We start from the raw sequence: 55,723 nt of genomic DNA on the forward strand, positions 1-55,723 counted from the left end.
CCCACCCCGACCGCCCCGGCGCCACCGACCTCGACCCGTGCACCGACCCCGGCCCGCCCCCACTGCAGAATCCGACGCCACCCCATCCGCCCCCCTCAACCGACCTCCGTTTGCGCGCACGACGCCAGCGGGGCACGGCCGACCTGGGCAGGCGGACTAGGAAACCGGCCCGAGCATCACGTCCACGGAGAGCGTCACGGCTGCCCCGACCGACTCGGGAAGAGTGAAGGACTGGCCCCGGTGGCGGACCGCGTGGACCCGGTAGTCCCCGTCCGACGGGTCTGTGAGGATCATGACCTTCTCGTTCGTCCGATCCACGATCACGTAGACGGGCACTCCCGCGCCGGCATAAGCGGCTGGCTTCTTCTTGAGGTCGTCGCTCAGGTTGCTCGACGTGACTTCGAGAACCAGCCGGAAGACGGCCGGGTTGTAGCAGCCGTACTCGAGCTTGTGCTCCTCGAAGTCGGCGTCCACCACGGCGAGGTCGGGGATAACGAAGTCGTACGGTCCGTCAGGCAGCCAGAGACCGACCGCCTGGAGCACCTGCGACTGCTCACCGTGCAGTCCAGCCGCCAGGAACGGGATCATGATGTTGGTGAGCGAGCGGGCATGCGCACCGCTGGCGGGAGGTGTCACGGTGATCTGGCCCCCGACGATCTCGACCCGGTGGCCGGACAGCCGGTCAGAGATCATGTCGGCGGCTTCGAGCAGCGTCGGATGCGGCTGCTCAACCGCTACTGCGGACACGGAGTTCCTCCCGGCTGGCCGGTGTCGAGAACACCATCGTAGGCCTGCCGTTCCGGCGGCAAGGGCTTCAGCCACCGACCACCGGAACGGGTGACGGCGTACGACCTCAGCGGGCGCCGAGCCGCAGAGCCGGGCGCTCGTCGATGGCTTCTTCGTTCGCGGCCCAGAGGGAGCGGACGTGGCCGAGGTGCTCCATCATGCAGCGCTCGGCGGCGGGGGCGTCGCCGGAGATCATCAGGTCGAGGAGGGTCAGGTGCTCCTCGGCCGAGGAGACCAGCTCGCCGCGCTGGTCGAGGCGGGTGAGGCCGTAGAGGCGGGAGCGCTTGCGGAGGTCGCCGACAACCTCGACCAGGCGGGCGTTGCCGGCCAGACCGAGCACGGAGAGGTGGAACTGGCGGTCCGCCTCGAGGTAGCCGATGAGGTCGTGCTTGCGGGCGGCGACCACGATGGCCTCGGCCTCGGGGCGGAGGGCCTCGAGCTGCTCGCGGGTGGCGGTGCGGGTGACCTGGCCGACGGTGGGGACCTCGATCAGGGCGCGGATCGCGGTGTAGTCGTCGAGGTCGCGCTCCGTCAGCTCGGTGACCCGGAAACCCTTGTTCCGGACCGCCTCGACCAGGCCCTCGCGGGCCAGGTCCAGCATCGCCTCCCGGACGGGGGTCGCGGAGACGCCGAAGTCGGCGGCGAGGGCGGGGGCCGAGTAGACGACTCCGGGGCGGAGTTCGCCCGAGATCAGGGCCGCTCGCAGGGCGTGGGCGACCTGGTCGCGCAGGCGCTCCTGGACGGAGATGAGGGCGCGGGGCTTGAGGTCCGCCATGGTGTTCCTCCGGTGGGGGCTGAGCAGGACACCATTGTACAATGTCACGTTACGTTGATTTGTGAATTACTTCGGATCAGTTGCGGCGAATTGTGCGGAGGCGACCGCCAGGTCCTCCCAGGCCATGCCGACGCTCTTGAAGAAGCGCGGCCGGTCGGTCGGAACAACTGCCTTGCCGTTCACCAGTTCTGACAGGTTAGCAAGGCGATCCCCGGGCACAGAAGGGATCAGCAGGTCCCCGGCCTCCCGCAGCGCCACCGCCCGCGACTCCACGTACAGCGCGGAACGCTCCACCAGCGCCGAGTCCACCTCCCGCGCCACCGGCTCGTGCGAGCCCACCGCCGCCACCGCGGCGTGGTCCGGGACGCGCGCGCCGTCGAAGAGCGGCTCGCGCGCCGTGGTGCAGCAGACCACCAGGTCCGCGCCGGCGACGGCGTCGGCGGTGCCGAGCGCCGCGGTCAGCCCGAGCGAGGCGGCGTACGCGACCAGCGCGGCGGCCGGCTCCGGCGAGCGGCCGACCACCGTCACCCTGGCCAGCGGACGGATCGCCAGCAGCGCGTCCAGGTGGGCGAAGGCCTGCGGGCCGGTGCCGAAGAGCACCAGGTGCGAGGCGTCCGGCTCGGCCAGCTGACGCAGCGCCAGGGCGGTGACGGCGGGGGTGCGCAGCGAGGTGAGCCCGACGCCGTCCAGCAGGGCGAGCGGCTGGAGGGTCGGGCCGTCCAGCAGCAGGTAGCTGCCGGTGATCCGGGGCAGACCCCGGGCGGCGTTGCCCGGGACCACACCCGCGATCTTGACGCCGGTGAACCGCGCCGAGGCGGCCGGCATCAGCAGCAACTCCCCCGCCGGGACGGGGATGTTGCTGCGGGCCGGCGCGGTCTCGACGTCGAGCCCGTCGAGCAGGACGGCCGCCAGCGCGTCCACCGCCTCGGCGGGGCCCAGGGTGAGCGGGAGGAAGGGGAGCTGAGCGGTCATCAGAGGAGGAATCCCGTCCCGAGGGTGTCGGCCGGGTCGAGCAGGAAGCGGTGCTCGCCGGTGCGGTGGGCGGTACCGGTGACCTCGGTGATCACCCCGTCGGGGTGTTCGCCGGCCAGCCGTCCGGTGAAGACGGTACCGATGACCGATTCGTGCCGCAGCTCCTGACCGGGGGTCAGGCGGCCCTCGGCGGCCAGCAGGGCGAGCCGGGCGGAGGTGCCGGAGCCGCACGGGGAGCGGTCGATCTGGCCGTCGGCGAAGACGGTGACGTTGCGCTGGTTGGGGCCCGAGGAGATCGCGGGCAGGTCCTCGTGCAGGATCACGCCGTAGACGCCGGAGAGCCGCGGGTCCGAGGCGTGCCGGGTGGCCGGGTGGTCCGCCAGGGCGGCCCGGATCTCCCGCCCGACGGCGGTGAGTTCGGGCAGCCGGTCGGTGGTGACCGTCAGGCCGAGGTCGGCGGCGCGGACCGAGGCGTAGCAGGCGCCGGAGTGCGCGAGGTCGACGGAGACCGGGCCGCGGGAGGTCTCCACCTTGACGCCCCGGGCGGAGACGGCGGTGGGGACGTTGCGGAAGGTGATGCCGGTGGTGGCGCCGCCGGAGCGGTGCACGGTGGCGGTCACCCGGCCTGACGGGACGTCGATCCGGACCCGGGCGTCGCCGTCCGAGGGGGCGTCGACCAGGCCGGAGTCCACGGCCCAGGCGCCGAGCGCGATGGTGCCGTGGCCGCAGGCGGTGGAGTAGCCGTCCTTGTGCCAGAACAGGACGCCGAAGTGGGCCTCGCTTTCGTCGGCCGGCACCACGAAGCCGCCGTACATCCCGGCGTGGCCGCGCGGCTCCCGGGTGAGCAGCTGCCGGACGGTGTCCAGGGCGCTCGGCCGGGGGTTGGTGGCGGTGCCGCCGGCGCCGAGCGCGATGGCCCGGCGCTCGGCGACCGAGTCGCCCGGGACCGTCGGCAGCCCGGCCGTGACGATCCGGAAGGGCTCGCCGGCGGTGTGGTAGTCGACGGTCTCCACGACGGAGCTCATCGGGGCGTCCCGGCCGGGAGCAGGGTGACGGTGCGCTGGGCGGTGAAGAAGTCGAGCACGGCCTGGCCCTGCTCGCGCGCGCCGTAGCCCGCGCCCTTGGCGCCGCTGAACGGGAGGTGGAAGTCCACCCCGCTGGAGGGGGCGTTGACCCGGACCATGCCGGCGTCCAGGCGGTCGGCGGCGGCCAGCGCGGTGTCCAGGTCCCGGCTGTGCACCGAGGTGGAGAGGCTCTGGGCGGTGTCGTTGGCGACCGCGATGGCCTCGTCCAGGTCGGCGGCGGGCAGCAGCACGGCCACCGGGCCGAAGAACTCCTCGGTGCGCAACGGGTGTCCGGCCGGGACCTGCTCCAGCAGGGTGGGCTCGATGAACCAGCCGTCCCGGTCGATCCGGTGGCCGCCGGCCAGCGCGGTGGCGCCGGAGCCGACGGCGGAGTCGATGGCGGTGGTGAGGCGCTCCAGCGCGGGCCGGTTGATGACCGGGCCGCAGACCTCGGTGAGCGCGCCCGGCGCGGCGATCGCGGTGAGCGCCTTGGCCAGCGCCTCGGCCAGCGGCTCGTAGGCGTCGCCGACCGCGATCACCCGGCTGGTGGCGGTGCACTTCTGGCCCGCGTAGCCGGCGATGGCGGCGGCCAGGTGGGCGGCGGCCTGGGCGATGTCGGCGTCGGGCAGCACGATGGCGGCGTTCAGGCCGCCCATCTCGGCCTGCACCGGGACGCCGCGCTCGGTGGCGGCGGCCACCACGGCGCGGCCGACGCCGGTGGAGCCGGTGAAGGAGATCACGTCGGCGCCGGCCACCAGGGCGGCGCCCTCCTCGGCTCCGCCGGGGACGATGGTCAGCACGCCCTCGGGCAGCCCGGCCAGCTCGGCCAGGCGCAGCGCGCAGGCGGTGGCCTCGGGGGCGGGCTTGAGCACCACGGCGTTGCCGACCGCGAGGGCCGGGGCGGCCTTCCAGGTCGGGATGGCGAGCGGGAAGTTCCAGGGGGTGACCAGGCCGGCCACGCCGTACGGGCGGCGGCGGGTGAGCAGCAGGCCCTCGCCGGCGGCGGGCTCGTGCACCTCGCCGGAGGAGGCGAACGGGGCCTGCGCGTAGTAGCGCCAGATCGCCACGGTGCGGCCGACCTCGCCGCGCGCCTCGACGGCGGGCTTGCCGACCTCACGGACGATCAGTTCGGTGAGCTCGTCGGTGTGCGCCTCGATCGCGGCGGCGGCCTTGGAGAGGGCGGCGGAGCGGCCCGCCGCGCCGAGTGCCCGCCAGCCGGACTGGGCGGCCCGGGCCCGCTCGATGGCCGCAGCCACCCCGGCCGCGCCGGGGCTCTCGACCTCGACCACCAGGTCGGCCGGGTCTGCGGGGTTGTACGAGGTGATCACGGGGTGCCTTTCGGACGGCGGGCGGTCGGGCGGTCGGGCGGCTTGACGGTGGGTCAGGAGACCGGGGCGGGGCGGCCCGCGCGGACGGGCGCGGTGCGTCGCCGCCCCGGCACGGTCAGAGCAGGAAGCCCGCGGGGAACGGGTCGCTCGGGTCGAGGAAGTACTGCGCGGTGCCGGTGACCCAGGCCCGGCCGGTGACGGTCGGGACCACGGCCGGACGGCCGGCCACCGTGGTCTCCTCCACCAGGCGGCCGGTGAAGGTGGTGCCGATGAAGGAGTCGTTGCGGAAGTCCTGGTGCAGCGGGAGCTCGCCTCGGGCGTGCAGCTGGGCCATCCGGGCCGAGGTGCCGGTGCCGCAGGGCGAGCGGTCGAACCAGCCGGGGTGGATCGCCATCGCGTGCTGCGAGTGCTCGGCGGTGGAGCCGGGCGCCAGCAGCTGCACGTGGTGGCAGCTGTGGATGGACGGGTCCTCCGGGTGCACCGGGCGGTCGGCCGCGTTGATGGCGTCCATCATGGCCAGGCCGGCGTCCAGGATCTCCTGCTTGCGCTCGCGCTCGAACGGGATGCCGAACTCGGCCAGCGGCAGGATCGCGTAGAAGTTGCCGCCGTAGGCCAGGTCGTAGTTCACCGTGCCGTAGCCGGGGACCTCGATCTTCTGGTCCAGGGCGACGGAGTAGGAGGGCACGTTGCGGATCGTCACGGCCTTGGCCGCGCCGTCCTGGACGTGCACGTCGGCGATCACCAGGCCGGCCGGGGTGTCGAGGCGGACGGTGGTGACCGGCTCGACCACCGGGACCATGCCGGTCTCGACCAGCACGGTGGCCACGCCGATGGTGCCGTGCCCGCACATCGGCAGCAGGCCGGAGACCTCGATGTAGAGCACGCCGAAGTCGGCGTCGGGCCGGGTCGGCGGCTGGAGGATCGCGCCGCTCATCGCCGCGTGGCCGCGGGGCTCGTACATCAGCAGGGTGCGGAACTCGTCCAGGTTCTGCTGGAAGTGCACCCGGCGTTCGGCCATGGTGGCCCCGGGGATGGTGCCGAAGCCGCCGGTGATGACCCGGGTCGGCATGCCCTCGGTGTGCGAGTCCACGGCGTGGAACACGTGACGGCTGCGCATGGGGGAATCTCCTCGGGGAGAGGGCCGGCTGCCGCCGCAGCCGGCCTCTGGTCACTTCTGGGGGTTGACGCTACGTCGGCTACGTCAGACCAGGCCGGCCGCGATGGCCTTCTCGGTGGCGGTGCGGACGGCCGCCTCGATCTCCGGGGAGAGCGGGAAGCGCGGCGGGCGGACCGGGCCGCCCGGACGGCCGGCGATGTCCATCGAGAGCTTGATGGCCTGGACGAACTCGGTCTTCGAGTCCCAGCGCAGCAGCGAGTGCAGCGAGCGGTACAGCGGGACGGCGGTCTCCAGGTCACCCGAGACGGCGGCGTGGAACAGCTTGGCGCTGGCCTCCGGCAGGGCGTTCGGGTAGCCGGCGATCCAGCCGACGGCGCCGGCCAGGGCCAGCTCCAGCAGCACGTCGTCGGCGCCGATCAGCAGGTCCAGGCCCGGGGCGAGCTCGGCGATCTCGTAGGCCCGGCGGACGTCGCCGCTGAACTCCTTGACGGCGACGATGTTGCCGTCCTGGTGGATGTCGGCGAGCAGCGAGGGGACCAGGTCCACCTTGGTGTCGATCGGGTTGTTGTACGCCACGATCGGCAGGCCGGCCTTGGCCACCTCGGCGTAGTGCGCGCGGACCGTCGCGGCGTCGGCGCGGTAGGCGTTCGGCGGCAGCAGCAGGACGGAGCCGGCCCCGGCCTCGGCGGCCTGCTCGGCCCAGCGGCGGGACTCGGCGGAGCCGTAGGCGGCGACGCCCGGCATGACGCGCGAGCCGTCACCGGCCGCCTCGACGGCGGTGGTGACCACGCGGGCCCGCTCCTCGGCGGTGAGGACCTGGTACTCGCCGAGCGAGCCGTTCGGGACCACGCCGTCGCAGCCGTTGGCGATCAGCCACTGGACGTGCTCGCCGTAGGCGTCGTAGTCGACGGAGAGGTCGTCACGCAGGGGGAGCGTGGTGGCGACCATGATGCCGCGCCAGGGACGGGTGGGCTCGTGCGTTGCGGACACTTGGGGGTCTCCTTGAGTGGTGAGGTGTGACATTTTATTAGAGCGGGCGGTGGACCACAAGGGCGTGGACCACCTGAGGAGGCGTCAGGGGTGCGGTTCGCCGTCGGCGAGCTGGGCCAGCGGGACGGGGCAGGCCAGCGGACGGGCGTCGGGCCGGAGCGTGGCGGCGCCGGAGAGGCAGGCCACCGCGGGGCCGCACATCCGGCCCTGGCACCAGCCCATCCCGGCCCGGGTGAGCAGTTTGACGGTCCGTGGGTCGGCCGCGCCGAGCTCCTCCACCGCGGTGCGGATCGCCCCGGCCGGGACCTCCTCGCAGCGGCAGACGTCGGTGTCATCGCGCAGCCAGTCCGTCCAGCCCGGGCCGGGCCGGTGCGCGGCGGCCATCAGGCCGGCGAAGGCCCGGCGGCGCTCCCGGCGGGCGCGCAGCGAGGCCGGCACCGGCGCCCCGGCGATCACCCGGGCGGCCAGCGCGCCCTCCGCGATCGCCAGGTCGGCGCCGCCCACGCCGCAGGTCTCCCCCGCCGCCCAGAGGCCCGGCAGCGAGGTGCGCAGCTGGTCGTCCACCTTGAGCGCCACGGTGTCGTCGGCGGTGGTGACGGTCTCGGCGCCCAGCTCGGTGGCCAGTTCGATCTGCGGCAGCAGGCCGTGCCCGACCGCCACCGCGTCGCACTCGATCCGCCGCTCGGTGCCGGGCACCGGGCGCCACTCGGCGTCCAGCCTCGCCACCGTCACCGCGGTCACCCGGTCGGTGCCGTGCGCCTCGACCACCGCGCTGGAGCGGCGCAGCCGGACCTTGCCGCGGAGCAGGTTGGCGCCGTGCTCGGCGCCCTCGACCAGCTTGGCCGGGTTGGCGGCCAGCGTGGTCAGGCCGCGGGCGTAGCCGAGGTAGTTCGAGGCCTCCACCACCGTGGGCACGGTGGCGCCGGCGGAGACCAGCGAGGAGGCCGCGGCCAGCAGCAGCGGGCCGCTGCCGGCCACCACGATCCGCCGACCGGGCAGCACCAGGCCGGCCTTGAGCATGGCCTGGGCGCCACCGGCCGTCACCACGCCGGGCAGCGTCCAGCCGGGGAAGGGCAGTTGGCGCTCGTAGGCGCCGGTGGCGAGCAGCACCGCGGCGGCCTCGACCAGTACGGCTTCGCCGGCGGCCAGCGCGTGCAGGCGCCAGGGGCGCGCGCCGGTGCCCTGCTCGACGGTCCAGACCTGGTGCTCCGTCAGGTGGGTGACGGTGCTCGCCGCCAGCTTGTCGCGCAGCCTGGTGAAGGCGGACCAGCCGTGGTGCAGCTTCTCCGGGTGGGCCGCGCCCAGCTCCGGGGCGGGGTGCCGGTAGTACTGGCCGCCGGGGCGCGGGCCGGCGTCCAGCAGGACGCAGCGCAGCCCGAGCGCGGAGGCGGTGACGGCGGCGGCCAGCCCGGCCGGGCCGGCGCCGATCACGGCCAGGTCGTACAGCTCGTCGCGGGAGCGGTCAGACGGCGAGGTCGGCACGGCCGTGGCCCTCCTGGGTGGTGACGGTGGTGCCGGGCTCGGCGGGGATCAGGCAGGTGCGCTGGTTGGGCGCGCCGTCCACGGTGGCCAGGCAGTCGAAGCAGGCGCCGATGCCGCAGAACGCGCCGCGCGGGCGGCCGTTCACCCGGGTGGTGCGCCAGGCCAGGATGCCGTTGGCCCAGAGCGCGGCCGCGATGGTCTGGCCGGGCAGCACCGGGATCGGGCGGCCGTCGAAGTCGATGGTGTGCCCCGGCTGGGGCCGGGCGCCGACCAGTTCGGCGGGGGTGCGGGCGCTCACGCGGCGGCTCCAGGGTGCGGGAAGCGGTCGGCTCGGAACGGGGTGAGGTCGAGCCCGGGGGTCTGCCCAGTGAGCTGACGGGCGATCAGCTCGCCGGTGGCGGGGGCCAGGCCGATGCCCGCGCCCTCGTGGCCGCAGGCGTGGTACAGCCCGGGCACCCGCGGGTCGGCGCCGATGGCCGGCAGGTGGTCCGGCAGGTACGGGCGGAAGCCCCGGTAGGCGCGCTGCACCTGGACGGTGCGCAGCACCGGGAAGAGCCGGGCCGCGTTGGCCGCCAGGCGCTGGAGCACCTCGACCGAGAGGGTGCGGTCGAAGCCGACCCGCTCCCGGCTGGCGCCGATCAGCACCGGCCCGCCCGGGGTGCCCTCGACCACGGCGGAGGTCTGCAGCGCGGCGGAGCCGCTGGCCACGTCGGCCACGTAGTCGGCGGCGTAGACCTTGTGCCGGACGATCCTCGGCAGCGGCTCGGTGACCAGCACGAAGCCGCGCCGGGGCAGCACCGGGAGCTCGACGCCGGCCATCGCGGCCAGCTCGCCGCCCCAGGTCCCGGCCGCGTTGATCACCACCGGGGCGTCGATCCGGCCCTGACCGGTCGTCACCCCGAGCACCTCGCCGGAGGGCGCGGTGCGGATGCCGGTGACCGTCTCGCCGAGCCGCAGGCGGGCCCCGGAGGCCCGCAGCAGGTGAGCGGCGGCCAGCGCGGGCTGGACCTGGGCGTCCTGCGGATAGAGGAAGCCGCCGCCCAGCCCGGAGGCCAGGTGCGGTTCCAACTCGGCGAGGCGGTCACCGGGGATCTCGGAGGACTCCACCCCGGCCTTGGCCTGCTCGGCGGCGAAGCCGCGCAGCGCGGCCATCCCGGCCTCGGTGGAGGCGACCACCAGGCCGCCCTTGGGCTCGTACTCGACCCGCTCCCCGAGCTCCTCGGCGAGCGCGCGCCACAGGCCGGTGGAGTACAGGGCGAGGTCGAGCTCGGGGCCGGGCTCCTTGTCGGAGACCAGGAGGTTCCCCTCGCCGGCACCCGTGGTGCCGCCGGCGACCGGGCCTCGGTCGACGACGGTGACGTTCAGACCGGCTCGGGACGCGTAGTAGGCGCAGGCGGCGCCGACCACACCGGCGCCGACCACCAGGACATCGTGGGGGGATCTCGTGGACACGGCAGTAATATGTCACATGGTTTTCGCGCTGCCAAGGCCGTGGACATGACGAAACGGCCCCGTTCCACTGGAAGAACCAGCAGGCCGGGGCCGTTCGGGCGAACTGACGGTGCGTCAGTCACGACAGTGTCAGGTGGAGCCTCAGGTGATGTCGTCCATCTGCTCCCGGCGGGCGGCCGGGACGGCGGACGGCAGCTCCGGCGAGGCGGAGGCGGTGACCGCCTCGGCGCCCTCGACACCCTCGACCGAGAGGTCCAGGTGCGAGGCCTCCTCGTCGTCGAGGCCCGCGTCCGGGTTGTTCCGCAGCCGGCGCTTGTCGTTCATCAGCGCCACGCCGACCGCGATGAAGTACAGCGCCACGATCGGCGCGGCCAGCAGCAGCATCGAGAACGGGTCGGCCGAGGGGGTGGCGAAGGCCGCGAAGACGGTGATCGCCATCACCATGCCGCGCCACCAGCCGAGCAGCCGCTTGCCGCTGAGGACACCGACGAAGTTCAGCATCACCAGCAGCAGCGGGAACTCGAAGCCCAGGCCGAAGACCAGCACCATCCTGGTCACCACGTCGAGGTAGTCCTCGACGGTGAGGATCGAGGTCACGCCCGTGCCCGCGAACTGGATCAACATCGCCGCCGTCATCGGCATGACGAGGTAGGCGAAAGCGGCACCCGCCAGGAACAGCGGGATGCCGAAGCCCATGAAGGCCACGGTGTAGCGGCGCTCGCTCTTGTGCAGGCCGGGCGCGACGAAGCGCCAGAGCTGGAACAGCCAGACCGGGGTGGCCGCGACCACACCACCGGTCAGCGCGACCTTCAGCACCACGGTGAACGCGGTCATCAGGCCGATGTTCGCCACCAGGGCGCACTTGTTCTCGCCGGGCGGCGGCTTGTTGTCAGGGCCGCAGGCGGGCAGCGGGGAGATCAGGAAGTCGATCACCGGACGGTAGAAGATCGCGACCACGACGGTGAACAGCAGGATCGCCAGGATCGACTTGACCAGCCGGTTGCGGAGCTCCCGCAGGTGCTCCGCCAGGGCCATCCGGCCCTCGGGGTCCTTGGCCGGCTTGACGGCCTTCTCGCTCGTGCTCAAGCTCGGTCCTCGACTCGGGCCGGCTCACCCGGGGCGGACTTGACGACGCGGGCCGGCTCCACCGGCTCGATCGGCTCGGCGGCGCCCTCCTTGGCGGCGGCCACCGTCCGGTCCTTGAGGGACTTGCCCTCCTCCTTGAGCGCCTTGCCCTCCGCCTTCAGGATCCGCGCGGACTTGCCGAGCGACCGGGCGAGGTCGGGCAGCCGCTTCGCGCCGAAGAGCAGCAGGGCGAGGACGACGATGATGAGGATCGCGCCGATCCGCATGTGCGACCACCTTTCTCCCAGGGGCAGCACTCCCCCGCTCCCGGCGATGGTAGCCCCTGCGGGTGACGCTGCGACAACGACCGGATGCTACCTGGCCTCGGTGGACGGACCGTGGCGGCCCCCGGCCGCCGGCCCCCCGGTCCACCCGGTCACGGCGCCAGGCGCTCGGCCGCCTCGGTCACCGCCCGGGAGGCCGTACCGACCTCCCGGGCCAGCGACCTGACGTCCAGCCAGAGCCGGCCGGCCAGCACCCCCAGCACCAGCAGTCCGGCGGTGGACAGCAGGACGGCGGCGACGACGGTCCAGGGCACGTGACTCTCCTACGGGGTGGATCTCGGGTGACGCGGCGTCAGTCGACCGGCAGCAGGCGCATGGTGCTGACCCCGGCCCTGGTCAGCGCCTCGACGATGGACTCACCGGCGGTCTTGCGGACCGCCTGGCCGCACGCCGGGCAGTGGAAGCTGTAGAACGTGCGCTCCCGGGTGGCGCCCAGCGCCAGCCGGAACGCCTCGGCCGGCAGCTCCACCTTCTCCCGGCAGTGAGAGCAGTAGACCTTGAATCTGGTGCCCTCCGCGGTCACCGGGTCAGCCCTCGTAGCCCTGGAGCGCCTCGAGCGCGGCGGCCCGCGCCGAGTCGGCGAGCTCCGGCGGGGAGACGATCCGGCCGTCCCGGCCCAGCCGCAGGGCCAGCGGGCGCAGGCCCGCCGGGTCCGCGCTGCGCAGGGTGATCCGCAGACCGCCGTCGGGCAGCTCCTCGGCCGAGTCGTGGGTGTAGTACTCGGCCACCCAGCGGCCGCCGGGGCCGACCTCGACCACCACCTCCGGGTCGGAGGCGGCCGGGGTGACCAGACCGGCGGACAGGTCGCGCGGCTCCAGCCGCGGCGGGTCGGCCGGCTCGTCCAGCACCTTGATCTCGGCCACCCGGTCCAGCCGGAACACCCGGCGGTCCTCCGAGGTGCGGCACCAGCCCTCGAGGTAGGTGTGCCCCTCGGTGACCAGCCGGATCGGGTCGACCAGACGCTCCGTCATGCCACCGCGCCCGTGCGACCAGTAGCGCAGCCAGATCAGCCGGCCCTCGCTCAGCGCCCGGTCGATGTCGGCGAAGACCTGGCCCTCGGCCTCGAAGGTCACCCCGACCCGGGCCGAGGACTCGGCGCTGTCGCCGGCCGCGTCCTCGATCTTGGCGACCGCGCGGGTCAGCGCCTGCCGGTCCCGCTCACGCAACCCCGGGAGCCCAGCCACGGCCCGGGCGGCCACAAGGAGGGCGGTGGCCTCGTCGGCGGCCAGCCGCAGCGGCTGGGCCACGTCGTCGACGTTGTGCCACCAGATCCGCTCGCCGTCGGTGTCGATGTCCAGCAGGTCGCCGCCGCGGAAGCTGGTGCCGCACATCGGCAGCACGTTCAGGTCGTTGATCAGCTCGCGCTCGGTGATGCCGAACGCCCGGGCCACCTCGGCCACCTCGGCGCCGGGCCGCTCGCGCAGGTAGGTGACCAGCGACAGCATCCGCCGGGTCTGGTCGATCGCGTTGCTCAACTCTGCCCCTCAAGGAGACCGGCCACCGCGCGCAGCCGGTCGACGACGTCCGCCCGCAGGTCCTCGGGCGCCAGCACCACCAGGTCGGGGCCGAACTCGGCCGCCTCGGCCGCGAGCCCCGGGCCGTACGGGATCTCCAACTCGTCCCAGCCGTCCGCGCCCTCACGGACGCTCAGCGCCTTGGTCCGCAGCGGGAAGCCCTTGCCCTGCCGCAGCCGGACGGTGGCCGAGGCGGTCGCGCCCTCGCCGCCGAACCTGGCCACCACCGCGCGCACGTCCACGTGCTCGGGCACCGTGCCGGTGAACTGCCCGGCCCGGGACTTCACCTTGCCGGTGATCCGGCTCAGCCGGAACACCCGGGCCGCCTCGCGGTCCCGGTCCCAGCCGGCCAGGTACCAGTGGCCGCGCCAGCACTCCAGCGCCCAGGGCTCCACCGAGCGCGGCTCGGCCGCGGCCGCCCCGGCCTTGCGGTACTCGAAGGTGACGGGGCGTCGGTCCCGGGCCGCGGTGAGCAGCGGCTCGAAGGCCGCCTCCCGGGCCGGGATCCGCGGCTCCAGCGCGCTGTGCTCGCGCTCCTCGGTGAACGGCACCCCGGCCGCGCGCAGCTTCTGCAGCGCGCCGCTGGCCGCGCCGGACATCTTGGCCTGCTGCCAGACCCGGGCGGCCAGCGTGAGCGCGGCCGCCTCCTCGGCGTCCAGGGCGATCTCCGGGAGCCGGTTGCGGTCCTTGCGGGCCAGGTAGCCCATCTCGCCGTCGAGCCCGTTCTCGTCCACGTCGATGATCAGGCCGAGCTCGCGCAGGTCGTCCTTGTCCCGCTCGAACATCCGGTTGAAGGCCTCTTCGCTGCCGGACTGCCAGGCCTCCCGGTACGCCTCGACGGACTCCCGGAGCTCCTTCTTGGAGAGCGGACGTCTGGTGTTCATCAGGCACAGGGCGAGGTTCATCAGCCGCTCTGCCTTGGCGATCGCCATCGCGGACCTTTCGGGTAACGGGGGTGCTTCCAGCTGGGTGGTTCGTCAGCTGTCGCTGACCGTACCGGCTGTGGTGCTCGCGGGGAAAGCCGAGGCCCCACCCCGCGCATCGCGGGGTGGGGCCTCGGGGTGACGCGGTGTCAGACGACGTGTCAGACGCCGAGCAGGTCGACCACGAAGATCAGGGTCGAACCGGCCGGGATGAGCGGGCTCGGGGACTGGTTCCCGTACGCCTTGTGGGCCGGGATGGTCAGCTTGCGCCGGCCGCCGACCTTCATGCCCTGGACGCCCTCGTCCCAGCCCTTGATGACCCGGCCGCCACCCAGCGGGAAGCGGAAGGTCTGGCCGCGGTTCCAGGAGGCGTCGAACTCCTCGCCGGTCTCGAAGGTGACGCCCACGTAGTGGACCTCGACCATGGCACCGGCCTTGGCCTCGGCACCGTCACCGACGAGGATGTCCTCGATGACCAGGTCCGCCGGCGCGTCGCCGATCGGGAAGTCGATCTCCGGCTTGGTAAGGCTCACAGCAAAGCTCTTCTCGTTCGGTGATGTAACAGGGATACGTTACGCGACGACTAGTCGGCGCCGCCGACACCCGCGTCCAGGATGTCGATCACGAAGACCAGGGTGGAGTTGGCCGGGATCTTCTCGGAGGCCTTGTCGCCGTAGCCCTGGGCCGGCGGGATCACGACCTCGATCCGGCTGCCGATGGTCTGGCCGGTGACGGCCTTGTCCCAGCCCTCGATGACGCCGCCGCCACCGGTGACGAAGCCGAAGGCCTGGCCGCGGTCGAGCGAGGAGTCGAACTGCTTGCCGTCGGCGTAGGTCACGCCGGTGTACTGGACGACGACCTTCTCGCCCGACTCGATCTTCCGGCCCTTGCCCGGGATCAGCACCGAGGTCTTCAGCTCGGTCGGCGCGGCCACGCCCGGGACGGGGGTGATGGTGGCCGGCTTCTTGCCGTTGTCCTTGACCGCGGGCATGCCCTCGGCCGGGGCGGCCATCTCGCCGCTGAGCACCGCGTCCGGCGAGGTGCCCTGCTTGATGTCGATCACGAAGACCAGGTTGTCCTTCGGGCCGACCCCCATCTGGGTGTTGCCCTGGTCGCCGAAGGCGGCGGCCGGCGGGGCCACCACCACGATCCGGCTGCCGGCCTTGTGCCCGGTCACCGCGTCGTCCAGGGCCGGGATCAGCTTGCCGGCGCCGGCCTGGAAGAGCTGCGGCTTCTTGTTGTCGAAGGAGTTGGCCAGGTCCTTGCCGGTGGCCCAGTTCTTGCTGGTGAAGTCGACGGTCACCCAGTCGTTCTTCTTGACCTCGGGGCCGGTGCCCTCGGTCAGCGTCTTCACCACGAAGCTGCCGTCGGGCGCGTCCTTGGGCACCTCGATGGCCGCCTTGGTGCCGAAGTCACCGGTGACGACCGGGAGCACCTTGGCGTCGTTCTTGATCGGCGGCACCGGGGCCTGGGTCGGGGTCGGCTGGGCCGGGGCGGACGGCGCCGAGTCGGCGGCGGCCTTCTTGTCCGAGTCCGGCTTGTTGACCATGTACAAGGTCACGACGCTGCCGACGATCAGGACCGCCAGCACGGTGCCCAGGATCGCGCCGAGCTTGCCGGCCGAGCCGGGGTTCTCGTCGTAACCGGACTCGTCCATGTCCCGGCGGCGCACCGTGGAGGCGAAGACCTGGGGCTCCTCGTCCTTCTTCTCCCCGGAGGCCGGGCGCACCTCGTCCCCGCCCCAGCCCGCCTGCTGCTTCAGGATCGCCGGGGGGACGACGATCGACTCACCGTCACCCGGCAGCGGCCCGCCGGGCCGTGCAGCCGTCGGGTCCCCGACGCTCTTCTCAGTCATGACTCCCCATCCATCTCGCGGGCCGCGCCCTCACCGGGTCCTGACGGACACCTGCCACAGTGCGCGACAGTATGTCAGGTGGACATGAGGGCGCGGTAAGAGCGCGAGCGTCGATTCGGTGTCAGGGGTTTCAGACCGCCTCGAGGATGTCGATCACGAAGACCAGGGTGGAGTTGGCGGGCACCGAGGCCTGCGCCTTGTCCCCGTAGCTGAGGGCCGGCGGCACCACCAGCTCGACCCGGCTGCCGACCGTCTGGCCGACCAGGCCCTGGTCCCAGCCCTTGATCAGGCTGCCGGTGCCGACCTGGAGCGCCTGCGCCCCGCCGTGGCTCCAGGAGGAGTCGAACTGCTGGCCGTTGGCCCAGAGCACCCCGGTGTACTGCACCACCAGGGTCTGGCCGGACTGCACCGGCTTGCCGTCGCCCTTCACCAGCACGGAGGTCTTCAGCTCGGTGGGCGGGGCGGGCGGCCCGGCCGGGACGGTGATGGTCGGGGCGGCCTTGCCGTTGTCCTTCACCTGCGGGAGGTCGGCCGGCGGCTGGGTCATGGCCCCGCCGATGGTCGAGTCCTGCGGCAGGTCCTCCACCACGTCCAGCACGAAGACCACGGTGTCGCCGCCGCCGATGCCCAGGTTGGCGCTGCCGGTGGCGCCGAAGCCGGCCGCCGGCGGGGCCACCACCAGCAGCCGGGTGCCGACCTTCTTGCCCACCACCGTCTGGTCGAAGGCGGGCACCAGCTGCCCGCTGGCCGCCTGGTAGAGCTGCGGCTTCTGGCCGGAGTCGTAGGAACTGGTCAGGTCCTTGCCGGTGGTCCAGTCCTTGGCGGTGTAGTTGACGGTCACCCAGTCGTTCTTGGCGACCGTCGCGCCCTCGCCCTCGATCACCGTGTTCACCACGAACTGGCCGCTGGGCTGGCCGGCCGGCAGCGTGATCGTCGCCTTGCTCCCGAAGCTCCCGGAGACGGTGGGCATCGGGGAGGCCGAGGCCACCGGGCTCGGCACCGCCGTGGCGGAGGCCGAGGCGGTGCCGGAAGCCCCCTGGGACGGCGAGCCGTCGCTGCCGCAGGCGGTGAGCAGGAGGAGCGGCAGGACGGCGAGCAGACCGGCGGTGCGACGCACGGTGTTCCTAACTGTCGGTCAAGTACGGGGCGGTGCCTGCCCGCAGCGTATTGCCCGATCCGCCCGCCGCCCCGCAGGCACCCCGCCCGGCGCCCGGCTACATCCCCGCGATCAGCTTCTCCACCCGCTCGTCCACCGAGCGGAACGGGTCCTTGCAGAGCACGGTGCGCTGCGCCTGGTCGTTCAGCTTCAGGTGCACCCAGTCGACGGTGAAGTCCCGGCGCTGCTCCTGCGCCTTGCGGATGAAGTCGCCGCGCAGCCGGGCCCGGGTCGTCTGCGGGGGCACCGACTTGGCCTCGAAGGTCTTGAGGTCGGTGGTGATCCGCTGGGCCTGGCCCTTGTTCTGGAGCAGGTAGAACAGGCCCCGGCGGCGGTGGATGTCGTGGTACGCCAGGTCGATCTGGGCCACCCGGGGGTTGGACATCCCCATGTTGTGCTTGGCCCGGTAGCGCTCGATCAGCTGGTGCTTCATGATCCAGTCGATCTCGGTGGAGACGCTGTCGAGGTTCCCGGAGCGGACGGCCTCCAGGGTGCGGCCCCAGAGCTCCAGCACCTTGGCGATGGTGCCGGTGTTGATGCCCTTGCGGTCGGCGAACTCCAGCGCCTTGGAGTAGTACTCCTCCTGGATGTCCAGCGCGCTGGCCTCCCGGCCGTTGGCCAGCCGGACCTGGTGGGTGCCGGTGAGGTCGTGGCTGACCTCGCGGATGGCCCGGATCGGGTTCTCCAGCGTCAGGTCGCGCATCACCACCCCGGCCTCGATCAGCCGCAGCACCAGGTCGGTGGAGCCCACCTTGAGCAGGGTGGTGGTCTCGGACATGTTGGAGTCGCCGACGATCACGTGCAGCCGGCGGTACCGCTCGGCGTCCGCGTGCGGCTCGTCCCGGGTGTTGATGATCGGACGGGAGCGGGTGGTGGCGGAGCTGACGCCCTCCCAGATGTGCTCGGCCCGCTGGCTGACGCAGTAGACCGCGCCGCGCGGGGTCTGCAGCACCTTGCCCGCGCCGCAGATCAGCTGACGGGTGACCAGGAAGGGGATCAGCACGTCGGCCAGCCGGGAGAACTCGCCGTGCCGCGCCACCAGGTAGTTCTCGTGGCAGCCGTAGGAGTTCCCGGCCGAGTCGGTGTTGTTCTTGAACAGGTAGACGTCCCCGGCGATGCCCTCCTCGTGGAGGCGCCGCTCGGCGTCCACCAGCAGGCCCTCGAGGATCCGCTCGCCGGCCTTGTCGTGCGTCACCAGCTCGGTGACGTCGTCGCACTCGGGGGTGGCGTACTCGGGGTGGGAGCCCACGTCCAGGTAGAGGCGGGCGCCGTTGCGAAGGAAGACGTTGCTGCTGCGGCCCCAGGAGACAACGCGGCGGAAGAGGTACCGGGCCACCTCGTCCGGCGACAGCCGACGCTGCCCCCGGAACGTGCACGTGACGCCGTACTCGTTCTCGATCCCGAAGATTCGACGGTCCATGAAGGCATCTCTTCTCTGTTCGAGGGCCTTGCGAAACCCCGGGCGGCCGACGGTCCGTCAGATCGCCTCGGTGGAGCGGGAGCCGCCGCGCCGGGCGGCTCCCGCTGCTCCCTACTCCTCTGTGCTCTCCTCGGCGGCGGCCGACTCGTCGCCGGCCAGCAGACGGCTCAGCTGCCCGCCCAGCACCCGCGTGAACTTGCGCTTCTGGAAGCGGGTGCGGTCCAGCACCGCGACCTCCAGCTGATCCGGCGTCAGGGTGCGCGGGGTGCCGCCGTTCGGATCCCGGGCCAGGCCGTCCACGGCCAGCTTGAGCGCGCCGGCCAGGCTCAGCCCGGCCCGGTGCTTCTCGCCCAGGTAGTTGCCGATCGAGTCCGCGTTCCCACCGACCACCACGGAGTTCTTCTCGTCCACCACCGAGCCGTCGGGGGTGAGCCGGTAGATCTGGTCGTCCTCGGGGGTGCGGCCGACCTCGGCCACGATCAGCTCCACCTCGTACGGCTTCTCGCCGACCGAGGAGAAGATGGTGCCGAGGGTCTGGGCGTAGACGTTGGCCAGCCCGCGGGCGGTCACGTCGGCCCGGTCGTAGGAGTAGCCGCGCAGGTCGGCGTAGCGCACGCCGCCGATCCGCAGGTTCTCGAACTCGTTGTAGCGGCCGACCGCGGCGAAGGCGATCTGGTCGTAGATCTCGGAGACCTTGTGCAGCGCCCGCGAGGTGTTCTCGGCGACGAAGACGATGCCGTCGGTGTAGGTCAGCACGACCACGCTGCGGCCGCGCGCGATGCCCTTGCGGGCGTACTCCGCGCGGTCCGCCATGGCCTGCTGGGGCGAGACGTAGAACGGTGTGGACACCTTGGCCCCTTCCTGGGAGGTTCGTGGCGGGCTTAGAGGAGCGGGGCCTGCGGGCCGTTGGGGTGCTCGAGGCGCTGGTCGGTGATCGAGTGCGCGATCGCGGAGACCTCGGCCTCGGAGAGGCGGCGGAAGCCGTCCTCGGTGATCAGCGAGACGATCGGGAAGATCTTGCGGGCCATGTCCGGGCCGCCGGTGGCGGAGTCGTCGTCGGCCGCGTCGTACAGCGCCTGCACCACCAGGGTGGAGGCCTGCTCGGCGGTCAGGCCCTCGCGGTAGAGCTTCTTCATCGAGCCCCGGGCGAAGACCGAGCCGGAGCCGGTGGCGGCGAAGCCCCGCTCCTCGGAGCGGCCGCCGGTGACGTCGTAGGTGAAGATCCGGCCGCGGTTGAGGTTGAGGTCGTAGCCGGCGAACATCGGGACCACGGCCAGGCCCTGCATGGCCATCCCGAGGTTGCCCCGGATCATCGTGGTCAGCCGGTTCGCCTTGCCCTCCAGGGAGAGCACCGCGCCCTCGATCTTCTCGTAGTGCTCCAGCTCCAGCTGGAACAGCCGGACCATCTCGACCGCCAGGCCGGCCGTGCCGGCGATGCCCACCGCGCTGTACTCGTCGGCCGGGAACACCTTCTCGATGTCCCGCTGGGCGATCACGTTCCCCATCGTGGCGCGGCGGTCGCCGGCCAGCACCACGCCGCCGTCGAAGACCGCCGCGACGATGGTGGTGCCGTGCGGCGCCTCGATGGTGAGGCCCTCCGGCAGGGTGCGGCGGCCGGGCAGCAGCTCCGGCGAGTACTGGCCGAGGAAGTCGATGAACGACGACGAGCCCGGGGTCAGGAAGGCAGCCGGTAGACGCCCGGTGCCACCAGTGTTGGCTTCCACTCGATTCCTTCCAGGTAGATCAACTGGCGCTGTGTGAACCGGAGACTACCCGTTCTTCGCCCCTCAACCACCTCGTCGGCGACGGGTAGTTCGGCAGGGTGTCGAAACGGCCGTCAGATGGTCCGCGCGCGGCAACCCCGGAGGAATTCCCACGGGATTGCCGCGCGCGGCGGAGCTACTGACGAGCGGCTACTGGCCGCCCTTCTGCACGAACTGACGGACGAAATCCTCCGCGTTCGACTCGAGGACGTCGTCGATCTCGTCGAGCACCGCGTCGACGTCGTCGCTGAGCTTCTCCTGGCGCTCCTTGAGGTCGTCGGACGCCTGCGCGTCGACCGCCTGCTCCTCGACCTCCTCGGAGGAACGGCTCGCCCGCTGCTGACCGCCGTCGGTGTCCTTGCTGGCCATTTCCCTCACCCCGCTCGCTCGGTTGGTCAGACACTATCCACCGGCCACGACATCCGCTTCCGGTTTCCGTACAACGTCCGTGCCTCGTGTGGATGATTCCCTTTTCGCGGAAAGTTCACCCCTGGTGATCGAGACGTTACCCGCCGGACAGCACCCGGAGCAGGTCCTCCGCCGTCCGGCAGCGGTCCAGCAGGTCCTTCACGTGGCTGCGGGTGCCCCGCAGCGGCTCCAGGGTCGGCACCCGCTGGAGCGAGTCCCGGCCCGGCAGGTCGAAGATGACGGAGTCCCAGGAAGCTGCCGCCACATGGTCGGCGTACTGCTCCAGGCAGCGGCCGCGGAAGTACGCCCGGGTGTCCTCCGGGGGCTTGGAGACCGCCCGGGTGACCTCGTCCTCGGTCACCAGCCGCTCGAACCGGCCGCGGGCCACCAGGCGGTTGTACAGGCCCTTGTCGGCCCGCACGTCGCTGTACTGGAGGTCCACCAGGTGCAGCCGGGGGCTGTCCCAGTCCAGGCCGTCGCGCAGGCGGTAGCCCTCCAGGATCTCCTTCTTGGCGACCCAGTCGAGCTGCTTGGACAGGCTCATCGGGTCGTTCTCCAGCCGGTTGAGCACGTCCTCCCAGCGCAGCAGCACGTCCACGGTCTGCTCGTCGGCGTCCTGGCCGTAGCGGTCCTCGACGTACTTGCGGGCCAGCTCGAAGTACTCCATCTGCAGCTGAACGGCCGTCAGCTTCCGCCCGCTGCGCAGCTGGACGAGGTACTGCAGGGACGGGTCGTGGGAGACCCGGTGCAAGGTCCGGACCGGCTGGTCGACGGCGAGGTCGGCGGTGATGAAGCCGTCCTCGATCATCGTCAGGACCAGCGCGGTGGTGCCCAGCTTGAGGTAGGTGGAGATCTCGGAGAGGTTGGCGTCGCCGATGATCACGTGCAGCCGGCGGTACTTCTCGGCGTCCGCGTGCGGCTCGTCCCGGGTGTTGATGATCGGGCGCTTGAGGGTGGTCTCCAGGCCGACCTCGACCTCGAAGTAGTCCGCCCGCTGGCTGAGTTGGAAGCCGTCCGCGCCGCCCTCCTGGCCCAGGCCCACCCGGCCGGCGCCGGTGACCACCTGGCGGGAGACGAAGAAGGGGGTGAGGTGGCGGACGATGTCGGCGAACGGCGTCGACCGCTGCATCAGGTAGTTCTCGTGGGTGCCGTAGGAGGCGCCCTTGTTGTCCGTGTTGTTCTTGTAGAGGTTGATCCGCTGGCCGTTCGGCAGCTCCAGCGCGCGGGCCGCCGCCTCGGCCATGATCCGCTCGCCGGCCTTGTCCCAGAGCACCGCGTCGCGCGGGTTGGTGATCTCCGGCGAGCTGTACTCGGGGTGCGCGTGGTCCACGTAGAACCGGGCGCCGTTGGTGAGGATGACGTTGGCCAGGCCGATGTCCTCGTCGGTCAGCTGGCTGGCGTCCGCCACGTCTCGCGCGAGGTCGAAGCCGCGTGCGTCGCGCAGCGGGTTCTCCTCCTCGAAGTCCCAGCGGGCCCGCCGTGCCCGGTGCATCGCGGCCGCGTAGGCGTTGACGATCTGGGACGAGGTGAGCATCGCGTTGGCGTTCGGGTGGCCCGGCACCGAGATGCCGTACTCGGTCTCGATCCCCATCACGCGCCGTACGGTCATGCGGCCCTCCTTGCCCGGTTCTGCTGCCCGGTTCCGATGGTGTCCCAAGACGCGCCGTCCGGCTGCGGGCCCCGGGTGGGGGGCCCGCAGCCGGACGGTGGGAAGGGCGTCCTACAGGTACTGGCCCGTGTTGGCCACGGTGTCGATCGAGCGGCCGGACTCGGCGCCCTGCTTGCCGGTGACCAAGGTCCGGATGAAGACGATGCGCTCGCCCTTCTTGCCGGAGATCCGGGCCCAGTCGTCCGGGTTGGTGGTGTTGGGCAGGTCCTCGTTCTCCTTGAACTCGTCCACGCAGGCGGCGAGCAGGTGCGCCACCCGCAGGCCGTGCTGGCCGGTGTCGAGGAAGGCCTTGATGGCCATCTTCTTCGCCCGGTCGACGATGTTCTGGATCATCGCGCCGGAGTTGAAGTCCTTGAAGTACAGGACCTCCTTGTCACCGTTGGCGTAGGTGACCTCCAGGAAGCGGTTCTCCTCGGTCTCGGTGTACATCCGCTCGACCACGGCCTGGATCATGCCGCCGACGGTCGCCGCCACGGAGCCCTCGTGCTCCTTGACGTCGTCCGGGTGGAACGGCAGCGAGTCCTTGAGGTACTTGGAGAAGATGTCCTTCGCGGCCTCGGCGTCCGGGCGCTCGATCTTGATCTTGACGTCCAGGCGGCCGGGCCGCAGGATCGCCGGGTCGATCATGTCCTCGCGGTTCGAGGCGCCGATCACGATGACGTTCTCCAGGCCCTCCACGCCGTCGATCTCGGCGAGCAGCTGCGGGACGATGGTGTTCTCCACGTCCGAGCTGACGCCCGACCCACGGGTGCGGAAGAGGGACTCCATCTCGTCGAAGAAGACGATGACGGGCGTGCCCTCGCTGGCCTTCTCCCGGGCCCGCTGGAAGACCAGGCGGATCTGCCGCTCGGTCTCGCCGACGTACTTGTTGAGCAGCTCGGGGCCCTTGATGTTCAGGAAGTAGCTCTTGCCCTGCGGCCGGCCGGTCACCTCGGCGACCTTCTTGGCCAGCGAGTTGGCCACCGCCTTGGCGATCAGCGTCTTGCCGCAGCCGGGCGGGCCGTAGAGCAGGACGCCCTTCGGCGGCCTGAGCTCGTACTCCTTGAACAGGTCCGCGTGCAGGTACGGCAGCTCGACCGCGTCCCGGATCTGCTCGATCTGGCTTCCCAGACCGCCGATCTGACGGTAGTCGATGTCCGGGACCTCCTCGAGGACCAGCTCCTCGACCTCGGCCTTCGGGACCACCTCGTAGACGTAGCCGGAGCGCGGCTCCAGCAGGAGCGCGTCGCCGGGGCGCAGCTTCAGCTCGCGCAGCGGCTCGGCGAGCCGGACCACCCGCTCCTCGTCGGTGTGCCCGGTGACCAGCGCTCGCTCGCCGTCCTCCAGCACCTCCTTGAGGGTGACGATGTCACCGATGCTCTCGAAGGCGAACGCCTCGACGACGTTCAGCGCCTCGTTGAGCATCACCTCCTGGCCGCGGCGGAGCTCGTCGAGTTCGACGCTCGGGCTGACGTTCACCCGCAGCTTGCGGCCGCCGGTGAAGATGTCGGCCGTGCCGTCCTCGTTCGCGCTCAGGAAGGTGCCGAACCCGGCGGGAGGCTGGGCCAGCCGGTCCACCTCCTCCTTGAGGGCCACGATCTGGTCGCGGGCCTCCCGGAGCGTGGAGACGAGCCGTTCGTTCTGGGCGGTCACGCCGGCCAGGTTGGTCTGGAGCTCGACGATGCGGTCTTCGAGGATCCTCGAATTGCGCGGTGAGTCGGCGAGCTTGCGGCGCAGGACGGCGATCTCCTGCTCGAGGTACGAGACCTGAGCCGCCGGGTCGTCGGAACCCCGTGCGGGCCGGCCGGCGCTGCGGTTGTAGTCGTCATCGTGGGATGCCACGGTCCTCACCTCCTCCTGGGGGAGCTGGACGACCCAAACCTACCTTCATTCCTGCCGGGTAAACCCGTAGATCAGAAAGAAGGCCGGGCGTGTCCGATCTTCGCGCTCGGATGCTGCCCCCCGTGCTGAGTGGATACCCACCGTCGGCCCGCTAATGCGGCCGACGGGTAGGCTCGGTGTCCGATCGTGACCGGGCGGTGCCCGGCGCGGTACGTGGAGTTCGCCAGAAGGAGCGGTAGGGGACATGTCGGAGACCCAGGAAGCACTGGAAGTCTGGATCGATCAGGATCTCTGCACCGGGGACGGCATCTGCGTCCAGTACGCGCCCGAGGTCTTCGAGTTGGACATCGACGGCCTGGCCTACGTGAAGGGCGAGGACGACGAGCTGCGCCAACAGCCGGGCCAGACCGCGCCGGTGCCGCTGACGCTGCTTCAGGACGTGGTGGACTCCGCCAAGGAGTGCCCCGGCGACTGCATCCACGTGCGCCGGGTGAACGACCGGGTCGAGGTGTACGGGCCGGACGCGGACTGACGCCGGGTCAGGCGGCCGGGCCGGGCCGCCGGGGTCAGGCGGTGGCGGCCGGCTGCGAGCTCTCGGTGCGGAGCCAGCCGCCGCCGGCCTTCTGCCGCCAGGAGAGCGAGACCAGCAGGTCCGGCGCGAAGCGCGGCACCTCCTCGCTGGAGTAGCCCCGCGCGCGGGCGGTCAGGGTGCCGTCGCTGCGCAGCTTGAGCTCGGTGACGGTGCGGCCCGCCGTCTCCTCCAGCAGGGTCGCGGCGAGCTGCGGGCGGCCGTCCTGACCGTTGGTCAGCAGGTAGACGCCGTCCGGCGGGGTGCCGTTGCCGGCGTCGCAGTGGGCGGCCAGCACGGTGCTGGGGCGGCCGTCCAGCAGGGCCGTGAAGCTGAGCGAGACCTTCACCGGGAACGGGCCGCAGTCGAGCGGCAGGGTGGCCTTGGCCGGGTCCGGCGCGGACTCCTTCGGCAGCGCCGCCGGGGCCTTGGCGGCGGGCGGTGCCGCCGGGCGCACCACGCCCCCGGCCGGGGCGGCGGCCAGACCGGCGGCGATCAGGGCGGCGGTGGCCGCCGCGACCAGCACCCAGTGGCGTATCCGGCTCCGGCCGGCGCTCCGCCCGGCGCTCGGCCCGGGGTCCGTCTCGGTCGGGTCCGTCTGAACCGTCGTCATCTGCACCGTCTCGGCCGCGCGTTCCACCAGGCAGTCCCCTCCTGGGCGGGGTGGCATGTGAGGCAGCATCATCCCACGGCCCGGGGCCTGTCATGACCTCCGGCACTCCCGGGTTCCGGCTGGGTTCCGGCTGGGGCTCCGCCCCCGGAACCGACGAAGGGTGCACCCGCGGACGGGTGCACCCTTCGTTCGTTCGTCGTCGCTACTACTCGGACTCGGTCTCGCTCTTGGCGGCGGCCCGGGCGGCCGCGCGCTCGGCGAGGCTCTGCTCCGGAGAGCCGCCCTCGTAGTCCTCGCCGTACGAGCCCTTGGAGGGTCGGCGGCGGCGCAGCGGGGGCTCGACGCCGTCGGCCAGGCGGCGGGCGGTGAGCAGGAAGCCGGTGTGGCCGATCATCCGGTGGTCCGGGCGGACCGCGAGGCCCTCCAGGTGCCAGGTGCGGACCATGGTCTCCCAGGCCTGCGGCTCGGTGAAGGTGCCGTGCTCCCGGAGCGCCTCGACGGTCTTCGACATCTGCGTGGTGGTGGCCACGTAGCAGCAGATCAGACCGCCGGGGACGAGCGCCTTGGAGGCGACGTCCAGGCACTCCCAGGGGGCGAGCATGTCGAGGATGACGCGGTCGACGTCGGTCTCCACCAGGTTGTCCTGGAGGTCACCCACCGTCAGCTTCCAGGCCGGGTGCGAGCCGCCGAAGTAGCGCTCGACGTTGCTCTTGGCGATGTCGGCGAAGTCCTGGCGGCGCTCGTACGAGGCGAGCATGCCGGTGTCGCCGACGGCGCGCAGCAGGTACGTGGAGAGCGCGCCGGAGCCGACGCCCGCCTCGACCACGCGGGCACCCGCGAAGATGTCGGCCATGGCCAGGATCTGCCCCGCGTCCTTGGGGTAGATCACGGCGGCGCCGCGGGGCATGGAGAGGACGTAGTCGGGGAGCAGGGGGCGCAGCGCGAGGTACGGGACGTTCCCCGTGGTGCGCACGACAGTGCCCTCGGGGGCGCCGATCAGCTCGTCGTGGGGGAACGCACCCTTGTGGGTGTGGAACTGGTTCCCGGCCTGGAGCGTGAACGTGTAGTGGCGGCCCTTGGGGTCGGTCAGCTGGACCTGGTCCCCGACCTGGAAGGGCCCGCGTCGGCGGGTGGCACCGGTCGGTTCGGACATGACGGCAATCCTAAGGGACCCGGGGAGCGCCTCCGACCAGCGGGGCTGCGCCCCGGTTCACCGGCGGTTCATCGCGCCGCTGAGGTACCGCTCCAGGTCGGTCAGGGTGAGCACCCCGTAGACGGTGCCGTCCGGGCGGACCACCAGGTACTCGGTGGCGGGGGTGCTGCGGAGCGCGGTCAGCAGCTCCTCCCCCGAGAGCTCGGTGCCCAGCCGCAGGCCCGGTTCGAGGTCGCGGGCCAGCGCGCCGACCTGGACCCAGGGGCGGCGGTGCTCGGGGACGGCGTTCACCGCCGCCTCCTTGACCAGGCCGACCGGCTCGCCCCGGCCGTCCACCACCACCATCGCCCCGGCCTCGGCCTCCCTGGCCCGCCGGATCGCCTCGCCGAGCGGGGTGTCGGCGGTGACCTGGACCGCCCGGCGGGCCAGCCCGGCGGGCCGCAGGCCGGGCAGGGCCTGCTTGAGGCGGGCGTTGCGCAGGGCGCCGCCGGCGCCGTTCCAGATGATCACGGCCAGGACGGCGGCCAGCACGCTGTCGATCAGGCTGTCGGCGGTCGAACGCTCGACCCCGCCGCGGGCCCCGGCCAGCACCGGCAGCCCGACCAGCACCGCCAGGGCCAGCACCCGGCCGGCCCAGACCGCGGCCACCGTGCCGGTCATCGGACGGCCCGTCAGACCCCAGACCAGCGCCCGCAGGATGCGGCCGCCGTCCAGCGGGAGGCCGGGCAGCAGGTTGAAGGCGGCCACCACCAGGTTGCTGACGAACAGTCCGGCCAGCAGCACCCCGGGCACGCTGGCCGGCCGGACCGCCAGGAAGGCCAGGTAGAACAGGCCGCCCAGGACCAGCGAGAGCAGCGGGCCGACGAAGGCCAGCCAGAACTCCCGGGCCGGGGTGCGGGCCTCCTTCTCGATCTCCGAGACCCCGCCGAAGAACTGCAACTGGATCCGGCGCGGATTGAGCTTCTGCCGGAGCGCGACCACCGTGTGCGCCAGCTCGTGCACCAGGACGGAGGCGTAGAAGGCCACCGCGAAGGAGAAGGAGACCAGGTAGCGGGTGCCGCCCAGCTCCGGGAGCACCTCGGTGAGCTGACCGCCGAAGATCCAGGTGATCAGCCCGGCGATCACGAACCAGGAGGGGGTGACGTAGACCGGCACGCCGAACGGACGGCCCATCAGGATGCCGCCTGGCCGCTCCTGCTGACCCCTGCTCTCGCTCACCGCGGTCCCTTCGTCCTCGTCGCCCTGCCGTGCCCGCCGTCCGGGCTCCACCGCGCCACGCTACGTGATCTCCGGCCGGAACCGGCCGTGCCGTCGCGTGCGGTCGCGTGTGGTCGCGTCCCGTCGTGTGCGGCGCGGTTCGGCGCGTTCGGAGCCGTGCCGGTCCTGTACCCGGTCAACGCACGGAACGCCCCCGTCGTTGCAGAGCCGTGTCCTGACCGTCGCGGGAGCCGCCGTGACAGTGGGGTGACGGCGGGATGGCAGCCCGGGGCAATAGGGTCGGGGTATGCAGCACGAGACCGACAGCTCCACCGAGACGCCCGCCGCACCGGCCGCGCCCCGGCCGGCCCTGGCGCCGACCGGGCTCTCGCCCTCCCGGGCAGGGGACTTCATGACCTGCCCGCTGCTCTACCGGCTGCGGGTGATCGACAAGCTGCCGGAACCGCCCAGCTCGGCGGCCACCCGGGGCACGGTGGTGCACGCGGTGCTGGAGCGGCTGTTCGACAGCCCGGCGGCGGAGCGGACCGCGGAGCGGGCGCTCGGCCTGCTGCGGCCGCAGTGGGAGCGGCTGCTCGGTGAGCGGCCGGAGCTGGCCGGGCTCTTCCCGGAGGACCCGGACGGCGCGGCGCTGACCCGCTGGCTGGGCGACGCCGAGAAGCTGATCGACCGTTGGTTCCGGCTGGAGGACCCGACCCGGCTGCACCCGGTGGAGCGCGAGCTCTACGTGGAGACGGTGCTGGGTTCCGGCCTGCTGCTGCGCGGCTACATCGACCGGGTGGACGTGGCCCCGACCGGCGAGGTCCGGCTGGTGGACTACAAGACCGGCCGCGCGCCCTCGCGGGACTTCGAGGGCAAGGCGATGTTCCAGATGAAGTTCTACGCCCTGGTGGTCTGGCGGTGGAAGGGTGTGCTGCCCAAGCGCCTCCAGCTGGTCTACCTGGGCGGCGGGGGCGACGTGGTCACCTACGACCCGGACGAGGCCGACCTGATCGCGGTGGAGCGCAAGCTCACCGCGCTCTGGGAGACCATCAACCGGGCGGTGGCCACCGGGGACTTCCCGGCCACCCGGAACCGGCTCTGCGACTGGTGCGACCACAAGGCCAGCTGCCCGGAGTTCGGTGGCACTCCCCCGCCCTACCCGCTGCCGCTCCAGCGGCGGCCGAACGACGACGAGGGCCCCGGTCCGGACGTGCTTCCGGTCGCGGGGCGGACGAGCGAAGAGACGAGCAAGGAGTCCGAGTGACGATCCGAGTGCTGCTGGTCGACGACCAGCCGCTGCTGCGAACCGGTTTCCGGATGATCCTGGAGGCCGAGTCCGACCTGGTGGTGGTGGGTGAGGCCGGGGACGGACAGCAGGCGCTCGACCAGGTGCGCGCGCTCCAGCCGGACGTGGTGCTGATGGACATCCGGATGCCCCGGATGGACGGGGTCGAGGCCACCCGCCGGATCGCCGGCCCGGGACGGGACGGTCCGGCCAAGGTGCTGGTGCTGACCACCTTCGACCTGGACGAGTACGTGGTCGAGGCGCTCCGGGCCGGGGCCAGCGGCTTCCTGCTCAAGGACGTCCCGGCCGAGGAACTGGTGCAGGCGATCCGGGTGGTGGCCGACGGCGCGGCCATGCTGGCGCCCTCGATCACCCGGCGGCTGCTGGACATGTACGCCACCAAGCTGCCGTCGGGCGACGAGGCCCCGCCGCAGGCGCTCACCGCGCTGACGGAGCGTGAGCTGGAGGTGCTCAAGCTGGTCGCCCGCGGCCTCTCCAACGCGGAGATCGCCGGCGAGCTGTACGTCAGCGAGACCACCGTGAAGACCCACGTCGGCCACGTGCTGACCAAGCTCCAACTGCGGGACCGGGTACAGGCGGCGGTGTACGCCTACGAGAGCGGCCTGGTCCGGCCCGGTGCCCAGTAGGGTCTGGAACCCGCTCGACGGTACGACGAAGCCCGTCCGCTCCTCGTTCGGAGCGGACGGGCTTCGTCGTGTCTTGGTCGTGTCTCGGTCGTGTCTTCGTCGTGTCAGGGGTGACGGAACGTCACTTCTTGGTGCGGCCGATCTCCCAGAAGCGGAACACGCCGGTGGTGTCCACCGTGCTGTCCACGCCGGTGATGTCGGTGCGCGAGGCGTAGAAGGCCTTGTTCTGGAAGATCGGGAGCATCGGCACGGCCTCGGCGACCAGGTTCTGGACCTGGCCGTAGGCGCCGCCGGCGCTGCGGTCGGTCTGCTTGATGCTCTCCGGCAGCAGCTTCTGACTGATCTTCGGGTCGTCCCACCCGGTGTGGAAGGAGCCGCCGTCCACCAGCAGCGGGCCGACGAAGTTGTCCGCGTCCGCGTAGTCCGGGGTCCAGCCGACGGTGTAGGCCTGGTAGGTGCCGTCGATCCAGGCCTTCTGGAAGGCCGTCCAGTCCGCCTCCTGCTGGACGTTCACCTGGAACAGGCCGCTGGCCTCCAGCTGCTTCTTGATCTCCTTGGCCTCGGCGTCGCCGGCCCGGGAGCGGGACCAGGTGAGGTTGAACTTCACCGGGGTCTGCACCTTGGCGTTGGCGAGCAGCTTCTTGGCCTTGTTCACGTCCGGCTCGCCGTAGCGGTCGAAGAAGGCGGTGTTGTGGCCGGTGATGCCGGCCGGGACCACCGAGTAGAGCGGCTGCACGGTGCGCGCGTACACGTCGCGGGCCAGCACCTTGCGGTCCAGCAGCTGGGCGATCGCCTGGCGGACGGCCACGTTACCGGTGACGGCGTCCTTGGTGTTGAAGGCCATGAAGCGGGCCTCGGCGCTGTCGCCCTCGGCCACCTTGAGCTTGCCGGCGCCGGTCAGCTGCTCGTCCTTGAGCCTGGCCGAGGTGGCCGGGTCCAGGCTGTTGTCCGCCAGGTCGATGTCGCCGGACTCCAGGGCGCCCTTGAGCTGCTCGGCGTCGGTGAAGTAGCGGAGGGCGAACTTGTTGTTCTGGAGCTTGGCCTCGCCCCGGTAGTCGCCGTTGGCGGTCAGCGAGACCTTGGCCGGGCCGCCGCCCTCGCCGTTCTCGATCGAGTCGATCTTGTACGGGCCGGAGCCGACCAGCTTGTCGTTGGGCAGCAGCTTGTCGGCCGGGAAGACCTGGTGGTCGACGATCGAACCGGCCGCCGTGGCCAGCTTGGCCGGGAGCACCGCGTCCGGGGTGTTCAGCTGGAACTCCACCTCGAGGTCGCCCTTGGCGGTCACCTTGTCGATGGTGGCGAGCAGGCTGGACGGGCCGTTCTCGTCCGCGATCTTCTTCATCCGCTCGACCGAGAAGACCACGTCCTGGGCGGTCAGCGGGTGGCCGTTGGAGAACTTCAGGCCGCTCTGCAGGGTGCACTTGTAGGTGGTGGTGCCACCAGCGGCGAAGCCGCAGGTCTGCGCCGCGTCGGGCTGCGGGACGGAGGCGCCCGCCGGGAACTTCATCAGCGACTGGAAGGTGTTGTTGAGCACCAGCCAGGCCCCGTTGTCGTAGGCACCGGCCGGGTCGAGCACCTTGGTCACGTTGGTCGTCCCCATCGTGATGGCGCCCTTGCCGTCGTCGCCGCCGGTGACCACCTTCTTCGCCGAGGCGCAGCCCGCGGCCGAGGTGACGACCAGGGTGGCACACGCCAGTACAGCCAGACGGTTGGCAGAAGTCATGCGGGAACGTTCCTTCTCGGACGGACCGACGGTGAGCCGGTTGCTGCCGAAGCCGCTGCCCGGGTAGGGGCGCACGACGGTCGGGCGTGGGGTCACTGAACCCGATGAAGCGTGCCACATCGAACTTGTACGAATATCACCGGCAGTGATCGCCGGACGGCCCGTCCGGGCCGGAACCTTGACGTCTTGTCAGGCAATGCCCGATTCGTCCCGCGATCGCGGGTGCCGACCATCGCCCAGGGTGGGCAAAGTCACATCGGGACGACTCCGGTCTGGTACCTCCGGTCAGACCCGGGCGGCCACGACGGAGCGGAGGAGCTCCAGGTCCAGCTGCTCCAGCGAACCGATCACCGTCCGCCCCGGGGCGGGCTCGATCGCCGCCACCGACGGCACCGCGATCACCGGGCAGCCGGCCGCCTCGGCGGAACGGACCCCGGTCGGGGCGTCCTCCACCACCACGCAACGGGCCGGGTCGGCGCCCAGGCGGGCCGCGGCGGCCAGGTACGGGTCCGGGTGGGGCTTGGTGCGGGCCACCTCGTCCCCGGCCAGCGTGAACGCGAAGTGGTGGCGGCCCAGGCTCTCCAGCACGATGTCGATCACGTGCCGGTGCGAGGCCGAGACCAGGGCGGCCGGGATGCCGTGCGCGGCCAGGGTGTTGAGCAGCCGCTCGGCCCCGGGCATCAGCGGGACCCCGCCGGCCAGCAGGTCGACGAAGCGCTGGTTCACCAGCACGGTGAGCTCGGCCGGGGTGAGCGTCACCCCGGTGGTCGAGATCAGGTAGTCCAGCACGCGGCTCATCGGGCCGCCGACCACGTGCTCGCGGTCCGCCTCGTTCAGCTCGTGGCCGAGCTCGGCGAAGAGCGTAGCCTCCGCCTGCCACCAGAAGTGCTCGGTGTCGACCAGGGTGCCGTCCATGTCCAGCAGGACGGCCTGCGGGTCGAGCCCGTCGCCCCGGGCGGGCAGCTGGGTGGCGGTGGAGATCGTGGTCATGGTGGGCGTCCTTCCCGTCGGCGGGCGTCCCCGGAGATGACGCAGGCCGGTCCGCGGTGAGCGGACCGGCCCGTTCAGGGTGATCCAGGATACGCCCCGTGCGCTGGAACGACACGAACGGAACGCGGCTACCTCGTTACCTCGCGTTGAAGCGCTTGTCGTTCAGCGCGCTAGCGCGCGTTGCCCATCCCGTCGTTCACCGCGCTAGCGCGCGTTGCCCATCCCGTCGTTCACCGCGCTAGCGCGCGTTGAAGTACTTGGCTTCCGGGTGGTGGATCACGATCGCGTCGGTGGACTGCTCGGGGTGGAGCTGGAACTCCTCCGAGAGCACGACCCCGATCCGCTCCGGCTTCAGCAGGTCGGCGATCTTGGCCCGGTCCTCCAGCTCCGGGCAGGCCCCGTAGCCGAGCGAGAACCGCGCGCCGCGGTACTTGAGCTGGAACATGTCCTTGACGTCCTGCGGGTCCTCGTCGCCGAAGCCCAGCTCGAAGCGGACCCGGGCGTGCCAGAACTCGGCCAGGGCCTCGGCCAGTTGGACCGAGAGGCCGTGCAGCTCCAGGTAGTCCCGGTAGGCGTTGGCGGCGAAGAGCTCGTTGGCCGCCTCGGAGATCCGGTTCCCCATGGTGACCACCTGGAGGCCGAGCACGTCCTTCTCGCCGCTCTCCTCCGGACGGAAGAAGTCGGCCAGGCAGAGACGGCGGCCGCGGCGCTGCCGCGGGAAGGTGAAGCGGGTGCGCTCGGTACCGTCCGCGTTGTAGACCAGCAGGTCGTCGCCCTTGGAGGCGGCCGGGAAGTAGCCGTAGACCACGGCGGCCTCCAGCCAGCCCTCGGTCTGCAGGCGGTCCAGCCACATCCGCAGGCGCGGGCGGCCCTCGGTCTCCACCAGCTCCTCGTAGGACGGGCCCTCGCCGGCCCGGGCGGCCTTGAGACCCCACTGGCCCTTGAAGAGCGCGTCCTCGTCCAGCCAGGAGGAGTAGTCGGCGAACGGAACGCCCTTGACGATCCGGTCACCCCAGAACGGCGGGGTCGGGATCCGGTTGTCCACCGTCACGTCGGAGCGGATCTGACCGAGGTTCACCTCTTCCGGCTCCTCCACCTGGACCCGGGCGTGCCGGCGCTGGCGCAGCTCCGGCAGGGCCGCACCGGGGACGCCTCGCTTGACCGCGATCAGCGCGTCCATCAGGCGCAGGCCCTCGAAGGCGTCCCGGGCGTAGCGGACCTCGCCCTCGTAGATCTCGTGCAGGTCCTGCTCGACGTAGGCGCGGGTGAGCGCGGCGCCGCCGAGGATCACCGGGAACTGGGCGGCCAGCTGACGCTGGTTCAGCTCCTCCAGGTTCTCCTTCATGATCACGGTGGACTTCACCAGCAGGCCCGACATCCCGATCACGTCGGCGCGGTGCTCCTGGGCGGCGTCCAGGATCGCCGAGACCGGCTGCTTGATGCCCAGGTTGACCACGGTGTAACCGTTGTTGGACAGGATGATGTCGACCAGGTTCTTGCCGATGTCGTGGACGTCGCCCTTGACGGTGGCCAGCACGATGGTGCCCTTGCCCTCGTCGTCGGACTTCTCCATGTGCGGCTCCAGGTGGGCCACCGCGGTCTTCATCACCTCGGCGGACTGGAGCACGAAGGGCAGCTGCATCTGGCCCGAGCCGAACAGCTCGCCGACCACCTTCATGCCCGCGAGCAGGGTGGTGTTGACGATGTCGAGGGCCGAACGCTCCGTCAGGGCCTCGTCCAGGTCGGCTTCCAGGCCCTTGCGCTCGCCGTCGATGATCCGGCGCTGCAGCCGCTCGTCCAGCGGGAGGGCGGCCAGCTCCTCGGCCTTGGAGGCCGCGGTGGAGGCGGCGCTGACGCCCTCGAAGAGCTGCAGCAGCTTCTGCAGCGGGTCGTAGCCCTCGGCGCGGCGGTCGTAGATCAGGTCGAGCGCGACCTCGCGCCGGTCCTCCGGAATGCGGGCCATCGGCAGGATCTTGGAGGCGTGCACGATCGCCGAGTCCAGGCCAGCCTCGACGCACTCGTGGAGGAAGACCGAATTGATCACCTGGCGGGCGGCCGGGCTCAGGCCGAAGGAGATGTTGGAGAGGCCGAGGGTGGTCTGCACCGCCGGGTGACGGCGCTTCAGCTCGCGGATCGCCTCGATGGTCTCGATGCCGTCCCGGCGGGACTCCTCCTGGCCGGTGCCCAGGGTGAAGGCCAGGCAGTCGACCAGGATCGAGCCCTCGTCGACGCCGTACTCGGCGGTGAGCTGGCCGATCAGGCGCTCGGCGATGTCGACCTTCTTGTCGGCGGTGCGGGCCTGGCCCTCCTCGTCGATGGTGAGCGCGATCAGACCGGCGCCGTGCTCCCGGGCGAGCGAGGCGATCCGGCCGAACCGGGTCTCGGGGCCGTCGCCGTCCTCGTAGTTGACCGAGTTGAGCACCGCGCGGCCGCCGAGCGCCTCCAGGCCGGCGCGCAGCACCTGCGGCTCGGTGGAGTCCAGCACGATCGGCAGGGTGGAGGCGGTGGCGAGGCGGCCGGCAATCTCCTTCATGTCGGCCACGCCGTCCCGGCCGACGTAGTCGACGCAGAGGTCGAGCATGTGCGAGCCGTCCCGGATCTGCTCGCGGGCGATCTCGACGCAGGCCTGCCAGTCCTGGGCGAGCATCGCGTCGCGGAACTTCTTGGACCCGTTGGCGTTGGTGCGCTCGCCGATCGCCAGGTAGGAGATGTCCTGACGGAACGGCACCGGCTGGTAGAGCGAGGAGGCGGAGGGCTCGGGCTGCGGGTCACGGGCCACCACCGGACGGCCCTGGACCCGCTCGACCACGGCACGCAGGTGCTCGGGGGTGGTGCCGCAGCACCCGCCGACCAGCGAGAGGCCGTACTCGGTGGTGAAGCTGTCGTGCGCGTCGGCCAGCTCGACCGGGCTGAGCGGGTAGTGGGCACCGTCCTTGCCGAGCACCGGGAGGCCCGCGTTCGGCATGCAGGAGAGGCCGATCCTGGCGTTCTTCGCCAGGTAGCGCAGGTGCTCGCTCATCTCGGCCGGGCCGGTGGCGCAGTTCATTCCGATGTAGTCGATGCCGAGCGGCTCCAGCGCGGTGAGCGCGGCGCCGATCTCGGAGCCCAGCAGCATGGTGCCGGTGGTCTCGACGGTGACCTGGGCCAGGATCGGCAGGTCGAGGCCGGCGTCGGACAGCGCGGCCTTGCAGCCGAGGACGGCCGCCTTGGTCTGGAGCAGGTCCTGGCTGGTCTCGATTAGCAGCGCGTCGGCACCGCCGGCGATCAGCCCGGCCGCGTTCAGCTGGAAGCCGTCGCGGAGCGTCTCGTACGGAGCGTGGCCGAGGGTCGGCAGCTTGGTGCCGGGGCCGATCGAGCCGAGCACCCAACGGGTGCGGCCGTCCCGGGCGGTGAAGTCGTCCGCCGCCTCACGGGCGATCCTGGCACCGGCCTCGGAGAGCTCGAAGATCCGGTCCGAGATCTCGTACTCGCCGAGCGCGGAGTAGTTGGTGCCGAAGGTGTTGGTCTCGACGCAGTCGACACCGACCTCGAAGTAGGCGTCGTGGACCGAGCGCACGATGTCGGGGCGGGTCACGTTGAGGATCTCGTTACAGCCCTCGAGCTGCTGGAAGTCCTCGAGGCTCGGCTCCTGAGCCTGGAGCATGGTGCCCATCGCACCGTCGGCCACCACCACTCGGGTGGCGAGGGCATCGCGCAGTTCGTTCGCGCGGTCCTGCTCCTTCGCGCGGTCCTGCGGGGTGGAAAAGGGGACGGTGGTGGCCATGGGGCTACTCCCTGGGTGCGACGGCTGTCGGCTATGCGACCCGTCCGTGTACGGGAGGCACGCGGTCAGGGTAGCCGGACCGCGGCCCAGGTCGGGAACCCGTTCCGCATCCTGAGCGTCTGCCTTCCACGAGGAGGACAGGTGATCAAGAAATTCCGGCGGATCTGTTCAGGTTCGACCCGGCCCCGGAGGGCCGCGTACTGCGCCCTGCTGGCGCTGTTGCTGGGCTCGGTCCTGACGCTGTTTCCGCTCGCGACGGCAGCCGCCGCACTGCGGCTGGCGTACTCCGGCGAACCCTCGTCGCAGGCCCTGACCAGGGGCCGGGACGCCGTCTGGCTCGGGCACGCCTGGGTGGACGGGCGCAAGGGGGAGGACGACGTCACCGAGTTGACGCGGCTGCTCGCCGGGACCGGGGTGCGGGACCTGTACGTGCACACCGGCCCGCTGGAGCACGACGGCTCGCTCCCGGCCGACCGGTACCCGAGGGCGCGTCAGTTCGTCGAGGAGGTGCACCGCTTGCTGCCCCGGCTGCGCGTCCAGTCCTGGCTGGGCGATGTCGTGCGGCCGGAGAAGGAGGGGCTCGACCTGGCCGATCCGGCGGTGCGCGGGCGGATCGCCGGGGCGGCCGGGCAGGTGCTGGACCTCGGCTTCGACGGAGTGCACTACGACCTGGAACCGGTGCGCTCCGGCTCGGGCGGCTTCCTGGACCTGCTGGACCGGACCCGGGCACTGACCACCGCGCGGGGCCTTCCGCTCTCCGTGGCCTCCCCGCAGATCGACCCGCTGCCGGGGCTGCACCGGCTGAGCACCGCCGCCTTCGATCACGGCAAGTGGTGGTCCCAGGCGTACTTCGCCGAAGTCGCCGGCCGGGTGGACCAGATCGCGGTGATGTCCTACGACACCGCGATGCCGGTGGAGTCGCTGTACGGCGGCTACGTGGCGCAGCAGACGGAGCTCGCGCTGGAGGTGACACCACCTCAGGTGGACCTGCTGATGGGGCTGCCCGCCTACTGGGACGACAGCTTCGGCCACCGGGGCTCGGCGGAGACGGTGGCCGCCGCCGTGCGGGGCGCCCGGCTGGCGCTGGACCGAAAGGCACCGGAGCGACAGGCCTTCGGGCTGGCGCTGTACGTGGACTTCACCGCCACTCCGGAGCACTGGGCGGCGTACCGGTCCGGGTGGTGCTGAGGGCGCCACAGGTGGTGCTGAGGGTGCCAGGGGTACTGCTGAGGGCGCCGGGGCGGAGGCGGAACGCGCCGGGAGGGGGCTGAGCGCGCCGGAAGGTGGGACGGCGTGCGCGGAGCCCGGCCGGTGTGCTGACGCCGGGTCAACCAGACCCACCCGAACGGATGGTGACCACGTGACAGCGGAGCGTCTAGCATGATTCGCGCACGACCGTCGGCCCGGGGAGGAGTCCCGATGGACACGGTGATTGTCCAACTGCCCGGCCGTCCGGGGGCTGCCGCCTCGGAGCGGCCCCCGGTGCTCCGGATGGGGCCGGGCGAGCAGGCGGCCTTCGGCCGCGGTGCGCCGGACTGCCCGGTCGCGATCGAGCTGGCCGACCAGGGCGTCTCCCGGCGGGCCGGGGAGATCATCGCGGCGGAGGACTACTGGCGGCTCTCCAACTTCAGCCCCACCGCGACGTACGTGGTGGAGAACATGGAAGGGGCCGGCGAGCACCTGAAGGTCGCTCCGGGTCGGCTGGGCGCGCCCGTGCCGTTCGAGTTCGCCCGGGTGGTGCTGCCCTCCGTCGGCGGCTCCACCGAGTTCAAGGTCTTCGCCCCTCAGCACGCCTACCTGGACGGACCGCCGGACCACCAGGGCGGCGAACACACCGTCAGCCCCTTCGCCCTCGACCCGACGGCGAAGTACTTCCTGGTGCTGCTGGCCCTCTGCGAGCCGCGTCTGCGGGACCCCTCGGCCGCCGCCGTGCCAGGGGTCGGCGACGTGCTGGCCCGGCTGCGCGCCCTCCCGGCCGGACGCGGGCTGACCCGGTCCGCCGTCAATTACCACATCGACTACCTGGCGGAGACCAAGCTGCGGCTGCGCGACTGCGAGGACGGTGGGCGGACCGGCCGCAAGCGGGAGGAACTGGTGTCGCTCGCGCTCCGCTTCGACCTGGTGCGCGAGGAGCACCTCGTGCTGCTCAACCCGACGGTGGGCAGACCTCGGGCGGCGGCTCCCGGCCTGACCACCCCAGCCGCCGTGTCCGCCGCTCCCACCCCGTCCACCGTCCGGCACGGCTGAGCAGGCGGAGTGCCGATGCCGACCGAGCCCGGCCAACTCGAGGTGCCGACGGGCTACCTGGTGGCCGGCTGCCGGATCGGGCCGCTCATCGGGACCGGGGCCTGGGGCCGGGTGTACGCCGGCAGGTGCGAGGCGGACGGCACTCCCGTCGCGGTGAAGTTCCTCCCCCCGGGGCGGCTGACTCCGGGGCAGCGGCGGACGATGGCGGAACTGACCCGGCGTGAGGTCCGCTTCAGCCGACGGGCCGACCACCCCCACCTGATCCGCACTCTGGCCGTCGCCACCGTCCGGGACCCGGCCTGCCCGGCACTGGACGGGGCCGTCGCCCTGGTGATGGAGCGGGCCGAGCTGAGCCTCCAGCAGCTGCTCCAGGAGGCCGTACCCGGACGCCCCCTCCCCGAGGCCGGGCAGATGCTCGGCCAACTCGCCGCCGGGATGGCCCACATGCACGGCCGGGGCTGGGTGCACGGCGACCTCAAGCCGGGCAACGTCCTGCTGATGCCCGACGGTGCGATCCGGCTCGCCGACTTCGGCCTGACCACCCAGCTGGAAGGGACCCACGCCTACGCGCCACCGCTGGGCTCGCTGGACCACGTGCCACCGGAGTGGTGGTCCCAACGCTCCGGGCCGCGCGGCGTCCAGCTCCGGCCCAGTGCGGATGTCTGGGCCTTCGGCGTCCTGGCGCACCAAGTGCTCACCGGTGGACTGCACCCCTTCCTCGGTGCGACCGCACGGGCCCGGACCCTGACCGCCCAGACCTACGCCCGGGGCAGCGCGCCGCTGCGGCTCGACGAGCGGCTGCCCGACGGCTGGCAGGCACTGATCGCCGACTGTCTGACGGCCGATCAGGCACTGCGCCCGACCGCCGCACGGCTGGTGACACGGCTGCGACTGCTGCATTCTCCCCCTCCTCCCCGACGGTGGCGCCGGATCGGCCTTACGGTGGCCACGGCCCTGCTCATGGCCGTGGCGACCATCCAGTGGGCCGGCCTGCCGGGCCGACCTCCTGCTCCCGCTCCCCCACACCCGACCTCGCCGCCGACCGCCGGTACGGTCTCGGGCTGGACGACGGGACCCTCCCCCGCCGGAGCGGCCGGCTCCGGCCCCGCCGACCCGGCTGCCCGGGCCGGTGCCCTTCCTCCCGATGCCGACGTGCCCGCCGCCCTGCGCGAGCCCATCGACCGGGCGGCCCGGCGCTGCCCGGAGCCGGAGATCACACCCGCGCTGATCGCCGCCATGCTCAAGGCGGAGAGCGGCTTCGATCCGCAGGCTTCCCGGCCCCGGACCGAGGAGTACGGGATCGCGATGTGGACCCCGTCGGTCTTCAACGCCTGGGCCCAGGACGGTGACGGTGACGGCCGGAAGGACTACATGTCGGCTCCGGACGCGATCATCACCATGGGCAACTACGTCTGCTGGCTGGACCAGCAGCTGAAGCGGCGCGGAGTCCGCGGTGACCTGCCCGCCCTGGTCACCGCGGGCTACCGCACCAGCGACAAGACCGTGGCCGACACCGGGGGCGTCCCCGAACGGGTGCGCCCTCACGTCGACCTCGTCCTGCGCTACCTCGCCCAGTACGGAGGCTGACGTGCCGTCAGCCCACCGGCCGGCCGTCAGCAGTAGGGCAGACCGGGGACGGGCTCGTCGTTGGCGCCGCCGGAGAGGTAGATGACGTTGACCCAGACGCCCTTGTTGCCGCTGTCGTCGTCGGTCTTGGCGTACCACTTGTTGTAGTACTGCCCGTCCGACATCCGGGTGCCGACGGCCTGGCAGTAGAAGTAGTTCGTCCCGGCGTTCAGGGTGCCGGCGCGGACGTTGTTCTCCCAGTACGTCGGGGCGGTCTTCCAGACGTTGCAGTTGTACTTGCCGCCGCCGATGCCGTAGCAGCCGCTCGCGGCCTCGGCACTGACGGTCGTCGCCCCGAGGGTGGCGGCACCGAGCGCCAGCGCCGCACCGGCCATGACCAGCCTGCGCACTCCGAGTGCACCGAACATAGGTGTTCTCCTAGCTCTGCTCTGCTTTCTCTCGGCTCGGGATCTCCCGTGCCGAGATCAGAGAATCACCAGGACGAATCCACTGGTACCTGACATTTGTCAGGGTCACAAGCGCGGCGAACAGCCTCATGATGGACCGTCAGAAGGGCTCGGAGGCTGGTACGCCGTCCTCCGCCCTTCAGACCGGATCGCCGGATCGCCGGTTCGTCAGGCCGGATCGACCGGTCCGCTCGGATCAGTCGGACCTATCGGATCGAGGGGGGTGCGATGGAGCGCCATCAGCAGACGCCAGCAGTGGGCGGCCAGCTGGGCCGGGGTGCCCGGGAGTTCGCCGTGCAGCCAGTCGGCGAGCAGCCCGGTGAAGGTCGCGGCGACGGCGGTGGCGACCAGGGCGGCGTGCGGGGCGCCGGCCAGTTCGCGCTCCCGGCGACTGTAGGCACGCAGTTCACGGTGCATCAGCTCGCCGAGCGGTCCTCCACCGCCGGGGGTGAGCAGGGTGCGGTAGAGCGGGCCGTGCCCGGCCAGTGCGGTCAGGAAGTCCGCCAGGGGCGGCGGCGGGGAGGCCGGGTCGGGCACGCCGCGCCAGGCGTGCAGTGCCTCCACGCCGTCCCGGACGACATCGGCGCAGGCGTCCACCGCCAGCGACGGGAGGTCGGGGTAGTGCAGGTAGAAGGTGGCCCGCCCGACCCCGGCCCGCCGCGTCAGGGCCGCCACCCCCAGCTCCTCCAGCGGACGCTCGGCGCACTCGGCGAGCAGGGCGGCCCGGAGCTTGGCCCGGGTCCGCTCGGCCCGGGGGTCGGGTCGGGCGTCCGGCCGGGGGTCCGTCCGGGAATCGGGCCGGCCGGCGGGCTCGCCGGCGAGCCCGCCACCGTGGTGCGGACGGGGGCCGGTCATCCCGCGACCAGCACGGCGGCCAGCGCGAGCGCACCGGGCAGCGCCTGGGCGAACAGGATGCGGCGGTTGGCGGTGGCGGCACCGTACAGCCCGGCAACCACCACGCAGCTGAGGAAGAAGACCTGCACCCGGAAGCCGGTCGGATCCGACGCCACCAGACCCCAGACCAGACCGGCGGAGAGGAAGCCGTTGTACAGCCCCTGATTGGCCGCGAGCGGGGCGGTGGCCTTGGCCATCGCGGCATCGAAACCCGACAGGCCACGACCCGGCGCCCGCTCCCAGAGGAACATCTCCAGCACCAGGATCCACGCGTGCAACACGGCCACCAGACCGACAAGGACGTTCGCGAGGAGGTTCACGGCAAGCTCCCTTTCATGGACGACTGTCCAGTAATCATAGACACATGTCTGGGAGTGTCCAAAACCGACTGGGTTCCCAGGGGTTCTCCGGGATAGGCTCGACCGCTCCTGGCCCACGCTTCAAAGCTCGTAGGCTGGGCAGGTAGGGACCATGGAACGTCCGGAGGGAGACGCTGGGTGATCGAGCTGGAAGATGTTCCCGAGTTGATCGACCCGGTGATGGTCTGCGCCTTCGAAGGCTGGAACGACGCAGGTGACGCGGCCTCGGCGGCCGTGGGGCACCTGGACTCGACCTGGGGCGGCAAGGTCTTCGCGGCGCTGGACGCCGAGGACTACTACGACTTCCAGGTCAACCGACCGACCGTCTGGCTGGACGGCGGAGTCCGCCGGATCACCTGGCCGACCACCCGGCTCTCGGTGGTCCGGGTGACCGAGCCGCGCCCGCGCGACCTCGTGCTGGTCCGTGGCATCGAGCCCAGCATGCGCTGGCGCTCGTACTGCAACGAACTGCTCGGCTTCGCCCACGAGTTGGGCGTCGAGCTGGTGGTGATCCTGGGCGCCCTGCTGGGCGACGCCCCGCACAGCCGGCCGGTACCGGTGAGCGGGGTCACCTCGGACGCCGCGCTGGCCCGCTCGCTCGACCTGGAGGAGAGCCGTTACGAGGGGCCGACCGGCATCGTCGGTGTACTCCAGGAGGCCTGCGCCCACGCCGGTGTGCCGGCCGTGACGCTCTGGGCCGCCGTGCCGCACTACGTGGCGCAGCCACCGAACCCGAAGGCCACCCTGGCCCTGATCAACAAGCTGGAGGACCTGCTCGACCTCCGCATCCCGCCGGGCGAGCTCACCGAGGACTCCCGCGCCTGGCAGCTCGGGGTGGACCAGCTGGCCGCCGAGGACAGCGAGGTGGCCGAGTACGTCCAGCAGTTGGAGGAGGCGCAGGACACCGCCGAGCTGCCGGAGGCGTCGGGAGACGCCATCGCCCGCGAGTTCGAGCGGTACCTCCGCCGCCGGGACAACCTCGGCCCGACCGGGGAGAAGCCCGTCTCCGGCCACGCCACCGAGCCGAAGAACCCCCCGGACGAGGACCAGTGAGGGCCGCCGGCAGCCCGCCGGCGCCCCGTAGCTGAGGCACCCCGTAAAACCGAGGTGCCCGCAGCTGACGGAGCAGAGCTGACGAAACGACAGGGTCCGCACCGCAACGAGAACCTCGAAGCGATACGGACCCTGTCCCGTCCGGTCCCTGGGGCGCGATGCCTAGAGGGCCACGCCCAGCAGCGCGTCCACCGTCCGGGAGACCAGGCCCGGAGCGCCGATCTCGGTGCCACCGGTCTCGGCCTGCCGTTCGGCCCAGCGGTCCACCGCGGCCAGCGCCGCCGGAGCGTTCAGGTCGTCGGCGAGCGCGGCACGGACCTCGGCCAGCAGCTCTTCGGCCGACGGACCGTCAGGCCGGGAGACCGCGGCACGCCAGCGGGCGAGCCGCTCCTGCGCCCGGTCGAGGTCGTCCTGGGTCCACTCCCAGTCGCTGCGGTAGTGGTGGGCGAGCAGGGCGAGCCGGATCGCGGCCGGGTCGACGCCCTCGCGGCGCAGGGCCGAGACGAAGACCAGGTTCCCGCGCGACTTGGACATCTTGTGCCCGTCGAGTCCGACCATCCCGGCGTGCACGTAGGCCCGGGCGTACGGGTGCGCACCGATGGCGACCTGGGCGTGGGAGGCGCCCATCTCGTGGTGCGGGAACGAGAGGTCGCTGCCACCACCCTGGATGTCGAAGCCCATGTCCAGGTACTCGAGCGCGATGGCCACGCACTCGATGTGCCAGCCGGGGCGGCCGTGGCCGAGCTCGGTGTCCCAGGCGGGCTCGTTCGGGCGGGCCGAGAGCCAGAGCAGGGCGTCCAGCGGGTTCTTCTTGCCCGGACGCTCCGGGTCGCCGCCACGCTCGGCGAAGACCGGGAGCATCGCCTCCCGGTCGAGGCCGGAGACCTCGCCGAAGTGCGGGTCGGACTCGACCGAGAAGTAGATGTCGCCATCCAATTCGTAGGCCGCGCCCGAGGCGAGCAGCTTCTTCACCAACGGGACAATCCACGGGATCGACTCCACGGCGCCGATGTAGTGGGCCGGGGGCAGCATCCGCAGCGCCGTCATGTCCTCGCGGAACAGGGCGGTCTCACGCTCGGCCAGCACCGTCCAGTCCTGGCCGGTGGCCACGGCCCGCTCCAGCAGCGGGTCGTCCACATCGGTCACGTTCTGCACGTAGAGGACGTCGTGGCCGGCGTCCTTCCAGACCCGCTGCACCAAGTCGAAGGTGTTGTAGGTGGCGGCGTGGCCGAGGTGGGTGGCGTCGTAGGGAGTGATGCCGCAGACGTACAGCCGGGCGGTCGGTCCCTGCGGGACCACCTCGCGGACGCTGTTCGTGGCGGTGTCGTGGATGTGGAGGGGAAGCCCCTGACCAGGCAGGGCGGGAACCTCGGAGGCGGGCCAGGAATGCATGGCTCGACTCTAACCTCGCGATCATTTGAAAGGCTAACCAGTACGCGAGATCGGCCGGATTGCGTTCGCTACCAGGGGCCGAGGCCGTCGCACCGGTCCGGGCCCCGGTCCGGCCCCGGCCCGGGGCACCGCCCGCACCACGCCTCCGGTCTCAGACCGGCGGCCAGGGGATCGACGGCCAGTCAGGGGACGGTTCCGGGTGACGTCCGCCACTGAGCAGGGCCGCGACCCGGGCCTTGGTGGCGTCCAGTTCGACGGGGGTGATCAGCGGCCGCAGGCTCTCGCCGAGCGGACCGGCCAAGCCATCGGCCAACCGGCCGAGCACCTCTGACGCCTCGTCCGGCAGCGGCTCGCCGGCCCAGCCCCAGAGCAGCGTCCGCAGCTTGGCCGGTTCGGCGAAGGTCACTCCGTGGTCGATGCCGTAGAGGCGGCCGTCGGGGGCGGCGATCCAGTGCCCGCCCTTCCGGTCGGAGTTGTTCAGCACCGCGTCGAGCACCGCCAGGCGGCGCAGTCGCTCGTCGTCCCGGTGCACCAGCAGGGCGGTCCGCCCGCCGCCCACGTCGGCGCGGACGATCGGGAGCCAGCCGGGCTCGGGGCCGGCCGGGTCCTGAAGGTCGATCAGTTCCTCGACCTCGTCGTCCGGTTCGATCCAGAGCTGCACCATGCCGGGCCCGGCCTGGCCGTCCCGGAGCACCGTGGGCGGCACGAGCCCCCAGCCCGTGGCGGCCGAGACCAGGAAGGAGGCCACCTCACGCCCGGCCAGCGTGCCGTCGGGGAAGTCCCAGAGCGGCCGCTCCCCCGAGACCGGCTTGTAGGCGCACGGCACGGTCAGGCCGTCAAGGCTGACGGTGCAGTAGAGCACCGCGTTGGAGGCGCTGGTGACCCGGCCGTGCACCTCCAGTTCGCCCGAGCGGAGCAGTTCGAGCGCCGTCTCCGGGTCGGCGGCCAGCGCGGCGCTGACGGACGGGTCCGCCACCGGCACCTCGATCTGCTCCGGCTCGTCCGCCGGCTCCACCGAACCCTCCGCCTCCGCCACCTCAGCCGCCGTCTCAGCCCCCGTCTCGGCCCCCGTCCGCGGTCCAGCCCCGCCCGTGCCCTCCACGGTCAGCGCCGGTACCCGTTCGCCCGGGGACACAGGTGGCCCTCGGGGTCGAGCGGCAGGTTGCAGAACGGGCAGGGCTTGCGTCCGGCCGCGACCAGGTCGAGCGCACGCTTGGCGAAGACCCGGGCCATCGCACCGCTGAGCCGGACCCGGAGCATGTCGGGGCCGTTCTCGTCGTCCTCGGTGTCGTAGTACTCGGCCTCGTCCTCGGTGGCGTCCTCCTCGGCCTCGACCACCGCCTGGGCCTCGACCACCAGGCACTCCTCGGCGCTGTCCCAGGCCAGTGCCATGGTGCCGACCCGGAACTCCTGCTCCAGCGGGAGGTCCAGCGGCGCGCTGTCGATCAGCTCGGCCGGCGCGGTGGGCGGGATGTCCGCGTCGCCCCCGCTGCGCCGGATGGCCTCGTCGAGCACCTGCTCGACCCGCTCCGCCAGCGCGGCCACCTGGGCCTTCTCCAGCAGCACGGAGGTGATCCGGCCGCGTGCGCTGGCCTGGAGGAAGAAGGCCCGGGACCCGGGCTGACCGACGGTGCCCGCGACGAACCGCTCGGGCTGGTCATAGAAGTGGACCTGACGGGGCACGTGCTCGCTCCGGGTTCTGGGATCAGGCGCCGTGGCGCCGTGGCGTTCTGGGACGTGGCGGGTGTCGCTGGTATCGCGGGTGGATCGCGGGTGGATCGCGGTGTGGATCGTGCTCTCACCGGCCACCCTACGGCCTGCGCAGCCCAGTTGGGGCAGGCCGGGTACCGCTGCGTCAGATGGAGGGACGTGCGCCGTCACGTCGACGGCGCGCCCGCCCCGGAGCTCCCTGCGCGGGCACCCTGCACCCCTCGCGGCGCGACGCTCAGCGCACTCCGGTGTCCCCGCCGACCACGGCGTCCCCCTGCGCCCCACCCTCGTCTCCGGCCGCGCCCTCAGCCCCGCCCTCAGCCGGGCGACGCGGAGCCAGCGAGGCCAGGCTCCCGGTGTCCCCGACCCGCAGCACGAACGGCCGCTGCGGGGTGTACCGGATCGCCGTGACCGAGCAGGGCTCGACCGAGATCCGCTGGAAGTGGTCCAGGTGCAGCCCGAGCGCGTCGGCCACCACCGCCTTGATCACGTCCCCGTGCGAGCAGGCGACCCAGACCGCGTCCGGCCCGTGCTCGGCCTCGATCTTCTCGTTCCACTCCCGCACGGCGTCCACCGTCCGGTGGCTCAGGTCGCGCAGCGACTCGCCGCCGGGGAAGGCCGCCGCCGCCGCGTGGTCCTGGACGGTCCGCCAAAGCGGCTCCTTCGCCAGCTCGGCCAGCGGCCGGCCGGTCCAGTCCCCGTAGTGGCACTCGCCGAGCCGCTCGTCCACGGTGGCCGGGCCGAGCTCGGGGCGGAGGTCGAGCAGCGGGGCGAGGGTCTCGGCGCAGCGTTCCAGCGGGCTGGAGACGGCCTTGACCAGCTGGATCCCCTCCAGCCGCCCGGCCAGCTCGGCGGCCTGGGCCCGCCCGGTCTCGTCGAGGTGCACATCGGGGGTCCAACCGGCGAGCACCCCCGCCGTGTTGGCGGTGGAACGGCCGTGGCGGACGAGCAGCAGGGTCGGCATGGCGTCAGCGTACGGCGTACCGGTGTCCCGGAGGCTCGATATGGTGCACTTCTCGGGCCGCAACGGGGCGGCAGGCACCAGAATGGACCGCATGATCGTCGACAGCGCCATATACCGCGCCGGCCGTCGCACCCCGGGCCCCGAGGACCTTTCGGACGCCCTGGCGGCCGCCCGGGAGGCCGAGGACGCCTTCGTCTGGCTCGGCCTGGTGGAGCCCAGCACCGGGGAACTGGATCTGGTCAGCGAGGAGTTCGGCCTCCACCCGCTGGCCGTCGAGGACGCCGTGACGGCGCATCAGCGGCCCAAGCTGGAGCGTTTCCCCGGCTCGGCCTTCATGGTGCTCAAGACCCTCGGCTACCACCCGGACGGGCACACCGTCTCCACCGGCGAGGTGATGCTCTTCCTCGGCGACTGCTACGTGATGACGGTGCGGCACGGCGACGACAGCCCGCTCTCCGGCCTGCGCACCACGCTGGAGCAGGAGCCCGAGCTGCTCGCGCAGGGCCCGGCCGCCGTGCTCTACGCCGTCGCCGACATGGTGGTGGACCAGTACCTGGAGATCACCACCTCGCTCCAGGGCGACCTGGACGACCTGGAGGCCGAGGTGTTCGCGCCCGGGCGCCCGGTGCGCGGGCTGGCCGAGCGGATCTACGCCTTCAAACGGCAGGTGACCGGCGTGCGGAAGGCCACCGTCCCGCTCCAGGAGCCGCTGCTGCGGCTGGCCTCGGGCACGGTGGAGTCCGTCCCGGCCAAGCTGCGGCCGTACCTCCGCGACGTGGCGGACCACCTGGCCCGGGTGAACGAGCAGGTGGACGCCCTCGACCGGCTGCTCTCCGACATCCTGAACGCCAACCTCGCGCAGGTCAGCGTGCAGCAGAACAACGACATGCGGAAGATCTCGGCCTGGGCGGCGCTGGCCGCCGTGCCGACGATGATCGCGGGCGTGTACGGGATGAACTTCGAGGACATGCCCGAGCTGCGCCAGCCCTGGGGCTACCCGGCGGCGGTCGGGTTGATGGTGACGCTCTGTCTGGTCCTGCACCGGGTGTTCAAGCGCAGCGGCTGGCTGTAGGCGCGGCCACGGCCGCCCGCCGGTGCAGGGCCGGACGCGGGACCCGGCACCGGGCCTGACGCGAGATCAGGCCCGAGCAGCCGGGGTCAGGCGAGCCCGGCGCGCTCCAGCGCCTCGACACCGGTGCGCAGCGCGGTGATCCGCTCCTCCAGGGTGAGGCCCGCCGGGGCGAGGGTGAGCGTGGTCACGCCCGCGTCGGCGTAGGCCTGCATCCGGTCGGCGATCCGCTCGGTGGTGCCGAGCAGCGCGGTGGAGTCGATCATGTCGTGCGGGACGGCGGCGGCGGCGCCCGCGTAGTCCCTGGCGAGGTACTTCTCCTGGATCTCGTCGGCGGCCTGCTCGTAGCCCATCCGGCGGGCCAGCTGGTTGTAGAAGTTCTTCTCCTTGGAGCCCATGCCGCCGACGTAGAGGGCGGTGTAGGGGCGCTGCAGGTCGGCGGCGGCCTTGACGTCCTCGCCGACCGAGATGGCGACGGTCGGGCAGAGGTCGAAGCCGTCCAGGGTCTGTCCGGCCTTGGCGCGGCCGGCCGTCAGCGGGTCGAGGGAGAGCGCGGCGTGCTCGGGGGCGAAGAAGATGCCGAGCCAGCCGTCGGCGATCTCGCCGGTCTGCTCCAGGTTCTTCGGGCCGATCGCGGCGATGTACAGCGGGATGTGCTCGCGGACCGGATGCACCGTCAGCTTGATCGGCTTGCCGGGGCCGCCCGGCAGCGGGAGGGTCCAGTGGGCACCCTCGTGCACCAGCCGCTCGCGGGACATCGCCTTGCGGATGATCTCCACGTACTCGCGGGTGCGGGCCAGCGGCTTGTCGAACTTGACGCCGTACCAGCCCTCGGAGACCTGCGGGCCGGAGACGCCGAGGCCGAGCCGGAAGCGCCCGCCGGAGAGGGTGTCCAGGGTGGCGGCGGTCATCGCGGTCATCGCGGGGGTGCGGGCCGGGATCTGGAAGATGGCGGAGCCGACGTCGATCCGCTCGGTCTTGGCGGCCACGTAGGAGAGCACGGTGGCGGCGTCCGAGCCGTACGCCTCAGCGGCCCAGCAGACCGAGTAGCCGAGGCGGTCGGCCTCCTGGGCGACGGCGATGTTGTCGGCGTCCATGCCGAGGCCCCAGTAACCGAGGTTGATGCCGAGTCGCATGTGGATGCCCTCCGGAGGTGTGTCACGGGTTCGTGGTGGCCCGGCCGCCCGGCGGCCAGCCGCTGGACGGAGCGTAGCCGGTCAAGCTACCCACCGGTAGGTACCCGCGCGTGTCGCCCGGAAGCACGCGCGTGTCGCGCGCCCGGCACGTCGGCGCGGCGGCCCGGGCCCGGGCCGCTACGCTCGGCCGACGGGGGAGGCACCTTCCCCTACCTGCGCCGATGCCACCACCGGCACGTCACCACGAACAGCACCACCGACATCACCCGGGCGCGGGTCAGCCGACGGAGGGTCTGCCCGATGGAACAGCGTCATCTCGGCCGGACCGGCCTACGGGTCTCCCGGATCGGCCTGGGCACCATGACCTGGGGCCGGGACACCGACGAGCACGAGGCCGCCGAGCAGCTCAAGACCTTCGTCGACGCGGGCGGCACCCTCGTCGACACCGCCGACGTCTACGCCGACGGCGGCGCCGAGTACCTGATCTCCCGGCTGACGGACAGTCTGATCCCGCGCTCGGAGCTGGTGATCGCCACCAAGGCCGGCAGCACCCCCGACTCGGACCGGCGCTTCGACACCTCCCGCGGCGGCCTGCTCGCCGCCCTCGACGGCTCGCTGCGCCGTCTGGGCACCGACCACGTGGACCTGTGGCAGGTGCACGCCTTCGATCCCGGCACCCCCACCGAGGAGACCCTGCACGCCCTCGACCTGGCCGTCTCCTCCGGCCGGGCCCGGTACGTCGGGCTCTCCAACCACAGCGGCTGGCAGCTGGCCAAGGCCGCCGCCTGGCAGCGCGCCCTGCCCGGCCGGGTGCCGCTCGCCTCCACCCAGATGGAGTACTCGCTGCTCCAGCGCGGCATCGAGCGCGAGGTGCTGCCCGCGGCGCTGGACGCGGGGCTCGGGGTGATCGCCTCCTCCCCGCTCGGCCGGGGCGTGCTCACCGGCAAGTACCGGCACGGCGTGCCGCCCGAGTCGCGCGGGGCCTCGCCCCACCTCTCCGGCTTCGTGCAGCCGTACCTCGGCGACCGTTCGCGCCGGATCGTGGACGCCCTCGCCACCGCCGCCGACGGCCTGGCCAGCAGCCCGCTCGCGGTCGCCCTCGCCTGGGCCCGGGACCGGCCCGGCGTGGCGAGCGCGCTGGTCGGCGCCCGGACGGCCGGGCAGCTGGCGGCGGCCCTGTCGGTGGAGGCGCTTACGCTACCGGGTGAGATCCGCGGTGCGCTGGACGACGTCTCGGCCCCGGTGCACCGCTACCCGGACCAGGGCTGGACGGAGCTGTAGGAGCGAAGTGGTGGGCGACGTGAGGGAAGCGGAGAACGTGGCCGAAGGCGCTCCGGAGCAGGCAGGTGAGCAGCCGTCAGAGCAGGGAGCCGGTACGACGGCGGCCGGTACGGCTACCTCGGCGGGCTCGGCGACCTCTGCCGACGCGGCCACGGTGGCCGCGCTGGCAGAGGCGATCCGCACGGTCGGCGGCTCCCCCGCCGCGTCCGCCGCCGCACCGGGCGAGGCCCCGGCCCCCGGCGCCGGCGCGGTGGACGGGCAGCGCGAGCAGGCGCTGCGGGAGACCGCCGAGGTGCTGACGACCGGGGGCGCCCCGGCCGAGTTCGCCCCGGCGGCCGTGGCGGTGCTGGGCGAGGGCGCGGCCGCCCTGCTGCGCGAGGACCCGTGGTCGGTGCTCACCCTCCCCGGCGTCCGGCCCGACCAGGCGGACGGCTTCGCCCGGGGCCTGCTCGGCCCGGCGGCCGGGCCCGGTGACCCGCGCCGCGCCCAGGCGCTGGTGCCGTGGCTGCTGGAGCAGGCCGCACTGCGCGGCGACTCGGCCGCCGAGATCGGCGAGGTGGCCTCCGGCCTGGAGCGGCTCGGCCTGCCGGACGCGGCCGCCGCGCTCCAGGAGGTCGTGGTGGACGGCCGGGTGATGGCCTTTCAGGAGGAGCTGCCAGGCCACCGCCCCTCCGGCGACGAGGACGACGAGCCGCCGATGCGGACGCTGCTCGCGCTGGAGCGGCTCGCGCTCGCCGAGGAGAGCCTCGCGGACGGTCTCGTACGGGTGATGTCCACCTTCGTGCCCGGCACCGACGAGGAGTACGAGGCCGCCCGGAACGCCGAGCCGGCCGAGGACACCCCAGCCGACGAAGCACCTGGTGACGAGGCGGTGGACGCCACCGGGGAGAGCACCGAGGCCGAGCCCGCTGACGCCCCGTCGGCTCCCGTGCAGCCGGGCCCCGCCGCCTGGGAGGCGGCCGCCGTCGCGGCGCCGTCCTCCTCGGCGACCGCGCTGGTCCGGGCCGTCGCCGAGCACCCCGTGGTGCTGCACACCGGTGGTGAGGCCGCCCGGGCCGAGCCCGCCGCGCTGCTCGCCGCCGCCCTCGGGCTGGGCCTGCGGGCCTGGGCCGCGACCTGGACGGCGGAGGGCCGGGACGTCCTGCGGGCCCGGAGCGGGGCCGCCGAGGTGGCCGTGCTCGGTGAGCTGCTGGCTGGTGCGGACGGCCCGGGCCGTGCCTCGGACGGTTCGCTCGCCCTGGACCTGCTGATCGTGCTGGACGCCCCGCTGGTCGACGTCGAGCTGGCCGCCACCCTGCTGGAGGCGCTGGCCGACTCCACCCGGCTGGTGCTCAGCGGGGACCCGGGGCAGCTCTGGTCGGCCGGTCCTGGCCGGTTCTTCGCCGACCTGCTGGCCGCCAAGGCCTGCCCGGCGGTCGCCTCCCGGACGCCGGACTTCGGCCCGATCGGCGAGCTGGTCTCCTCGATCGGCATCGGCGAGCTCCAGCCCGTCGACGCGCCGGAGAAGGAGGTGGTGATCCTCACCGCGAAGGACGGCGGCGAGGCGGTGCACCGCGCGGTGCAGCTGCTCACCGACTCGATCCCGCGTGCCCTCGGCATCCCGGCCGAGCAGGTGGTGCTGCTGACGCCCGGTCACGGCGGCCCGGCCGGCACCCGGGCGCTGAACGCGGCGGCCAAGGCCCGGCTCAACCCCGGCCCCGGCCGGTTCGGCGGCTTCGACCCGGGCGACCGGGTGGTGCACTCGCCCGCCCCGGGCGTGGTCCGGCTCGGCCGGGTGCTGGACGGCGACGCCGCCGGGCTGCACCTGGAGCTGGCCGGCGGCGCCCGGCTCACCGTCCCGCCCGCGAAGGTCTCCGAGCTGCGCCACGGCTGGGCACTGACGGGCCATCAGGCGGTCGGCCGCCGCTGGCCCGGCGTGGTCGCCGTGCTGCCGGAGGACGCCGCCGCCGGGCTGACCAGGCAGTGGGTCTACACCGTCTTCGGCCGCGCCGAGCGCCACCTCTCCGTGGTGCACGCGGCCGGTCCGGCCCTGGCCCAGGCCGTCGCCGAGCGCCCGGCCCGTCCGCGCACCACCCGGCTGCGCTCGATCCTGGCGGAGCAGGCCGAACAGGCGTACTGAGCCCCCCGGGGGGCGTCTCCAAGCGACGGTCTTCGGGCAACGGTCTCCGGGCGAGGACGGAAAAGGACGGAGGGGCGGGCCCACCGGGCCCGCCCCTCCACGCCGTGCGGTCCCGTACGCGCCTGACCGGTGGCCGGCCGTACGGGACCGCCGCCGGGCTACTCCTCGTCCTCCAGACCGTCCAGCTCGTCGTCGTAGACCTCGCTGACGTCGAACCGGCAGATCAGCAACTGCGGGTCGGCCCCGTCGAACGGCTCCGGGAGCCACTCGCCCGGGTCGGAGGGCTCGGCCGCCGCGACCCAGAGGGTGGAGTCCCCCTCCTCCAGACCGAACTCCTCGCAGCGGGCCGCGATCTCGTCCGGCTCGTACTCGCCGAACAGCACCCCGATCGCCGCGTTGACCCCGCTGCCGTCCTGACCGCCGCCGGGCACCAGGGAGCTGTCCACCCGCTCGGCCTGCGCGCGCAGCCGCTTGGCGTCGGTGATCAGGTAGTCCCGGCGGATCAGCACGCTGATCGCCTCGGGCTGGTCCGGCCCGGTGTAGCCGCCGCTGCCCTCGTCGCCCGGAACTTCGAACGGGGTGACCTCGTCGTAGGCCTCGTAGAGGATCTGGTCGTAGGCGATGGCCGCCGCGGCGAGCTCCTCGTAAGCGGCGACCACACCGGGGTCACCCGCTGCGGCGTGGCCGGTGACCGCCGCCAGGTGGCGGTCGATGGCGGCCTTGACCGCCTCGGCGGCGGCCCGTACCTCGGCGATGGGGAGCTGCGCGGCATCAGACATGGTGCTGACGCTATCTCCCCGGAGGCTCGACACGCACAGGGGTTGTCGTCTACTTCCGGGAATTCACCGCAACTTCCGCCCGGATGTCCGGTCCGGACGGATCTGTACCCCGCACCGACCGCCCTGCGGACCATTGCACCGCCCTCTGCGCCACCCGTCGGACCGCCGTCCCGACACGCCCGCGCATCGGCCCCGACCGGGGTGGGTATCCCTTCCTCGGTACGAAAACTGATTGACTGTCAGCCCCCGGAACGCCCAGGCTCACCTGACGGATTGGGCGGCCCGGGGCGCTGCCCGGCCCCGGTCGTCACAGGCAGGTCGTACCCTTGCCTGCATGCGTCGTCCCGCAGGAGGAGAGTCTTGACCCCACCCAAGCTGGTCCGGCAGCCCGAGTACGAGTACCAGTCGCTGCGCATGCCCCGAGGCACCACCCGCAACGCGGCGAGGCAGCTGCTCACCGAGCACGCCGAGTACGGGCACTGGGAGCTGGACCGGTTGAAACTCTTCCCCGACGGCAGCCGCACCGTGCTGCTGCGACGACGGATCATCCGTCAGGTCCGCAGCTGGTGACCGTCACCTGAGACCGTACGTACGAACGCCGAAGGGGCGTGGTGCCGAGTGCACCACGCCCCTTCGGCGCGTCCGGGTGACCTCAGAGCGCCACCAGGCTGACGTCGGGCGTCAGCGGGCGCCGGCCCGCGAGCGCCGGTAGAGCACGCCGCCGCCGAGCAGCAGCGCCGCCCCGGTGGCGGTGATCAGCTGGAGGCCGTCCGAACCGGTCTGCGCGAGCTGGGCCCGGGCCGGGCCCGCCACCGCGGCGGGGGCGGCCGCGTGGGCGGCGGCCGGGGCCGGCGGCGGGGTCTCGGTGAAGGAGACCGGCTGGCCGGCCACCACGGTGCCGGGGAGCTCGCCGCCGGGGAGGCCGCCGCGGCCGTTGCCGTGGCCGGAGCCGTTGGTGCTGCTGCTCGGCGGGACGGTGCCGGGCGGCTGGCTGGTGGCGGGCGGCGGCGGGTTGTGGGTGCCGTGCTCGTCGCAGTCCTCGTCGGGGGCGTGGTGCGGCGGGGCGGGCGGGGTGGCGACGTTGCCGCAGCTGTTGCCGAAGGCCGGGTTGCCGATCCCGACCACGTCCACCGAGTTCCCGCAGGCGTTCACGGGGATGGAGACGGGGGCGTGGACGCTGTTCCCCGAGGCGATGCCCGGGGAGTTGGCGGTGGTGCTCCCCGCGTGCGCGCCGCCGCTCTTGGTGGACGGGCCGTCGTGGTGCGAGCCGCCCTGATGGGAGCCGCCCGAGCTGTTGGCGCAGTCGTTGCCCATCGCCGGGTTGAGCAGGCCCACCACGCTGACGGTGTTCCCGCAGGCGTTGACGGGGATGTCCACGGGCGCCTGGAGGCTGTTGCCGGAGCCGACCCCGGGCGAGTTGGTGGTGGCTGCCTGGGCATCCGCGCCGGCGTAGGCGTAACCGGAGGCCGAGGCCAGCACGCTTCCCGTGGCGACCACCGTGAAGATGCCCTTCTTAGCGACCTGACGCATGTAATCCCCTGAGTGGTGTGTGATTGTCGGAATTCCCGATGCGGCCTTCGCCGGTACACCGAACAACGAGCCCAGCCGTCCTGCGGTTGACCCGAACGGGCCTCTTCACCCCATCGAGTGAGCGGCCCTCGCACATGCGGACGGGCCCCCCGCGGTCGCGGAGGGCCCGTCCGGTGCAACCCGTTCTCAGTCCGGTGCCCGGCCCAACGGCCGGGACCCGGTCAGAAGTTGGCGCAGTTGTTGCCGAACGCCGGGTTCAGCAGGCCGATGACGCTGACGGTGTTGCCGCACAGGTTGACCGGCACGTGCACCGGAACCTGGACGCTGTTGCCCGACAGCACACCCGGGGAGTTGGTCGCGAAACCGTCCGCGACCGCACCGCCGTGGGCGACGGCGGCACCCGCACCGGCGAGCACCAGACCACCGGTGGCGGCGGCAACGGCAACGATCTTCTTGACCTTCATGGATCTTTCCTCCTGGTCGATTCCTGTACTCCGCAGTCCGTCTCCCGGCCTGCAAATGGGTGAACGCGAGCTGGGCCGAACGGGGTACGGGACGGATCATGCATTCACCCGCAGCGGTGACAACTCGCACAGAGAATCGCCCAGTTGACTCCTCGAAGAATCCTTTCTTCATCACCGGACATCGTCATCCCCTCCGACAAACGGAAGGCCCGCCTCCGGAGAATCCGGAGACGGGCCGTCGGACCAGGACGCGTCAGCAGGCGTCGATGAAGCGGTCCAGCACCCGGACGCCGAACTTCAGCCCGTCCACCGGCACCCGCTCGTCCACACCGTGGAACATCCCGGCGAAGTCCAGCTCCGGCGGCAGCTGCAGCGGCGCGAAGCCGAAGCAACGGATCCCCAGGTCCTGGAAGGACTTGGCGTCCGTCCCGCCGGAGAGGCAGTACGGCACCGCCCGGGCGATCGGGTCCTCGGCCTGCAGCGCGGTCTGCATGGCCTCGACCAGGGCACCGTCGAAGCTGGTCTCCAGCGCCTTGTCGTAGTGCAGGCTCTCGCGCTTCACCCGGGGCCCGAGCACGCTGTCCAGCTCGGCCAGGAACTCCTCCTCGTAGCCGGGCAGGAAGCGGCCGTCCACGTGCGCCGTGGCCTGGCCGGGGATGACGTTCACCTTGTAGCCGGCGTTCAGCATGGTCGGCTGGGCGGTGTTGCGCAGCGTGGTGCCGATCATCTTGGCGATGCCGCCGAGCACCCGCAGCGTCTCGTCCATGTTCTCCGGGTCGAGCTTCACGCCCAGCGCGTCCGAGAGCTCGTCCAGGAAGGCCCGGACCGTCTTGGTGATCCGCAGCGGGAA

54 protein-coding genes (1 of these 54 cut by a window edge) are annotated in these 55,723 nt (G+C 72.3%); 11 read left to right on the top strand and 43 right to left on the bottom strand.

The window, feature by feature from the left end; all coding sequences use genetic code 11:
* Positions 1-156 precede the first annotated feature (156 nt).
* The 25 genes from ACZ6ZR_RS02310 to arc all read right to left on the bottom strand — a co-directional run bounded on the left by ACZ6ZR_RS02310 (position 157) and on the right by arc (position 23,904).
* On the bottom strand, positions 157-747 hold the full coding sequence (locus ACZ6ZR_RS02310) for a Uma2 family endonuclease (RefSeq protein WP_465638514.1): 591 nt from the start codon (positions 745-747) through the stop codon (positions 157-159).
* Positions 748-853: 106 nt separating this feature from the next.
* Positions 854-1,561 carry a GntR family transcriptional regulator gene (locus tag ACZ6ZR_RS02315; RefSeq protein WP_465638516.1) on the bottom strand — a complete coding sequence of 236 codons (708 nt, stop codon included), beginning with the start codon at positions 1,559-1,561 and terminating at the stop codon, positions 854-856.
* A gap of 66 nt (positions 1,562-1,627) precedes the next feature.
* The gene (locus tag ACZ6ZR_RS02320; protein ID WP_465638518.1) at positions 1,628-2,533 is read right to left on the bottom strand and encodes an ornithine cyclodeaminase family protein; all 906 of its coding nucleotides are present in this window, start codon (positions 2,531-2,533) and stop codon (positions 1,628-1,630) included.
* Entirely contained in the window at positions 2,533-3,558 is a 1,026-nt protein-coding gene (locus ACZ6ZR_RS02325) for a proline racemase family protein (protein WP_465638519.1), read from the bottom strand. The genes ACZ6ZR_RS02320 and ACZ6ZR_RS02325 overlap by 1 nt, the downstream gene beginning before the upstream one ends.
* Entirely contained in the window at positions 3,555-4,925 is a 1,371-nt protein-coding gene (locus ACZ6ZR_RS02330; protein WP_465638521.1) for an aldehyde dehydrogenase family protein, read from the bottom strand. The genes ACZ6ZR_RS02325 and ACZ6ZR_RS02330 overlap by 4 nt, the downstream gene beginning before the upstream one ends.
* Positions 4,926-5,040: 115 nt before the next feature.
* Positions 5,041-6,042 carry a proline racemase family protein gene (locus tag ACZ6ZR_RS02335; protein ID WP_465638523.1) on the bottom strand — a complete coding sequence of 334 codons (1,002 nt, stop codon included), beginning with the start codon at positions 6,040-6,042 and terminating at the stop codon, positions 5,041-5,043.
* Positions 6,043-6,126: 84 nt separating this feature from the next.
* The gene (locus tag ACZ6ZR_RS02340; protein WP_465639183.1) at positions 6,127-6,990 is read right to left on the bottom strand and encodes a dihydrodipicolinate synthase family protein; all 864 of its coding nucleotides are present in this window, start codon (positions 6,988-6,990) and stop codon (positions 6,127-6,129) included.
* Between the two features lie 126 nt (positions 6,991-7,116).
* Positions 7,117-8,514 carry an FAD/NAD(P)-dependent oxidoreductase gene (locus ACZ6ZR_RS02345; protein WP_465638525.1) on the bottom strand — a complete coding sequence of 466 codons (1,398 nt, stop codon included), beginning with the start codon at positions 8,512-8,514 and terminating at the stop codon, positions 7,117-7,119.
* Complete coding sequence (locus ACZ6ZR_RS02350) at positions 8,495-8,812, bottom strand: (2Fe-2S)-binding protein (RefSeq protein WP_396295450.1); 318 nt, start codon at positions 8,810-8,812, stop codon at positions 8,495-8,497. The genes ACZ6ZR_RS02345 and ACZ6ZR_RS02350 overlap by 20 nt, the downstream gene beginning before the upstream one ends.
* Complete coding sequence (locus ACZ6ZR_RS02355) at positions 8,809-9,966, bottom strand: NAD(P)/FAD-dependent oxidoreductase (protein ID WP_465638527.1); 1,158 nt, start codon at positions 9,964-9,966, stop codon at positions 8,809-8,811. Before ACZ6ZR_RS02355 ends, ACZ6ZR_RS02350 begins: the two co-directional genes overlap by 4 nt.
* 141 nt (positions 9,967-10,107) lie before the next feature.
* Positions 10,108-11,052, bottom strand: coding sequence for a twin-arginine translocase subunit TatC (gene tatC / locus ACZ6ZR_RS02360; protein WP_465638529.1), 945 nt, complete (start codon positions 11,050-11,052; stop codon positions 10,108-10,110).
* Positions 11,049-11,318 carry a Sec-independent protein translocase subunit TatA gene (gene tatA / locus ACZ6ZR_RS02365; RefSeq protein ID WP_465638531.1) on the bottom strand — a complete coding sequence of 90 codons (270 nt, stop codon included), beginning with the start codon at positions 11,316-11,318 and terminating at the stop codon, positions 11,049-11,051. Before tatA ends, tatC begins: the two co-directional genes overlap by 4 nt.
* Positions 11,319-11,467: 149 nt before the next feature.
* On the bottom strand, positions 11,468-11,629 hold the full coding sequence (locus ACZ6ZR_RS02370) for a hypothetical protein (RefSeq protein WP_465638533.1): 162 nt from the start codon (positions 11,627-11,629) through the stop codon (positions 11,468-11,470).
* A 38-nt stretch (positions 11,630-11,667) separates the two neighbouring features.
* Positions 11,668-11,898, bottom strand: coding sequence for a hypothetical protein (locus ACZ6ZR_RS02375; RefSeq protein ID WP_465638535.1), 231 nt, complete (start codon positions 11,896-11,898; stop codon positions 11,668-11,670).
* Between the two features lie 4 nt (positions 11,899-11,902).
* Complete coding sequence (locus tag ACZ6ZR_RS02380; RefSeq protein ID WP_465639185.1) at positions 11,903-12,820, bottom strand: helix-turn-helix transcriptional regulator; 918 nt, start codon at positions 12,818-12,820, stop codon at positions 11,903-11,905.
* Positions 12,821-12,846: 26 nt separating this feature from the next.
* Positions 12,847-13,821, bottom strand: a complete 975-nt coding sequence (locus ACZ6ZR_RS02385; RefSeq protein WP_465638536.1) for a helix-turn-helix transcriptional regulator — start codon at positions 13,819-13,821, stop codon at positions 12,847-12,849.
* A gap of 152 nt (positions 13,822-13,973) precedes the next feature.
* On the bottom strand, positions 13,974-14,345 hold the full coding sequence (locus ACZ6ZR_RS02390) for an FKBP-type peptidyl-prolyl cis-trans isomerase (RefSeq protein ID WP_465638538.1): 372 nt from the start codon (positions 14,343-14,345) through the stop codon (positions 13,974-13,976).
* Between the two features lie 50 nt (positions 14,346-14,395).
* Positions 14,396-15,667: an FKBP-type peptidyl-prolyl cis-trans isomerase gene (locus tag ACZ6ZR_RS02395; RefSeq protein WP_465638540.1), complete on the bottom strand. Its 1,272-nt coding sequence runs from the start codon at positions 15,665-15,667 to the stop codon at positions 14,396-14,398.
* Between the two features lie 130 nt (positions 15,668-15,797).
* Positions 15,798-16,784 carry an FKBP-type peptidyl-prolyl cis-trans isomerase gene (locus ACZ6ZR_RS02400; RefSeq protein ID WP_465638541.1) on the bottom strand — a complete coding sequence of 329 codons (987 nt, stop codon included), beginning with the start codon at positions 16,782-16,784 and terminating at the stop codon, positions 15,798-15,800.
* Between the two features lie 97 nt (positions 16,785-16,881).
* Complete coding sequence (gene pafA, locus ACZ6ZR_RS02405) at positions 16,882-18,243, bottom strand: Pup--protein ligase (protein WP_465638543.1); 1,362 nt, start codon at positions 18,241-18,243, stop codon at positions 16,882-16,884.
* Between the two features lie 111 nt (positions 18,244-18,354).
* Complete coding sequence (prcA, locus tag ACZ6ZR_RS02410; protein WP_465638545.1) at positions 18,355-19,092, bottom strand: proteasome subunit alpha; 738 nt, start codon at positions 19,090-19,092, stop codon at positions 18,355-18,357.
* A 32-nt stretch (positions 19,093-19,124) separates the two neighbouring features.
* Positions 19,125-19,967, bottom strand: a complete 843-nt coding sequence (gene prcB, locus ACZ6ZR_RS02415) for a proteasome subunit beta (RefSeq protein WP_465638547.1) — start codon at positions 19,965-19,967, stop codon at positions 19,125-19,127.
* Between the two features lie 189 nt (positions 19,968-20,156).
* A complete protein-coding gene (locus tag ACZ6ZR_RS02420; protein WP_345289782.1) occupies positions 20,157-20,375 on the bottom strand; it encodes a ubiquitin-like protein Pup in 219 nt (72 codons plus the stop codon).
* Between the two features lie 136 nt (positions 20,376-20,511).
* Complete coding sequence (dop, locus tag ACZ6ZR_RS02425; RefSeq protein WP_465638549.1) at positions 20,512-22,023, bottom strand: depupylase/deamidase Dop; 1,512 nt, start codon at positions 22,021-22,023, stop codon at positions 20,512-20,514.
* A gap of 111 nt (positions 22,024-22,134) precedes the next feature.
* Complete coding sequence (gene arc, locus ACZ6ZR_RS02430) at positions 22,135-23,904, bottom strand: proteasome ATPase (protein WP_465638551.1); 1,770 nt, start codon at positions 23,902-23,904, stop codon at positions 22,135-22,137.
* A 244-nt stretch (positions 23,905-24,148) separates the two neighbouring features.
* On the opposite strand from arc, the gene ACZ6ZR_RS02435 reads away from it, so the two are divergent.
* Positions 24,149-24,436: a ferredoxin gene (locus tag ACZ6ZR_RS02435; RefSeq protein WP_465638553.1), complete on the top strand. Its 288-nt coding sequence runs from the start codon at positions 24,149-24,151 to the stop codon at positions 24,434-24,436.
* Positions 24,437-24,470: 34 nt separating this feature from the next.
* Here ACZ6ZR_RS02435 and ACZ6ZR_RS02440 read toward each other — a convergent pair whose 3' ends face one another.
* The 3 genes from ACZ6ZR_RS02440 to ACZ6ZR_RS02450 all read right to left on the bottom strand — a co-directional run bounded on the left by ACZ6ZR_RS02440 (position 24,471) and on the right by ACZ6ZR_RS02450 (position 27,456).
* Complete coding sequence (locus tag ACZ6ZR_RS02440; protein WP_465638555.1) at positions 24,471-25,085, bottom strand: hypothetical protein; 615 nt, start codon at positions 25,083-25,085, stop codon at positions 24,471-24,473.
* Between the two features lie 205 nt (positions 25,086-25,290).
* Entirely contained in the window at positions 25,291-26,238 is a 948-nt protein-coding gene (locus ACZ6ZR_RS02445; protein WP_465638557.1) for a tRNA (adenine-N1)-methyltransferase, read from the bottom strand.
* A 57-nt stretch (positions 26,239-26,295) separates the two neighbouring features.
* Entirely contained in the window at positions 26,296-27,456 is a 1,161-nt protein-coding gene (locus ACZ6ZR_RS02450; RefSeq protein WP_465638559.1) for a site-2 protease family protein, read from the bottom strand.
* Positions 27,457-27,742: 286 nt separating this feature from the next.
* Between ACZ6ZR_RS02450 and ACZ6ZR_RS02455 the strand changes: the two genes are divergently transcribed.
* Positions 27,743-28,699, top strand: coding sequence for a RecB family exonuclease (locus ACZ6ZR_RS02455; RefSeq protein ID WP_465638561.1), 957 nt, complete (start codon positions 27,743-27,745; stop codon positions 28,697-28,699).
* Complete coding sequence (locus ACZ6ZR_RS02460; protein WP_396295431.1) at positions 28,696-29,367, top strand: response regulator; 672 nt, start codon at positions 28,696-28,698, stop codon at positions 29,365-29,367. The genes ACZ6ZR_RS02455 and ACZ6ZR_RS02460 overlap by 4 nt, the downstream gene beginning before the upstream one ends.
* Before the next feature lie 121 nt (positions 29,368-29,488).
* Here ACZ6ZR_RS02460 and ACZ6ZR_RS02465 read toward each other — a convergent pair whose 3' ends face one another.
* The 3 genes from ACZ6ZR_RS02465 to metH form a co-directional block, all read right to left on the bottom strand.
* Positions 29,489-31,090 (bottom strand): ABC transporter substrate-binding protein, encoded by a 1,602-nt coding sequence (locus ACZ6ZR_RS02465; protein WP_465638563.1) that lies wholly within the window; start codon positions 31,088-31,090, stop codon positions 29,489-29,491.
* Positions 31,091-31,375: 285 nt separating this feature from the next.
* Complete coding sequence (locus ACZ6ZR_RS02470) at positions 31,376-32,080, bottom strand: HAD family hydrolase (protein ID WP_465638564.1); 705 nt, start codon at positions 32,078-32,080, stop codon at positions 31,376-31,378.
* Between the two features lie 238 nt (positions 32,081-32,318).
* On the bottom strand, positions 32,319-35,843 hold the full coding sequence (metH, locus tag ACZ6ZR_RS02475) for a methionine synthase (RefSeq protein WP_465638566.1): 3,525 nt from the start codon (positions 35,841-35,843) through the stop codon (positions 32,319-32,321).
* Between the two features lie 141 nt (positions 35,844-35,984).
* Between metH and ACZ6ZR_RS02480 the strand changes: the two genes are divergently transcribed.
* From ACZ6ZR_RS02480 to ACZ6ZR_RS02490, 3 genes are all read left to right on the top strand, one after another.
* Positions 35,985-37,031 carry a glycoside hydrolase family 18 protein gene (locus ACZ6ZR_RS02480; RefSeq protein ID WP_465638567.1) on the top strand — a complete coding sequence of 349 codons (1,047 nt, stop codon included), beginning with the start codon at positions 35,985-35,987 and terminating at the stop codon, positions 37,029-37,031.
* A gap of 231 nt (positions 37,032-37,262) precedes the next feature.
* Entirely contained in the window at positions 37,263-38,090 is an 828-nt protein-coding gene (locus ACZ6ZR_RS02485; RefSeq protein ID WP_465638569.1) for a serine/threonine protein kinase, read from the top strand.
* A 15-nt stretch (positions 38,091-38,105) separates the two neighbouring features.
* Positions 38,106-39,677: a serine/threonine-protein kinase gene (locus ACZ6ZR_RS02490; RefSeq protein ID WP_465638570.1), complete on the top strand. Its 1,572-nt coding sequence runs from the start codon at positions 38,106-38,108 to the stop codon at positions 39,675-39,677.
* A gap of 26 nt (positions 39,678-39,703) precedes the next feature.
* On the opposite strand, the gene ACZ6ZR_RS02495 is transcribed toward ACZ6ZR_RS02490, so the two are convergent.
* The 3 genes from ACZ6ZR_RS02495 to ACZ6ZR_RS02505 all read right to left on the bottom strand — a co-directional run bounded on the left by ACZ6ZR_RS02495 (position 39,704) and on the right by ACZ6ZR_RS02505 (position 41,337).
* Positions 39,704-40,084, bottom strand: a complete 381-nt coding sequence (locus ACZ6ZR_RS02495) for a hypothetical protein (protein ID WP_465638572.1) — start codon at positions 40,082-40,084, stop codon at positions 39,704-39,706.
* Between the two features lie 207 nt (positions 40,085-40,291).
* Complete coding sequence (locus tag ACZ6ZR_RS02500; RefSeq protein WP_465638574.1) at positions 40,292-40,978, bottom strand: TetR/AcrR family transcriptional regulator; 687 nt, start codon at positions 40,976-40,978, stop codon at positions 40,292-40,294.
* The gene (locus tag ACZ6ZR_RS02505) at positions 40,975-41,337 is read right to left on the bottom strand and encodes a DUF1304 domain-containing protein (RefSeq protein WP_465638576.1); all 363 of its coding nucleotides are present in this window, start codon (positions 41,335-41,337) and stop codon (positions 40,975-40,977) included. The genes ACZ6ZR_RS02500 and ACZ6ZR_RS02505 overlap by 4 nt, the downstream gene beginning before the upstream one ends.
* 177 nt (positions 41,338-41,514) lie before the next feature.
* Between ACZ6ZR_RS02505 and ACZ6ZR_RS02510 the strand changes: the two genes are divergently transcribed.
* Positions 41,515-42,429 (top strand): PAC2 family protein, encoded by a 915-nt coding sequence (locus ACZ6ZR_RS02510; RefSeq protein WP_465638578.1) that lies wholly within the window; start codon positions 41,515-41,517, stop codon positions 42,427-42,429.
* A 162-nt stretch (positions 42,430-42,591) separates the two neighbouring features.
* On the opposite strand, the gene mshC is transcribed toward ACZ6ZR_RS02510, so the two are convergent.
* The 4 genes from mshC to ACZ6ZR_RS02530 all read right to left on the bottom strand — a co-directional run bounded on the left by mshC (position 42,592) and on the right by ACZ6ZR_RS02530 (position 46,495).
* A complete protein-coding gene (gene mshC / locus ACZ6ZR_RS02515) occupies positions 42,592-43,821 on the bottom strand; it encodes a cysteine--1-D-myo-inosityl 2-amino-2-deoxy-alpha-D-glucopyranoside ligase (RefSeq protein WP_465638580.1) in 1,230 nt (409 codons plus the stop codon).
* Positions 43,822-43,972: 151 nt separating this feature from the next.
* On the bottom strand, positions 43,973-44,770 hold the full coding sequence (locus ACZ6ZR_RS02520) for an SCO1664 family protein (protein ID WP_465639186.1): 798 nt from the start codon (positions 44,768-44,770) through the stop codon (positions 43,973-43,975).
* A 155-nt stretch (positions 44,771-44,925) separates the two neighbouring features.
* A complete protein-coding gene (locus ACZ6ZR_RS02525; RefSeq protein ID WP_465638582.1) occupies positions 44,926-45,504 on the bottom strand; it encodes a DUF3090 domain-containing protein in 579 nt (192 codons plus the stop codon).
* A 262-nt stretch (positions 45,505-45,766) separates the two neighbouring features.
* On the bottom strand, positions 45,767-46,495 hold the full coding sequence (locus ACZ6ZR_RS02530; RefSeq protein ID WP_465638584.1) for a histidine phosphatase family protein: 729 nt from the start codon (positions 46,493-46,495) through the stop codon (positions 45,767-45,769).
* A gap of 91 nt (positions 46,496-46,586) precedes the next feature.
* Between ACZ6ZR_RS02530 and ACZ6ZR_RS02535 the strand changes: the two genes are divergently transcribed.
* On the top strand, positions 46,587-47,567 hold the full coding sequence (locus ACZ6ZR_RS02535; protein WP_465638586.1) for a magnesium and cobalt transport protein CorA: 981 nt from the start codon (positions 46,587-46,589) through the stop codon (positions 47,565-47,567).
* An 86-nt stretch (positions 47,568-47,653) separates the two neighbouring features.
* Here ACZ6ZR_RS02535 and ACZ6ZR_RS02540 read toward each other — a convergent pair whose 3' ends face one another.
* Positions 47,654-48,700, bottom strand: a complete 1,047-nt coding sequence (locus ACZ6ZR_RS02540) for an LLM class F420-dependent oxidoreductase (RefSeq protein ID WP_465638588.1) — start codon at positions 48,698-48,700, stop codon at positions 47,654-47,656.
* A gap of 300 nt (positions 48,701-49,000) precedes the next feature.
* Between ACZ6ZR_RS02540 and ACZ6ZR_RS02545 the strand changes: the two genes are divergently transcribed.
* Together ACZ6ZR_RS02545 and ACZ6ZR_RS02550 are read left to right on the top strand one after the other, a co-directional pair.
* A complete protein-coding gene (locus ACZ6ZR_RS02545; RefSeq protein ID WP_465638590.1) occupies positions 49,001-49,981 on the top strand; it encodes an aldo/keto reductase in 981 nt (326 codons plus the stop codon).
* 10 nt (positions 49,982-49,991) lie between these two features.
* Positions 49,992-52,100, top strand: a complete 2,109-nt coding sequence (locus tag ACZ6ZR_RS02550) for a helix-hairpin-helix domain-containing protein (RefSeq protein ID WP_465638592.1) — start codon at positions 49,992-49,994, stop codon at positions 52,098-52,100.
* Between the two features lie 158 nt (positions 52,101-52,258).
* Here ACZ6ZR_RS02550 and ACZ6ZR_RS02555 read toward each other — a convergent pair whose 3' ends face one another.
* Positions 52,259-52,879, bottom strand: a complete 621-nt coding sequence (locus tag ACZ6ZR_RS02555; RefSeq protein ID WP_465638594.1) for a hypothetical protein — start codon at positions 52,877-52,879, stop codon at positions 52,259-52,261.
* Between the two features lie 360 nt (positions 52,880-53,239).
* On the opposite strand from ACZ6ZR_RS02555, the gene ACZ6ZR_RS02560 reads away from it, so the two are divergent.
* Entirely contained in the window at positions 53,240-53,449 is a 210-nt protein-coding gene (locus tag ACZ6ZR_RS02560; RefSeq protein ID WP_380150372.1) for a DUF5703 family protein, read from the top strand.
* Between the two features lie 111 nt (positions 53,450-53,560).
* Here the strand turns inward: ACZ6ZR_RS02560 and ACZ6ZR_RS02565 are convergent, their stop codons facing one another.
* From ACZ6ZR_RS02565 to ACZ6ZR_RS02575, 3 genes are all read right to left on the bottom strand, one after another.
* On the bottom strand, positions 53,561-54,409 hold the full coding sequence (locus ACZ6ZR_RS02565) for a chaplin family protein (protein ID WP_465638596.1): 849 nt from the start codon (positions 54,407-54,409) through the stop codon (positions 53,561-53,563).
* A 221-nt stretch (positions 54,410-54,630) separates the two neighbouring features.
* Positions 54,631-54,873 (bottom strand): chaplin, encoded by a 243-nt coding sequence (locus ACZ6ZR_RS02570; protein ID WP_465638598.1) that lies wholly within the window; start codon positions 54,871-54,873, stop codon positions 54,631-54,633.
* 253 nt (positions 54,874-55,126) lie between these two features.
* Positions 55,127-55,723 carry the final stretch of a M20/M25/M40 family metallo-hydrolase gene (locus ACZ6ZR_RS02575; RefSeq protein ID WP_465638600.1) on the bottom strand. It continues 729 nt past the right edge of the window, so only the last 597 of its 1,326 coding nucleotides appear in the window; its start codon lies off the right edge, out of view — the gene reads right to left on this strand; its stop codon occupies positions 55,127-55,129.

The organism is Kitasatospora sp. NPDC088742, from assembly GCF_055584905.1.

What these genes read in the sequence shown, in the direction of transcription:
- ACZ6ZR_RS02315 (WP_465638516.1), bottom strand. Translation starts at nt 1,561, where the DNA reads ATGGCGGACCTCAAGCCCCGCGCCCTCATCTCCGTCCAGGAGCGCCTG.
- ACZ6ZR_RS02320 (WP_465638518.1), bottom strand. Translation starts at nt 2,533, where the DNA reads ATGACCGCTCAGCTCCCCTTCCTCCCGCTCACCCTGGGCCCCGCCGAG.
- ACZ6ZR_RS02325 (WP_465638519.1), bottom strand. Translation starts at nt 3,558, where the DNA reads ATGAGCTCCGTCGTGGAGACCGTCGACTACCACACCGCCGGCGAGCCC.
- ACZ6ZR_RS02335 (WP_465638523.1), bottom strand. Translation starts at nt 6,042, where the DNA reads ATGCGCAGCCGTCACGTGTTCCACGCCGTGGACTCGCACACCGAGGGC.
- ACZ6ZR_RS02340 (WP_465639183.1), bottom strand. Translation starts at nt 6,990, where the DNA reads ATGGTCGCCACCACGCTCCCCCTGCGTGACGACCTCTCCGTCGACTAC.
- tatA (WP_465638531.1), bottom strand. Translation starts at nt 11,318, where the DNA reads ATGCGGATCGGCGCGATCCTCATCATCGTCGTCCTCGCCCTGCTGCTC.
- ACZ6ZR_RS02380 (WP_465639185.1), bottom strand. Translation starts at nt 12,820, where the DNA reads ATGCTGTCGCTGGTCACCTACCTGCGCGAGCGGCCCGGCGCCGAGGTG.
- ACZ6ZR_RS02385 (WP_465638536.1), bottom strand. Translation starts at nt 13,821, where the DNA reads ATGGCGATCGCCAAGGCAGAGCGGCTGATGAACCTCGCCCTGTGCCTG.
- ACZ6ZR_RS02395 (WP_465638540.1), bottom strand. Translation starts at nt 15,667, where the DNA reads ATGACTGAGAAGAGCGTCGGGGACCCGACGGCTGCACGGCCCGGCGGG.
- pafA (WP_465638543.1), bottom strand. Translation starts at nt 18,243, where the DNA reads ATGGACCGTCGAATCTTCGGGATCGAGAACGAGTACGGCGTCACGTGC.
- ACZ6ZR_RS02420 (WP_345289782.1), bottom strand. Translation starts at nt 20,375, where the DNA reads ATGGCCAGCAAGGACACCGACGGCGGTCAGCAGCGGGCGAGCCGTTCC.
- dop (WP_465638549.1), bottom strand. Translation starts at nt 22,023, where the DNA reads ATGACCGTACGGCGCGTGATGGGGATCGAGACCGAGTACGGCATCTCG.
- ACZ6ZR_RS02435 (WP_465638553.1), top strand. Translation starts at nt 24,149, where the DNA reads ATGTCGGAGACCCAGGAAGCACTGGAAGTCTGGATCGATCAGGATCTC.
- ACZ6ZR_RS02440 (WP_465638555.1), bottom strand. Translation starts at nt 25,085, where the DNA reads ATGACGACGGTTCAGACGGACCCGACCGAGACGGACCCCGGGCCGAGC.
- ACZ6ZR_RS02445 (WP_465638557.1), bottom strand. Translation starts at nt 26,238, where the DNA reads ATGTCCGAACCGACCGGTGCCACCCGCCGACGCGGGCCCTTCCAGGTC.
- ACZ6ZR_RS02455 (WP_465638561.1), top strand. Translation starts at nt 27,743, where the DNA reads ATGCAGCACGAGACCGACAGCTCCACCGAGACGCCCGCCGCACCGGCC.
- ACZ6ZR_RS02465 (WP_465638563.1), bottom strand. Translation starts at nt 31,090, where the DNA reads ATGACTTCTGCCAACCGTCTGGCTGTACTGGCGTGTGCCACCCTGGTC.
- ACZ6ZR_RS02470 (WP_465638564.1), bottom strand. Translation starts at nt 32,080, where the DNA reads ATGACCACGATCTCCACCGCCACCCAGCTGCCCGCCCGGGGCGACGGG.
- metH (WP_465638566.1), bottom strand. Translation starts at nt 35,843, where the DNA reads ATGGCCACCACCGTCCCCTTTTCCACCCCGCAGGACCGCGCGAAGGAG.
- ACZ6ZR_RS02485 (WP_465638569.1), top strand. Translation starts at nt 37,263, where the DNA reads ATGGACACGGTGATTGTCCAACTGCCCGGCCGTCCGGGGGCTGCCGCC.
- ACZ6ZR_RS02490 (WP_465638570.1), top strand. Translation starts at nt 38,106, where the DNA reads ATGCCGACCGAGCCCGGCCAACTCGAGGTGCCGACGGGCTACCTGGTG.
- ACZ6ZR_RS02495 (WP_465638572.1), bottom strand. Translation starts at nt 40,084, where the DNA reads ATGTTCGGTGCACTCGGAGTGCGCAGGCTGGTCATGGCCGGTGCGGCG.
- ACZ6ZR_RS02500 (WP_465638574.1), bottom strand. Translation starts at nt 40,978, where the DNA reads ATGACCGGCCCCCGTCCGCACCACGGTGGCGGGCTCGCCGGCGAGCCC.
- mshC (WP_465638580.1), bottom strand. Translation starts at nt 43,821, where the DNA reads ATGCATTCCTGGCCCGCCTCCGAGGTTCCCGCCCTGCCTGGTCAGGGG.
- ACZ6ZR_RS02530 (WP_465638584.1), bottom strand. Translation starts at nt 46,495, where the DNA reads ATGCCGACCCTGCTGCTCGTCCGCCACGGCCGTTCCACCGCCAACACG.
- ACZ6ZR_RS02535 (WP_465638586.1), top strand. Translation starts at nt 46,587, where the DNA reads ATGATCGTCGACAGCGCCATATACCGCGCCGGCCGTCGCACCCCGGGC.
- ACZ6ZR_RS02540 (WP_465638588.1), bottom strand. Translation starts at nt 48,700, where the DNA reads ATGCGACTCGGCATCAACCTCGGTTACTGGGGCCTCGGCATGGACGCC.
- ACZ6ZR_RS02545 (WP_465638590.1), top strand. Translation starts at nt 49,001, where the DNA reads ATGGAACAGCGTCATCTCGGCCGGACCGGCCTACGGGTCTCCCGGATC.
- ACZ6ZR_RS02555 (WP_465638594.1), bottom strand. Translation starts at nt 52,879, where the DNA reads ATGTCTGATGCCGCGCAGCTCCCCATCGCCGAGGTACGGGCCGCCGCC.
- ACZ6ZR_RS02565 (WP_465638596.1), bottom strand. Translation starts at nt 54,409, where the DNA reads ATGCGTCAGGTCGCTAAGAAGGGCATCTTCACGGTGGTCGCCACGGGA.
- ACZ6ZR_RS02570 (WP_465638598.1), bottom strand. Translation starts at nt 54,873, where the DNA reads ATGAAGGTCAAGAAGATCGTTGCCGTTGCCGCCGCCACCGGTGGTCTG.